The 45,670-nt window shown below is 41.6% G+C and carries 39 protein-coding genes, 1 tRNA gene, 3 pseudogenes and 1 other annotated feature; of the genes and pseudogenes, 21 read left to right on the top strand and 22 right to left on the bottom strand.

Annotated features, from left to right (window positions below):
• Positions 1 to 600 precede the first annotated feature (600 nt).
• The 3 genes from ACEW80_RS19830 to ACEW80_RS19820 form a co-directional block, all read right to left on the bottom strand.
• Positions 601 to 744: a hypothetical protein gene (locus ACEW80_RS19830; protein ID WP_373528232.1), complete on the bottom strand. Its 144-nt coding sequence runs from the start codon at positions 742 to 744 to the stop codon at positions 601 to 603.
• 144 nt (positions 745 to 888) lie between these two features.
• Positions 889 to 1,008: a DUF3368 domain-containing protein gene (locus ACEW80_RS19825; protein WP_373528231.1), complete on the bottom strand. Its 120-nt coding sequence runs from the start codon at positions 1,006 to 1,008 to the stop codon at positions 889 to 891.
• Between the two features lie 318 nt (positions 1,009 to 1,326).
• Positions 1,327 to 1,578 carry a UPF0175 family protein gene (locus tag ACEW80_RS19820; protein WP_373528230.1) on the bottom strand — a complete coding sequence of 84 codons (252 nt, stop codon included), beginning with the start codon at positions 1,576 to 1,578 and terminating at the stop codon, positions 1,327 to 1,329.
• A 15-nt stretch (positions 1,579 to 1,593) separates the two neighbouring features.
• Here ACEW80_RS19820 and ACEW80_RS19815 point away from each other — a divergent pair, with 15 nt between their 5' ends.
• On the top strand, positions 1,594 to 1,749 hold the full coding sequence (locus ACEW80_RS19815) for a hypothetical protein (RefSeq protein ID WP_373528229.1): 156 nt from the start codon (positions 1,594 to 1,596) through the stop codon (positions 1,747 to 1,749).
• A gap of 125 nt (positions 1,750 to 1,874) precedes the next feature.
• Here the strand turns inward: ACEW80_RS19815 and ACEW80_RS19810 are convergent, their stop codons facing one another.
• The 4 genes from ACEW80_RS19810 to ACEW80_RS19795 all read right to left on the bottom strand — a co-directional run bounded on the left by ACEW80_RS19810 (position 1,875) and on the right by ACEW80_RS19795 (position 6,996).
• Entirely contained in the window at positions 1,875 to 2,396 is a 522-nt protein-coding gene (locus tag ACEW80_RS19810; protein WP_373528228.1) for a hypothetical protein, read from the bottom strand.
• Positions 2,397 to 2,467: 71 nt separating this feature from the next.
• Positions 2,468 to 3,427 (bottom strand): hypothetical protein, encoded by a 960-nt coding sequence (locus ACEW80_RS19805; protein ID WP_373528227.1) that lies wholly within the window; start codon positions 3,425 to 3,427, stop codon positions 2,468 to 2,470.
• Positions 3,428 to 3,450: 23 nt separating this feature from the next.
• Entirely contained in the window at positions 3,451 to 4,728 is a 1,278-nt protein-coding gene (locus ACEW80_RS19800) for a hypothetical protein (protein WP_373528226.1), read from the bottom strand.
• Positions 4,729 to 4,743: 15 nt separating this feature from the next.
• A complete protein-coding gene (locus tag ACEW80_RS19795) occupies positions 4,744 to 6,996 on the bottom strand; it encodes a hypothetical protein (RefSeq protein ID WP_373528225.1) in 2,253 nt (750 codons plus the stop codon).
• Positions 6,997 to 7,194: 198 nt separating this feature from the next.
• Here ACEW80_RS19795 and ACEW80_RS19790 point away from each other — a divergent pair, with 198 nt between their 5' ends.
• The 3 genes from ACEW80_RS19790 to ACEW80_RS19780 all read left to right on the top strand — a co-directional run bounded on the left by ACEW80_RS19790 (position 7,195) and on the right by ACEW80_RS19780 (position 11,148).
• A complete protein-coding gene (locus ACEW80_RS19790) occupies positions 7,195 to 8,706 on the top strand; it encodes an AAA family ATPase (RefSeq protein WP_373528224.1) in 1,512 nt (503 codons plus the stop codon).
• Between the two features lie 111 nt (positions 8,707 to 8,817).
• Positions 8,818 to 9,303, top strand: coding sequence for an SH3 domain-containing protein (locus ACEW80_RS19785; protein WP_373528223.1), 486 nt, complete (start codon positions 8,818 to 8,820; stop codon positions 9,301 to 9,303).
• A 417-nt stretch (positions 9,304 to 9,720) separates the two neighbouring features.
• Positions 9,721 to 11,148: a peptidoglycan-binding protein gene (locus ACEW80_RS19780; RefSeq protein WP_373528222.1), complete on the top strand. Its 1,428-nt coding sequence runs from the start codon at positions 9,721 to 9,723 to the stop codon at positions 11,146 to 11,148.
• A 146-nt stretch (positions 11,149 to 11,294) separates the two neighbouring features.
• Here ACEW80_RS19780 and dps read toward each other — a convergent pair whose 3' ends face one another.
• Both dps and ACEW80_RS19770 read right to left on the bottom strand, forming a co-directional pair.
• Positions 11,295 to 11,867, bottom strand: coding sequence for a DNA starvation/stationary phase protection protein Dps (dps, locus tag ACEW80_RS19775; protein WP_373528221.1), 573 nt, complete (start codon positions 11,865 to 11,867; stop codon positions 11,295 to 11,297).
• Positions 11,868 to 11,982: 115 nt separating this feature from the next.
• Positions 11,983 to 13,053, bottom strand: a pseudogene (locus tag ACEW80_RS19770) (aldo/keto reductase).
• A gap of 375 nt (positions 13,054 to 13,428) precedes the next feature.
• Between ACEW80_RS19770 and ACEW80_RS19765 the strand changes: the two are divergent.
• From ACEW80_RS19765 to cofG, 9 genes and pseudogenes are all read left to right on the top strand, one after another.
• A pseudogene (locus ACEW80_RS19765) lies at positions 13,429 to 14,034 on the top strand (Uma2 family endonuclease).
• A gap of 122 nt (positions 14,035 to 14,156) precedes the next feature.
• The gene (locus ACEW80_RS19760) at positions 14,157 to 14,576 is read left to right on the top strand and encodes a thiol-disulfide oxidoreductase DCC family protein (RefSeq protein ID WP_373528220.1); all 420 of its coding nucleotides are present in this window, start codon (positions 14,157 to 14,159) and stop codon (positions 14,574 to 14,576) included.
• A gap of 141 nt (positions 14,577 to 14,717) precedes the next feature.
• A complete protein-coding gene (locus tag ACEW80_RS19755) occupies positions 14,718 to 15,059 on the top strand; it encodes a type II toxin-antitoxin system RelE/ParE family toxin (RefSeq protein ID WP_373528219.1) in 342 nt (113 codons plus the stop codon).
• The gene (locus ACEW80_RS19750; RefSeq protein WP_373528218.1) at positions 15,049 to 16,158 is read left to right on the top strand and encodes a helix-turn-helix domain-containing protein; all 1,110 of its coding nucleotides are present in this window, start codon (positions 15,049 to 15,051) and stop codon (positions 16,156 to 16,158) included. The genes ACEW80_RS19755 and ACEW80_RS19750 overlap by 11 nt, the downstream gene beginning before the upstream one ends.
• Positions 16,159 to 16,328: 170 nt before the next feature.
• On the top strand, positions 16,329 to 18,176 hold the full coding sequence (gene treZ, locus ACEW80_RS19745) for a malto-oligosyltrehalose trehalohydrolase (RefSeq protein ID WP_373528217.1): 1,848 nt from the start codon (positions 16,329 to 16,331) through the stop codon (positions 18,174 to 18,176).
• A 235-nt stretch (positions 18,177 to 18,411) separates the two neighbouring features.
• A complete protein-coding gene (gene treY / locus ACEW80_RS19740; RefSeq protein WP_373528216.1) occupies positions 18,412 to 21,201 on the top strand; it encodes a malto-oligosyltrehalose synthase in 2,790 nt (929 codons plus the stop codon).
• A gap of 114 nt (positions 21,202 to 21,315) precedes the next feature.
• A complete protein-coding gene (locus ACEW80_RS19735; RefSeq protein ID WP_373528215.1) occupies positions 21,316 to 22,824 on the top strand; it encodes a trehalase family glycosidase in 1,509 nt (502 codons plus the stop codon).
• Between the two features lie 288 nt (positions 22,825 to 23,112).
• Positions 23,113 to 23,874 (top strand): beta-carotene ketolase CrtW, encoded by a 762-nt coding sequence (gene crtW / locus ACEW80_RS19730; protein WP_373528214.1) that lies wholly within the window; start codon positions 23,113 to 23,115, stop codon positions 23,872 to 23,874.
• 163 nt (positions 23,875 to 24,037) lie between these two features.
• Positions 24,038 to 25,048 (top strand): 7,8-didemethyl-8-hydroxy-5-deazariboflavin synthase subunit CofG, encoded by a 1,011-nt coding sequence (cofG, locus tag ACEW80_RS19725; protein WP_373528213.1) that lies wholly within the window; start codon positions 24,038 to 24,040, stop codon positions 25,046 to 25,048.
• A gap of 147 nt (positions 25,049 to 25,195) precedes the next feature.
• On the opposite strand, the pseudogene ACEW80_RS19720 reads toward cofG, so the two are convergent.
• The 9 genes and pseudogenes from ACEW80_RS19720 to rplS form a co-directional block, all read right to left on the bottom strand.
• Positions 25,196 to 25,480 (bottom strand): annotated as a pseudogene (locus ACEW80_RS19720) (IS1634 family transposase); the annotation flags it as partial.
• A 242-nt stretch (positions 25,481 to 25,722) separates the two neighbouring features.
• Positions 25,723 to 26,115, bottom strand: a complete 393-nt coding sequence (gene rplL, locus ACEW80_RS19715; protein ID WP_373528212.1) for a 50S ribosomal protein L7/L12 — start codon at positions 26,113 to 26,115, stop codon at positions 25,723 to 25,725.
• 93 nt (positions 26,116 to 26,208) lie between these two features.
• Complete coding sequence (gene rplJ / locus ACEW80_RS19710; protein ID WP_373528211.1) at positions 26,209 to 26,853, bottom strand: 50S ribosomal protein L10; 645 nt, start codon at positions 26,851 to 26,853, stop codon at positions 26,209 to 26,211.
• Positions 26,854 to 26,915: 62 nt separating this feature from the next.
• Positions 26,916 to 27,084, bottom strand: a sequence feature (ribosomal protein L10 leader region).
• A 53-nt stretch (positions 27,085 to 27,137) separates the two neighbouring features.
• Complete coding sequence (gene rplA / locus ACEW80_RS19705; protein ID WP_373528210.1) at positions 27,138 to 27,851, bottom strand: 50S ribosomal protein L1; 714 nt, start codon at positions 27,849 to 27,851, stop codon at positions 27,138 to 27,140.
• A 99-nt stretch (positions 27,852 to 27,950) separates the two neighbouring features.
• Complete coding sequence (gene rplK / locus ACEW80_RS19700) at positions 27,951 to 28,376, bottom strand: 50S ribosomal protein L11 (RefSeq protein WP_196516428.1); 426 nt, start codon at positions 28,374 to 28,376, stop codon at positions 27,951 to 27,953.
• Positions 28,377 to 28,382: 6 nt separating this feature from the next.
• The gene (gene nusG, locus ACEW80_RS19695) at positions 28,383 to 29,015 is read right to left on the bottom strand and encodes a transcription termination/antitermination protein NusG (RefSeq protein ID WP_373528209.1); all 633 of its coding nucleotides are present in this window, start codon (positions 29,013 to 29,015) and stop codon (positions 28,383 to 28,385) included.
• Positions 29,015 to 29,236: a preprotein translocase subunit SecE gene (secE, locus tag ACEW80_RS19690; RefSeq protein WP_373528208.1), complete on the bottom strand. Its 222-nt coding sequence runs from the start codon at positions 29,234 to 29,236 to the stop codon at positions 29,015 to 29,017. The genes nusG and secE overlap by 1 nt, the downstream gene beginning before the upstream one ends.
• A 191-nt stretch (positions 29,237 to 29,427) precedes the next feature.
• A tRNA-Trp gene (locus tag ACEW80_RS19685) sits at positions 29,428 to 29,500 on the bottom strand.
• A 152-nt stretch (positions 29,501 to 29,652) separates the two neighbouring features.
• The gene (gene rplS / locus ACEW80_RS19680; protein ID WP_373528207.1) at positions 29,653 to 30,015 is read right to left on the bottom strand and encodes a 50S ribosomal protein L19; all 363 of its coding nucleotides are present in this window, start codon (positions 30,013 to 30,015) and stop codon (positions 29,653 to 29,655) included.
• A gap of 151 nt (positions 30,016 to 30,166) precedes the next feature.
• On the opposite strand from rplS, the gene ACEW80_RS19675 reads away from it, so the two are divergent.
• The gene (locus tag ACEW80_RS19675; protein WP_373528206.1) at positions 30,167 to 31,111 is read left to right on the top strand and encodes a glycosyltransferase family 2 protein; all 945 of its coding nucleotides are present in this window, start codon (positions 30,167 to 30,169) and stop codon (positions 31,109 to 31,111) included.
• A gap of 198 nt (positions 31,112 to 31,309) precedes the next feature.
• Here the strand turns inward: ACEW80_RS19675 and nagA are convergent, their stop codons facing one another.
• On the bottom strand, positions 31,310 to 32,473 hold the full coding sequence (gene nagA, locus ACEW80_RS19670) for an N-acetylglucosamine-6-phosphate deacetylase (protein WP_373528205.1): 1,164 nt from the start codon (positions 32,471 to 32,473) through the stop codon (positions 31,310 to 31,312).
• Between the two features lie 71 nt (positions 32,474 to 32,544).
• Here nagA and purE point away from each other — a divergent pair, with 71 nt between their 5' ends.
• The 4 genes from purE (at position 32,545) to ACEW80_RS19650 (ending at position 39,620) form a co-directional block, all read left to right on the top strand.
• A complete protein-coding gene (gene purE / locus ACEW80_RS19665; RefSeq protein WP_373528204.1) occupies positions 32,545 to 33,063 on the top strand; it encodes a 5-(carboxyamino)imidazole ribonucleotide mutase in 519 nt (172 codons plus the stop codon).
• A gap of 820 nt (positions 33,064 to 33,883) precedes the next feature.
• Positions 33,884 to 35,431, top strand: a complete 1,548-nt coding sequence (locus tag ACEW80_RS19660; RefSeq protein WP_373528203.1) for an ammonium transporter — start codon at positions 33,884 to 33,886, stop codon at positions 35,429 to 35,431.
• A gap of 950 nt (positions 35,432 to 36,381) precedes the next feature.
• Positions 36,382 to 37,212, top strand: a complete 831-nt coding sequence (locus ACEW80_RS19655; RefSeq protein WP_373528202.1) for a squalene/phytoene synthase family protein — start codon at positions 36,382 to 36,384, stop codon at positions 37,210 to 37,212.
• Positions 37,213 to 38,015: 803 nt separating this feature from the next.
• Positions 38,016 to 39,620 carry a pentapeptide repeat-containing protein gene (locus ACEW80_RS19650; RefSeq protein WP_373528201.1) on the top strand — a complete coding sequence of 535 codons (1,605 nt, stop codon included), beginning with the start codon at positions 38,016 to 38,018 and terminating at the stop codon, positions 39,618 to 39,620.
• A 96-nt stretch (positions 39,621 to 39,716) separates the two neighbouring features.
• Here ACEW80_RS19650 and ACEW80_RS19645 read toward each other — a convergent pair whose 3' ends face one another.
• Positions 39,717 to 41,000: an aspartate aminotransferase family protein gene (locus ACEW80_RS19645; RefSeq protein ID WP_373528200.1), complete on the bottom strand. Its 1,284-nt coding sequence runs from the start codon at positions 40,998 to 41,000 to the stop codon at positions 39,717 to 39,719.
• 394 nt (positions 41,001 to 41,394) lie between these two features.
• Between ACEW80_RS19645 and ACEW80_RS19640 the strand changes: the two genes are divergently transcribed.
• From ACEW80_RS19640 to recA, 3 genes are all read left to right on the top strand, one after another.
• Positions 41,395 to 41,583 carry a hypothetical protein gene (locus tag ACEW80_RS19640; RefSeq protein WP_373528199.1) on the top strand — a complete coding sequence of 63 codons (189 nt, stop codon included), beginning with the start codon at positions 41,395 to 41,397 and terminating at the stop codon, positions 41,581 to 41,583.
• 132 nt (positions 41,584 to 41,715) lie between these two features.
• The gene (locus tag ACEW80_RS19635; RefSeq protein WP_373528198.1) at positions 41,716 to 42,735 is read left to right on the top strand and encodes a TrkA family potassium uptake protein; all 1,020 of its coding nucleotides are present in this window, start codon (positions 41,716 to 41,718) and stop codon (positions 42,733 to 42,735) included.
• A gap of 215 nt (positions 42,736 to 42,950) precedes the next feature.
• Positions 42,951 to 44,048 carry a recombinase RecA gene (recA, locus tag ACEW80_RS19630; protein WP_373528197.1) on the top strand — a complete coding sequence of 366 codons (1,098 nt, stop codon included), beginning with the start codon at positions 42,951 to 42,953 and terminating at the stop codon, positions 44,046 to 44,048.
• 83 nt (positions 44,049 to 44,131) lie between these two features.
• On the opposite strand, the gene ACEW80_RS19625 is transcribed toward recA, so the two are convergent.
• Positions 44,132 to 44,764, bottom strand: a complete 633-nt coding sequence (locus ACEW80_RS19625) for a DUF4129 domain-containing protein (protein ID WP_373528196.1) — start codon at positions 44,762 to 44,764, stop codon at positions 44,132 to 44,134.
• A gap of 47 nt (positions 44,765 to 44,811) precedes the next feature.
• Entirely contained in the window at positions 44,812 to 45,315 is a 504-nt protein-coding gene (locus ACEW80_RS19620) for a DUF2243 domain-containing protein (RefSeq protein ID WP_373528233.1), read from the bottom strand.
• Positions 45,316 to 45,670: the final 355 nt, after the last annotated feature.

Below are 45,670 nucleotides of genomic sequence, written 5' to 3'. Positions count from 1 at the left end.
ATACTCAGCCTCACCGATTTCACGAGTAATACTTTTAGGCAGCGTTAGTTGATTTTTAGAAGTTAATTTGGCGAGCATGACTTGCCTCCTAGCCTTTGCTATCAAATGTAAGGATTCCTTACTTGAGTATATACATCTTACCTTACCGAAAAATTGGGTTTAAAGCCCCGTCGTTCTACGACGGCTTTGAATTAATTAGTGTAGCAATATACTATACTAATGATAGTGGAAAGGTAATTAACCACTTAAAAAACCTAGCTGTCGAAAGACAAAGCACTGAACCTTGATAATTGAACGGCAGTTGCTCTACTTGGGGAAACCCCAAGACCGCACTGCCTCATCTATGCGGTTCTACTGCATTATTCTAGTTTCCACCTAGCAGTAGGTAAAAGATTCATTGGGGCTAGACGACTCAGAATTTTGGAACAAATTGTTTCAAGTAAAACAGGACTTGCAGAAATGCAACTACCGAGGGGCACTCGGAAAGTTAACGCTTGGGGAGAATCCCACCTCTGGTCTAGATGACGCAAGGACTCTAGGTTAAGTGGTTTCGTTGAACCAAGAATCCCCGTCGATTTATCGCGGGGAGTGTCAATAAATCTAAAACCCAATCACCGAAACAGCTTTTCTGACAAACGTGTAATCCCTGACCCAAAGTATTGTAAGTCCGTTGGCGACGCGATGGCGATCGCACTTCATCAATTCCAATTTATCAATTGCGTAGGCGTAGCCCGTTGTAGACATCGCTACAACCCGTATGATAGCGTTGGCTGATAAAATCTGCTTATGATTGCCGCGCTATAACCATCATCAGGTATAATTCGCTCACGGCTTGGGAGCCAACGCCTCTATTCCCCTACCAATGCTAATGCAAGATTTATCACGCGGTCAGATAAATACATCCTCGCGCACGCGCAATTGTTCTAAAACTGGACGTGCAGCCGGAATTACCCCTCGAAGTTTTGCAGTAATAACGATGCCTAATGTTCCCCGTACCGGAATTCCCAAAGTTGCAGCACAACGACGGGCTGCTAAATCATCTAGAATTACTTCTGTACCTGGATTTACATAGCCCCAGGTTAGTACGGCGGCTCACCTAGACCCAAATCCCAGCTTTGAATAACGTTCGGGACAGGTGGTGTTTCTTGTACAACCAACCAATCAGTATTGTTGAGCGCAACTGCTGTTACATCTGCTGACCCATACGCCTAAATTTCTGTGGCTACAGCTGATGGAACAATAATTGATGATTCCATTAAGAGCAACAAATCAAGAAAGCCGCCCTTGGTCAAAAAAATTAGTGGGGATGTGTTGATAGCAGGGAGTTCAGCCACGGTTTAACTCGCGCTGCAAATCATCAAAATCAACAGCAAAGACATCCACTTGTTCACGGGCTAAGACGGCTAGAAAGTCTCGGCGGTTTAACCCAGCAACGTTGGCTGCTTTCTCCATTGAGATTTCCTGCTTCTGATACCAGTAGATAGCAGCAGCTTGGCGCATATCGCGCACAAATTCTTCTGGAGTCAGGCGACGGGCGCTAAATACTTCTTCTGGCAGGTTAATCGTGACTGACGACATAATTTATGTCCTAAATTGCTGCATTATGCTGCATTAATAATATCAACATTTCTCTATACATCTGTATACAAGGCGCTCCTGACTGCGGCGGGAGCTTTCTTGGGTGGTAGTGACAGCGATCGCTCTCCCCCGGTGCGCCTGTTGTGCTACCATCAACCACAAACTAAATAACACAGCATACCTTCATTTCAGATCGTAGTCAAACTTTTTTTGAGTAGCCGACAGAGACAGCATGGGTGGCAAATATATGAGGCTTGTAAGATGCGATCAGAAAGTGAAGTAATCTAATACTAAATCTATTCATTAATAGGCAAAGATTTAATATCCTTAATTAACTGAGAGTAAAGCTGCCAAATAGGATAAGTCCGGTTTGGATTGTCTATATCTAAGTTAATAATTTTGCAATGTAAAAGATACCAAGAAAGATACTTAAAATTTTGTTGTTGATAACTATTTAAAACCTTAAATTTATTATTAATAATCTCAGTATGATTAGGAATTTTGTCGCTATCTTTATAATCTAATCCTTGATGACTCTTTTGAAGCTGTTTTTCAACTTCCTGCTTGTAGTATTTGCCTTCACGCTTTATTTTTTGAATTAGCTCTCCATATAAACTCATTATTTTTTTAAACTGTTCTTCAAGGTCGCACTTGTACTTATTGTCTTCAAGCTTTATTTTTCTAATTAGCTCTCCATATAAAATCCTTATGTCATCTTTTTCAGAACGAGCAGTATCAGGTAAGTAATAGTAATATAAGTTTAAGAAATCGATAACATAAAATAAATTCCAATTTTGTTCATCATCTAACTGAGACATTAAAGATGTTATGTTTTCTTCTGTAAACAATGAGTGAAGCACATTTCCTATAAGATTTCCTATGGACTTAACTATTTGTAATGGATTTGGGGATTCTTCTCCGGTTGATGTGGATCTTGCACCGGGGATGGAAATCCCAGAATGATAAACAATATCACTATTACTCCCACTATCAACATTATGATTATGCGCCAAAGAGTTGGAATTGGCTGAGAGGGTATTTGGGCTTGTTCTGGCGGTAGTGTTGCGGATGAAGGTAATACTTCCGTTTTTTTTTCCGGTAATTCAACTACTACTTTTGCAGGTTCTTCTATATTAGTTGCAAAACCTCTCCAGACTCCAGCTTTGTGCAGAATAGTTCTTTTTTCTAAATTTTCTGTCACAACAATTAAAACGCCATCGTTTTTTGTTTCTTCATCCCAATTCACCCATTCTTTAGGTAGCGGAGAATTTCGGAGTTCTTCTGCCAATTTCTCTAAACTTTCAGACGATTTACTTTCTATTTGATATTTTTGATCGGATTCTATATCACTAAATTTATTGCTATCAACTGGTTCAATATGCTCGATATATTCGTTGACTTCTTTTAGATTGACTCGAAATTCTTCTAGTCCATAGAATTCTACTGATTTCTCAATCATTTCACTTAATGAGAAATCTTTCTGTAAAATATTCTGGATTGCACTATAAGCAATCTTTCGTAAGACTACTTCATTTTCTTCTATATCATCAGCTATCCAAACCATAGAATTGAAAAATTTTCGCCCCCGTCTAATAGAGCGTTGGGGTGATTCAATTCCTGTAATTTCTAATAAAAGCTTTTTATTATCTCTCAATATAAGTAGGGAGGGTTTAACTTCATCAATTAAATCGTTAACAATAGTTATTTGACCATTTTGTTCTCCTATAACTTGACGTTTGATCAAACTAGGAACTTCTACAGGCTGATCTTGTTCACTCTTGATCCTACGCCAGTGAATACCTGTCTGGCCTAGTGCTGAAGTTTTAACATAAATTTCAAACTTACTCATGACTCAACCATCCTTGTTACTCACTAAAAAATAGACTGGGGAAAATTTAACCATTTATGTCCTTGAACAACCGCAAAACCATCATTATTTTTACAGCCGATCGCAAATTTATATAATGCATTGTTGAATGCATTAATTTCTTCTTGAGTTGCCTGAACTTTGAGCGAAGTTGATTCAACATTTGATTGTATTTCTTGAAAATCAACTTGTTTTTGGTCAAATTGCCCTTTCGCTGTATAGTACGGTGATTCTCTATCATCAAAAATATTGAATATAGCTCTAGCTACCCACCACGTATTATTACGTTCATTTAAGAGTTTTTGTTTTTCATCAAATTCTCTTTTTGCATTGTCTAGCTTACTTTTATCCCTACCAAGCTCACTTTTAAGTGTTTCAAAATTCTGTTGTTCTTTTTTAAGAATTTCTTTTTTCTTTTCTAAGAAAACATTAATGAGAAACAATAAGATATATCGGAGAGGTTGATCACCATCTTTAGGTTCGTAGGGAGCATTAATAGGAGTTTTATGGTAGTAAAACTTAGTATATCCATCGTTATCAGTCTTGGCATAACTAAAAACTACGTTTCCAATAGTTTGGACTGGAGTTATTACTACAGCTACCTTATCAATTAAAGAATCTGATTTAAAAAAATCCAGCAATTCACTATATCCGATTTTGACATGGTATAGTAACCTCTCTGCATCTCTAGGCGTTTTAGTATAGGTTTCGCACTTGACGGGGGCTAAAATCACTAATCTAGGCGATTTTACATTAGTATAAGCATCTTTTAATAGTTGAGTAATGCGCTGAGAATCATTTTTTTCTTCATGCCATGTCCCGATTTCTGCATTATTTACCTTTCCCGTCTTTTTTTGCATAAGTGCAGTAGCATCAATAGGAATTACTACGGCATCACATTCATTTAACTGCGATTTAACATATTGTCTTTGTTCATCTGTCGCATTTGGATTAAAGTATTCGCCAGAGGGATCAGTGAACCTCAATTTCATAAACTTTTTTCCACTACTACCAAGCTCAAAGCTAAAACCTTGGTCATTCCAAGGGTTTTCTTTAGGCGCAGTAGAAGTAACTATATTTTCTAATTTTGCATCTATATTTCTCAAGACAGACTTACATTCTTGTATGGCGCGTAATATATTGTTATCATCTACCCAAGTTTGGAGATTAGCTCTCTCGAAAGTCTTGTGAAATTCTTCGTGCATGGCTGCTAAAAGACTGGTTTTACCCATTCCTGAAGGAGCAACCATAATGATTTTTAATTCTTCATTTCCATCTGTCATAATTTCTCCTTACTACTATTGAGTTAAATTAAAAGATTCAAGTTGATTAATTAGAGTAACTTGATTAACTGATTCCAGCCATTGTTTTCTTATCTCTCTATCCCTTTCTTTTTTTCCAAAAATGTCTGACCATATCTGTGGGCGAAGTCCCCTGAGAAAATTTTTCCATTCTTTTTGAATATCTTTTTGACGAATGATGTTATCAATAAATTCCTCTACCATTGCATGAGCCGCTTCATTCGGTTCACACAGTAATTCCTCTATGGCTGGTTTAATTGTATTAATTGCTTTATCATAATCAATTTCTAAAGCCGTTAAAATATCTTCAGCAGTTGTATCTTTAGAAACAGCAAGTGTTTTATCTTGTTGTTCCGAAATTCCTCCTGATTGACCCGTCATAGCACTAATATTAGTAAGTCCATCTAGGTGTTGGCGAATGCGTGGAAGAATTAACCCACGATATGATAATTGAAAGCCTGCTATGATTCTAAATCCGGCTTTTAGCTTTGGAAAACGCTCTGGTATGAGATCAGAGATTTCAGTAAAAAACTCCGAACCTTCGGTATTGCTTATGATGCCTAAATGACCTTTTTCTTTTAAAACATTAACAACCTGATTTTTAACTAACTCGACTGTCCGCTTGAGGTTTTCATCTAAAGATAAGAAACGATGAGAGATAAATACTCTCAGATCATCTTGATAATCAGGATAAGTTCTGAATGCACTACTAATCATAATTCGATCATTAATTTCTTGTAGAGCATTTTCTGATGATAAAATACCTTTATCTTGTTCACAATTTTCAATAGCAGCAATGACACCATTATATAACTCATCATTGGGAGTTTGACGCAGATACCACAGCTGCGTCCTAAGTCCTTGAAGTCCTAATGCAACCTCTTTCCACCACCCATTATCACTATCTCCGAATAAGTCGCTATACAGTTCTTCAGTTTCTTGAGAATCGTCTTCTACATTTTGATTGAAGATAGTTTTGGCTTTGTTTGATTCAGCATTTACGGCTTGATGAATTTCTAATAAACGTTCTTGAGAAGCAGAAGTGTATTGTTTATCAAGAACATTAATATTATTAGTTAAATAACCCAAAGCTTGATCTAAAAGTTGAGCAGTTTCTGTGTCCTTACTACAGTTAGCAATCAAACATTTTTCTACCTTAATATGTTTTTCTTCTACTGTATCTAATAAATCTTGGCAGTTTTTCAAATTATCGCCATTATTTGATTCAGTACTAGTTCTATTAAGTACCACAAATGACCATAAGTTAACTGGCAAATCTGCTAAAGCTGAACGAGCCATATCGTATAATTTAACATCTACATCTGCCCAATAATCCCCGGCAGATTTAGGCATTCTCACAAATAAAACAAAGTCAATATCTTTTCCTAATGCTTGAATTAACCTTTCTTCATCTCCAAGTCCCGTATCTCCTAAACCTGGCATATCTACTAAAGCAATTTTCCCAATATCAACATTCGGGAATTTGCAGGTAATTTTTACTTCTTTAACGGCTAAATAGTTAAATAAAATTCGTTCCCCATCAAGGGTGTCTTGAGAAACATATTCTCGAATCTGATGTTTCTGAATAATCAGAGGGGAAGTTTCTCTGAAGAGATGACGATATTTATCTAGGTGACTATGATATCGCTTTAAATGTTCATACATTGCCCCAGGTGCTGCATAACCAGGGATATCTTGAGGTAATGGTGGTAAAGGTTTATTGGCAAATTCTTCTAAAGTTATAGGTTTTACACCCAAACGAAGTTTTTGATAGTAAGGAGTAATCACTTCATCTAAAAACGATCGCTCCGTATGAAACCACACCTCTCCAGAAGTATCTACATTAGGGTTATGGTGAATTGTACTCCGAACTCCTGTACAATGTTGGCGATCGCCATCAGGAATTTCGGCTGCACTTAATCTGGTTAAACTTTGCAGGAGACGGCTTTTTCCTTGTCTAGCACGTCCCACGACACCTATATTAAGAGTATTGCGAGAAAAACGGTTTTTCAGCTTAGTTAAGGCTTCTAACTCAGAGGCAATAGTCAACTGAATGTTAGAAAAACTAATTTCTTCAAGTCTCCCAATAACATTCGGATCATCAACTTGTTTTAAAAGGTAATTACGGTACTCCTCCACTTGATGCAGAGATGTGGAAAGAGTTTTCAAGTTCCCCTCTACCAGTTGAATCCTCTGAGCAAGGGGTTTACGCTTCTCAATAATGCTAGTAATAAGTGTGGTTCTATCCATTGGATAACCTGATCAACGTGTTTACGTCTAAGTGTATTATAAAAATCTTGATTTTTCGTTAGTCCACGGAGGTAGACTTCTCTGCGAGACGCTACGCGTAGCTTGCTTCCCCAAAGGGGTACGTTTGTGTAGCGGTGAATTCTATTCGCCTAATATTTTGCTGAACAATGAGAGAATAACTAATAACCACAGCTACTTATGAACTTCCGCGATGAGTTTAAACTGCTGCTACGCGCCCGCTACCCTTTGATTTATATTCCCACCTACGAGGAGGAGCGGGTAGAAGCAGCTATCCGGGAAGAAGCAACCAACCAGGGTAATCGCCCGGTGTATACTTGGGATTTTGTCGATGGCTACCAGGGAAACCCCAATGATGCTGGGTTTGGGCGGCGTAACCCGTTGCAAGCTTTAGAATTTATCGAAAAATTACCAGCTTCCGCACCTGCGGTATTAATTCTCCGAGATTATCATCGCTTTTTAGATGATGTAGCGATCGCCCGCAAACTCCGCAATCTGTCCAGGCTTCTCAAATCGCAACCAAAAAATATTGTACTACTGTCGCCACGCATTGCCATCCCTGACGACTTAAGCGAAGTGCTGACAGTTGTCGAGTTCCCGTTACCCGCCGCCCCCGAAATTAAAACTGAGGTAGAACGCTTGCTACAAAGCACTAGTAATTCCCTTTCTGGCAAAGTTTTAGATGACTTGGTACGCTCTTGTCAAGGACTTTCAATGGAACGGATTCGCCGAGTTTTGGCAAAAGCGATCGCTACCCACGGTGAATTGCAACCAGAAGACGTGGATCTCGTTTTGGAAGAAAAGCGCCAAACTATCCGCCAAACCCAAATCTTGGACTTCTACCCCGCCACTGAGCAAATTTCTGATATTGGCGGACTCGATAACCTCAAAGACTGGCTGATTCGGCGGGGAGGCTCATTTACTGATAAGGCGCGACAGTACGGATTACCGCATCCCCGTGGTTTAATGTTGGTGGGTATTCAGGGAACTGGTAAATCTTTAACAGCAAAAGCGATCGCTCATCACTGGCATTTACCCCTGCTACGTCTGGATGTGGGAAGATTATTTGGTGGTCTAGTAGGTGAATCAGAATCTCGGACTCGCCAAATGATCCAAGTAGCTGAAGCCCTCGCTCCCTGTATTTTGTGGATTGATGAAATAGATAAAGCCTTCGCCGGAGTCGGTAGCAAAGGTGATGCAGGCACAGCCAGCCGGGTGTTTGGCACATTTATTAACTGGCTAGCTGAAAAAACCTCACCCGTTTTTGTCGTCGCCACCGCCAACGACATCCAAGCTTTACCGCCGGAAATGCTTCGTAAAGGGCGATTTGATGAAATTTTCTTTGTGGGTTTGCCCACTCAAGAAGAGAGAAAAGCAATTTATGATGTTCATTTATCCCGATTGCGCCCCCATAACTTGAAAAGTTATGACATCGACAGGTTAGCTTATGAAACGCCCGATTTTTCTGGGGCTGAGATTGAGCAAACTTTAATTGAAGCGATGCATATTGGATTTAGCCAAAACCGCGACTTTGCGACAGACGACGTTTTAGAAGCAGCCAGTCAGATCATACCCTTAGCACGAACTGCCGTAGAGCAAATTCAGCAACTTCAAGAATGGGCGGCGGCGGGGAGAGCGCGTTTGGCGTCGAAACACAGTCCTTTGAAGGATAGCTTTGACAAGCTACGCTAACGCATTCAGCGGCAGTTATAATAATAAATTAGTTAATAATTGCTAGTCAATAGTCAACGGTTAATCATGAATTACTATTGACTATTGACCACTGGTGATCAGGTTTTAAATATGTTGTCTAGGTTAACAAAATTTATACTTGGGTTTTTCTTAGCGATCGCTGTGTTAATCGGTGGCGGCGTTGCAGTTGCACTCTATTTCATAAATCGCACCGGCATACCCCCAGGTAAACCCGTTTTTGCCAATGATAGCCCCTCGGTAAAAGCCCAAGCTCCAAAAGCAACCCAGGCTAGAGGAGGCAAACCCACCCTTACACCTCCAAGCTCAACCTCCACTCCCACAGAATCACCTAAAGCTACCCCATCACCAAAACCATTACCATCGGGAGCTTACCGAGGGCGTGTGAGTTGGGCTGAAGGCTTAAGTTTGCGATCGCAACCAAACCAAGAAGCTGAACGTATTGGTGGGGTTGGTTTTGATCAAAAAATTATTGTTTTGTCAGAAAGCGAGGACAAAGCCTGGCAAAAGATCCGTTTGGAAGGTAGTGAACAAGAAGGTTGGGTGAAAGCAGGTAATACTGAAAAAGTTGCTGAATAATAGCTTAAAAAATCAGAGCAAATAGAAGAACCACAACATTTATAACAAACAGGAAGACAAGACCAAAAGTCAGACGTGTCTACTCAATAACTTTATCTGGAGATACATGAGATTTATTTTCCAGAAAACCGGAAGTATGTATCAAGGCATTAATTGGAAGCTCAATTTGAAAAGTAGTTTCTTGTCCCTTAGCAGAAATACATTTGAGCCTACCACCTATTTGTCTGCGTTGCTCATACTTGAAACCCAGATAGGTATAGCAAAAATTTTGTCAGGCAAATAAAAAACAAGCCTCCAAAGCTTTACGAAGCTTGTATATCTCATCTGGGGAAATTACTTGTAAAGAATCATACAGAAACTAAACATAACACAGAGAAAGTGGTATAATTTTCTGTAGCCATAACTTCAAAAAAGCAAGTGAAAACAGGGGTAGATAGCTACTTAACCAAGCTCGCCTTAGTCTACGAGGCATCCGAAAGCATCAAGGTTGTTGCTACCGTAGCTAATCTCAAATTTTTGAATTGGAGAAAGTTATCTAGCAGTGCGCCAATGCGTCTTTTGTCTGTGGCGCTGACTATGGGGTTTCTGAGTATTGCTGGGCAAGCTTTAGCACTTCAGAAAATAGGAAGTAGTGGGGCTGGAGTTAGCAGTAACCAGAGGTGTTTAAAAAAGTTAGGTTACTTTAACGGCCCGGTGAGTGGTAAGTTTGCTAACTTGACTCAGAATGCTGTGATCAAATTCCAGCAAGCCAATAGAATATCTGCTGATGGAGTTGTTGGTATTAGTACTCAACGAGCCTTGCAACGAGCCTGTGAAAGTAGAACTTCTAGTAGGAATACCAGTAGCGCATATCCGGTTATATCTCAAGGCAAAACTGGTGCAGCGGTGACAAGGTTGCAACAGCGTCTACGACAGTTAGGCTACTTTAATGCTAATCCCACTGGGAATTTTGGACGAATTACTAAAGATGCGGTAATTAGATTCCAGCGAAATTATCGCCTAACTGCTAACGGGATTGTGAATCGACAAACTTGGAACATACTACTAGGTTCCTCTCCGACTCCAGGTAGATCAAGTCTCTCTACTCAACAAGTGAGAGAACTACAAGTGCGTTTGCGGCAGCTAGGCTACTTTAATACTAATGCGACTGGGAATATTGGCCCACTAACTAGAGAAGCTGTGATCGGATTCCAGCGAAATTATCGACTACCTGTTGATGGCATCGCCAATGCCCAAGTCTTGCAGGCAGTACGTATAGCCTCAAATGGTGGATATCCTAATCAACAACCAGGCAGAAATTATCTGACTGTAGGCGATCAAGGAGAAAATGTCAGATTAGTTCAAGAGCGTTTGTTGCAGTTAAACTTTTCTAATACCAATCCTGATGGCTATTTCAACGACTACACCAGGCAATCTGTGATTGCATTCCAGCAATATTCTCGACTTAATTCTACTGGAAATGTAGATTTACAAACTTGGCAAGCATTAGGATTGAATAGCTCAACTATGGGCAATTCTGCTGAGACTAATCGTTATGTAGTACCTGTTACCAATGGCTATGTACCTGAAAATAATCCCTATGTATTACCTCCTACTAATGACTATCTAGCACCTAAGATTAATGGCAACACATTAGTTGCTAATAATCCTTACAGAGTAATAGTGCCAATTTCCAATAATGATACTCTGATTAAAGTGCAACAATATATACCCAATGCTATTACAGAACAATCCAATCTAGGGGATTATGTGAATGCTGGGGCATTTAGCGATCGCGCACAAGCAGAAAAGCTAACCAAAATGCTCCGCTCCTATGGTCTTGATGCCCGGATAAAATACAATTAATTCAACATGAAAAGGTAAAGAGCGATGTCTTAATTGAAGTGCGGAATGTGGGATATAAAATGAAATGAAAAGTACGCACTTAAAAGTGACGTACTTACCAAAAAGTTACTACTAGATTTAAGAAAGGCTACTTTTCTCAGAAATGCTTATCTTACAGCAGCAGGTATCTTTTGAGTTTTAGTAGTATCCGCTTTGCCATTCTCTGCCTTAATTTCTGCTACTTGCAGATGAGCTTCTAAGAACCAGAGTCGTTTGTCAATGGTGCGGGAAATTTCAGTGTAAAGGTCGGCTGTATCGAGGTCGTCTAATTCATCAGTTGTAGCGATCGCTTCTCGGATATGTTTAGCATAAAGTGCAAAGCGATCTGACAACGCTGTTACATGATCTTTGCCATCCAAAATATCTAAGGGATATTCTGGCAAGATCGAATTACTAGCAGCGGCGCGGGCTGTTCCAAAAGCGTATCCGCCTAAAGCTGTGATGCGTTCAGCTACCATATCGATGTACTCTTCTAATTCACCAGCAAGTTCATCAAATAATAGGTGTAGCTGGTAGAAGTCAGTTCCTTTAACATTCCAGTGCGCTTGCTTTGCTTGGGTTTTCAAATCCGAAGTGGCTGCCAAGCTTTGGTTAAGAAGTACCACAATTTGCACTCGCGCTTCGGCAGGAATGTCAATGCGGCTAGGAAACAAACGTGATGAGATGTTGTTGTCGTTCATGATTCTACGTTAGTACCTTTTACAATTAACTCTACAGATACTTGTGGGCTATGCGAAACTCTCTGACGACAGATGGAATTAACGATTGAATGTGTTAAGGTTTATGACTAGTAGGTTAGATACGATGGTTTTCTATGGTATTGAATGTACCACCGAAAAGCCGATTGCGAATTGCATCACTTTGTAAGAAGTCATGGGGAAAACCTAGCTCAATTTGACTCACTTCATTTAAACGTTGCAAATGTTCTGGTGAGAGGGTGACATTTAGAGAAGCTAAATTGTCTTGAAACTGAGTTAATTTACGTGCCCCAATAATCGGAATAATCACGCCACTTTGAGCGCGTAACCAAGCTAATGCTACCTGTGAAGGTGTATGTCCAATCTCTGCTGCAACTTGGCTAACTAATTGGGCGATGGCTAAATTTTTCTCAGAAATTTCTCCGCCAAAAGTTGCGAGTCGCCCTTGTTCGCCACCTTCTTGAGGAGGCTTGTTATACTTTCCTGTCAGCACACCGCCACCCAAAGGCGACCACGGTGTTACTGCTAAATCAAAAGCTTTTGCCATCGGTAGCAAGTCTCGTTCTGGTGTTCGCTGAATCAAACTATACTCAATTTGCAAGGCGACAAACTGCGTCCATCCTTGGTGTTGAGCGATGGTATTTGCTTGGGAAACGATCCAAGCAGGAGTATCAGAAATACCAATGTAAAGAACTTTACCTTGACGGACAAGATCATCAAGCGATACCTTCGGTGAGCTTCGCTAACGCAATACTTCTTCAATAGGTGTTGTGAAGTCCCAAGCGTGCAACCAGAATAAATCAATGTAATCGGTATTCAAACGTTTGAGGCTACCTTCTAAAGACTGGATTAAGTTTTTGCGATGGTTCCCACTACCATTAGGGTTGCCTTTCTGATCATTCATCCGCAAGGGAAAGGAATATTTGGTAGCAACTACAAAGCGTTCTCGTTCTTTAGCGATCAACTCACCAACAATTTTTTCACTGCTACCATCGGTATAACCGTTGGCAGTGTCAATAAAATTGCCACCTGCGTTTACATAAGTGTCAAAGATTTTACCGCTTTCGTCAATAGAAGCACCCCAACCCCAATCTTCACCAAAGGTCATGGTTCCTAAGCAGAGTTCAGACACTCTTAACCCACTTTTACCTAAAAGTTTGTATCTCATAAATATTTTCTCGCTAGTGAAAAATTAAGCAAATACCATCCCAAGGGCATAATAACTGGAAACTGGGAGCAATGTTTGACTTGATGTATCGACTTGCAACTTTGATGTATCGACTTGCAACTTTAATGTATTGACCTGCAACTTTAATGTATTGACTTGCAACTTTGATGTATTGACTTGCAACTTTGATGTAGCCTTTTTTTACTTTGTACTGCTTTAGTGAGGCAAGAGCGATGCCTGCGGCGGGCTATGCCTACGCAATTCGTGACTTTAGTGATGTGGACTTACGCAATAATTTTCTAAAACTTTTATTCCTTGATGTACTTTACAACGGCAATCGCTACAATAAGCTTACGTCAATTCAAAACAAGACCTATGACCTACACCTCGCCCAAACTATTTACCTTCGAGGAATTTATAGCCCAATATGGTGATAATTCACGTTACGAATTAATCGACGGACAACTAAGAGACATGGAACCTACAGGACTACACGAATCTGTTGCAGGTAGTATTGCTGGTAGAATCTATGTCGAAATTTTTAGTTCTAATTTAAACTGGCTAGTTCCAAAAAATTGTCTGATTAAACCACCTGCGGCTGTTGCCACAGCGCTGCATCCTGACGTAATTGTTTTAGATAAAGCAGAACTTAGTAAAGAACCGCTCTGGCAAAAAGAACCTATTATTTGTAACGGCAGTACAATCAAACTTGTTGCTGAAGTTGTGAGCAGTAATTGGCAAGATGATTATGCAAGAAAAGTTGAAGAATATGCTTTTCTTAACATCCTCGAATATTGGATTGTGGATTTTCGGGGCTTAGGTGGTTTGCAATTTATCGACAATCCCAAACAACCCACATTTACCGTTTGTCAGTTAGTTAACGGTGTGTAGCAGCAGCAACAATATCGCTTAAGAGATACTATTTCTTCTGATATCTTGCCAAATTTACAATTTAAACTCGACGACATCATACATATTTGACGATCGCCACAGGATCGGAAAGCAAGTGAATGAACTAGCGATCGCCACGGTTTTCTAAGCTAGAATACCAAAGTTATGTTTAGACACGTCTTACTTGTAATTGTAAAAGAGCTATTATTTCTATGAATTACTACGTAATCTATGACGGAAATTGTAATCTCTGCGTTACATTAGTGCGATCGCTAGAAACATTAGACCAAGGAAAGCTGTTTCGCTACGCACCCATGCAAGATCAGCAGACACTTTTACAGTGGGGAATTACAGCCCAAGACTGTGAACAGGGGATGATTTTAATTGATGGTAATGAACCCCAAAGACGTTGGCAAGGCAGTAACGCAGCAGAAGAAATTGGGCGGTTATTACCAGCAGGAAGCATATTTGTAGACGCTTATCGAGCATTACCGGGGATGAAGTGGGTAGGCGATCGCTTTTACGAACAAATCCGCGATAACCGCTACACCATCTTTGGCAAGCGTTCTAATACCTATCAATCTTCATACTGCGTGGATGGTAGCTGTAAAACAGGTAATGAGCAATTTTGAGCCTGAACTATCTATAGTATAAAATTTCTGTGCTATGAGAATCAAATCCTCGTTTTCGGCAGATTCCTACCATTTTTAAATTCAGCGCATAAAATATAGTTAACCCTTTAGGTTAACTATATTTTATAAAATTGTGATACAATGGATATTGTATTCGAGAACAGTAATTTTGAAGAAGAGTGCAATAACCAACGGCTTCTAGTAAAAAATCATGGTGCAGATAGAGCAAAACGTATCCGACTACGGCTAGATCATTTACGTTACTATGCCAACGTACTTGAAGATATGCGAAATCTTCAAGTACGTTGCCATGAATTGCTTTACGATCGGGCAGGTCAATTATCGCTCGATTTGGATCATCCATATCGGCTTATATTTGAGCCAGCAGATGAACCAATTCCTACCAAATTAGATGGTGGTATCGACTGGAGTCAAGTCACTGCCGTGAGAATAATCGGCGTGGAGAATACACATGGAAAGTAAGATCCAAAATCAGTATAATCCAGATTACGTTTCTCCTCCTGGGGATACCCTGCTGGAAGTTCTGGAAGAACGGGGGATGACCCAAGTAGAATTGGCAGAACGGACTGGAAGACCTAAAAAAACAATTAACGAAATTATTAATGGTAAAGCAGCAATTACCCCTGAAACTGCATTACAGCTAGAACTGGTATTTAATATCCCAGCTAGTTTTTGGAACAATCACGAACGACGATACCGAGAATTTTTAGCGCAACAGGAAGAAAAAGAGCGTTTAGAAAAGCAAGTAGCATGGCTTAAAGAAATTCCTGTTACAGCCATGATTAAGTTTGGCTGGATTCGCCGCTATCGGGACAAAGTTGAGCAGATGCGGGAGGTGCTAAATTTTTTCGCCGTCGCCTCCCCTGAAAATTGGGAGGGAATATGGTTGAACACTCATATAAATTTTCGTAAATCTCAAGCATTTCAAAGTGACCCTGGTGCTATTACCGCTTGGCTGCGTCGAGGAGAAATTGAAGCATCTAAGATTACTTGTACTCCCTATAATGCCAATAAGTTTCGGGAAACACTGCAAAAAATCCGCGCTTTAACTGTAGAAGCACCAGAAATTTTTCAGCTAAAAGTGGAGCATCTGTGTGCAGAAGCTGGGGTTGCTGTAGTTTTTGTACCACAACTTCCTAAAACGCGAACCAGTGGAGCAACTCATTGGTTGAATTCTGACAAAGCGCTGATTCAACTCAGTCTGCGCTACAAGACTGATGACCATTTATGGTTTACTTTCTTCCATGAAGCTGGTCACATTTTACTGCATGGTAAACGTGATTTCTTTCTTGAGGGTACAGATGTTGCATCTGTCAATGATCAAGAAAAGGAAGAAGAAGCAAACAAATTCGCTGCGGATATACTCATCCCCCCTGCCGAGTTGAAAGCATTTCTGGCATCAGTTCAACAATTCAGTAAAGAAAATATTATCCAGTTTGCTGCTGAAATCGGTATTGCACCGGGGATTTTAGTTGGTAGACTTCAGCATGATAATTTTTTACCGCCTAGTCACTGCAATGACCTCAAACAAAAGCTTGAGTGGGCGTTAGATGATGAATAGCTAATTAGACAGAATTTGTTTTTGTCAAAAATCCGCCTCCAGGTGCTAGCTAAGAGTCTGCTAGACCAACCATTATGCTATCTGGCGTGTTTGTAAACATTGTGCAATCAATGACATTTGCGAACGCGCCAGAATTCGGCACAACATAGAACCTGATGGGAGGATACTGCGTGAGAATTGGTGCTAACTACTTGGGTGACGGAGAGTGTGAATTTACAGTTTGGTCGCCGCTACTAGATAGCGTCACGGTAAAAATTTTAACTCCAGAACAGCAGCTAATTCCCCTCAAGCCTCAGTCTGAGGGATACTGGCAGACAAAAGTAAGCGATGTGTATCCAGGTACGCTTTATCGGTATGTCTTGAATGGTCAAGACGCTTTTGCCGATCCGGCGTCGCAGTATCAACCTGAAGGGGTGCATGGGCCGTCTCAAATTGTCGATCAACAGTTTGAGTGGACTGATGAAGCCTGGGCTGGCATTTCTTTGGAGTCGATGATTTTCTACGAACTCCATGTTGGCACATTCACGCCGGAAGGAAGTTTTACCGCAATTATTCCCCGTTTACCGGAACTCAGGGAACTAGGAATTAACGCCATTGAAATTATGCCCATCTCTCAGTTTCCGGGAGATACTCATATTGAAGCCTCTTTGACATATCGCAACTGGGGCTATGATGGCGTTTACCCGTTTGCTGTCCAAAATTCCTACGGTAGCCCAGCCGAACTAAAACAACTGGTGAATGCTTGCCACCAACACGACATTGCTGTTGTATTGGATGTGGTGTATAACCACTTTGGGCCAGAAGGCAACTATATGAATCAGTTCGCGCCCTACTTTACTAAAAGCTATAAAACGCCGTGGGGCGATGCGATGAATTTCGACAATGCCCATAGTCAGGGCGTGCGAAACTATTTCATCGAAAATGCGCTTTACTGGTTGCGCGAGTTCCACATTGATGCATTGCGGCTGGATGCTATTCAGGCAATTTACGACTTGGGCGCGAAGCATTTTTTATGGGAACTGGCCCAAGCGGTTCATAATTTATCACAACCAGGGCAAACATGGAAACGCCATCTAATTGCGGAAAGTGACCTAAATAATCCGCAAATAATTCGTCCAGCAGAATTGGGTGGGTATGGAATCGATGCTCAGTGGAGTGATGATTTTCATCATGCATTACACGGACTTTTAACAGGCGATCGCCAAGGATATTATCAGGATTTTGGGCAATGTGCTGATCTGGCAAAAGCTTATAATGATACTTTTATTTACGATTGGAAATATTCGCCCGATCGCAAACGATTTCATGGTATATCTTGCCGCGATCGCCCGCCATCACAGTTTTCTGTCTGCATCCAGAATCACGATCAAATCGGCAATCAAATGAAAGGCGAACGCCTCAGCCAACGGATCTCTTTTGAGGGATTAAAGTTAGCTGCTGGTGCTGTGCTGCTGTCGCCCAATTTACCCCTGTTATTCATGGGAGAAGAATATGGAGAAACAGCACCCTTTATTTACTTTGTTAGTCACTCCGATCCCGATTTAATTCAAGCTGTTCGAGCCGGACGTAAACAAGAATTTGAAGCATTTCACTATGCAGATGATCCCCCAGATCCCGAATCGGCAGAAACTTTTCTGCGTTCTAAACTCAATTGGCAATTACGCAATAACGGCAACCACAAAGTTCTGTGGGATTGGTATCGCCAGTTAATTAATTTACGCAAGACGCATCCAGCACTTTTGAAACAAGACCGCAACTTCATTCAAGCCACTAGCGATGAAGAGAAGCAGTTGGTCGTTGTGCGTCGTTGGTGCGAATCGAGCGAACTAGTATTTGTGATGAATTTTAATTCGTCTCCAGTCACAGTGACTCTGCCAATTGAGCGTAATGCTCATAAACTATTAGATTCAGCAGATACCTCATGGTCTGGGACTGGTTCTGAAACTGCTGAATATTTATCTGCCGGACAAGAACTGAGAATAAAAGCTACTAGTATAGTCCTGTACGAAGGGGGATGAGGGGGAAAGTTAGAACTTGAAGTTTTGGCGTTGCTGATTGAAAATGCGAATTTGCCGGGCTACGCCCCGCTAACGCTAACACGCAGAGGCGCAGAGAGTAAGAGTTGAAAATAGTTGAATTCTATATCCAAATTCAGCAACGCCAAAGTTTTAAGCTCAAAGGTGCAACTTTTACCCTCAGAGGCTCAAACTCCCCACTTCCGACTCTCCATTACCCGCTAGAAACAACAAACTCATGCGAATTCCTACCGCCACCTATCGAATTCAGTTTACACCTCAGTTTGGCTTTGACAATGCTAGAGCGATCGCTGCTTATTTAGCAGATTTAGGCATTTCCGATTTATATGCTTCTCCTATTTTCAAAGCCCGTTCTGGGAGTACGCATGGCTACGATATAGTAGACGCTACTCAACTAAACCCAGAATTAGGAACTAACGAATCCTTTGATGCTTTAGTCAGCGAAATTCAATCCCTTGGTATGGGTTGGTTACAAGATATTGTGCCAAACCACATGGCCTATACCAGCGAAAACGATTATTTAATGGATGTATTAGAACACGGGCCAGATTCAACTTATACCGATTACTTCGACCTTTCTTGGAATGCTCCCTTTGGCGATCGCCAAGAGCGAGTTTTGGCTCCGTTGCTAGGAGATTTCTATGGTGCATCTCTCGAAAACGGACATATTCAGCTGCAATATGAACAGAACGGTTTAACCGTAAATTATTACAGCTTGAAATTGCCACTGCGGTTAGAATCTTACACAAAATTTATCACTTCTAATTTGGGTAAACTCACCCGGACACTGGGACGCAATCACCCCGATTTTATTAAGCTATTGGGGATTTTGTATATTCTCAAAAGTGTGCCTTCAGAGGTTGCAGGAAAACAGCGACAAGACCAAATCGCATTTATTAAAGGATTGATTTGGGAACTCTACACCACAAACGATGCCATCCGCGAGTTCATTGACGAAAATCTCCAAACTTTCAACGGAGAAGCAGGTAATTCAGATAGTTTTAATCTGCTAGATGACTTACTGAACGATCAGTTTTACCGTCTCGCCTTCTGGAAAGTTGGGGCGGAGGAAATGAACTACCGCCGTTTCTTTACTGTCAACGAACTGATCTCGGTGAAAGTTGAAGAACTGCGGGTTTTTAATAACACCCATAGCCTGATTCAAAAGCTGGTTGAGGAGGGCAAATTTACAGGTTTACGGATTGACCATATTGATGGGCTTTATAACCCAATTCAGTATCTAGAAAGGCTACGAGAAAAGACGGGAGATGTTTATATCACCGTTGAGAAAATTTTGGAAATCACCGAAGACTTGCCGGAAGATTGGGCAATTGAAGGAACATCGGGATATGACTTTTTAAACTATGTAAATGGCGTATTTTGTCTAACCAAAAATCAATCGCAGTTCGATAAAATTTACCATAACTTTATTGGTTCAAGAGTAGACTATGCCTCAGTAGTAAAGGAGAAAAAACACCTGATATTAGAAAAGAATTTGGCAGGTGATATTGACAATCTGGCTCTTTTGTTAAAGAATATTTCTAGCAAATATCGCTATGGCAATGATTTTACACTGAATGGACTAAAAAGAGCGATCGCTGAAGTTTTAACTCTGTTCCCGATATACCGCACCTATATTACCCCCGATGGAATTGGAGATAGCGATCGCGCTACCATTCAAAAAGTAATTAATCAAGCCAAAGAACAAGCGCCCCTATTGCAGCACGAATTAACCTTTATTGAAAAGTTAATGCTGCTAGAGTTTGATAATTCTCTAACTCAAACAGAACGCGATCAGTGGATATATTTCGTCTTGCGAATGCAGCAATACAGTGGGCCGCTAATGGCGAAAGGCGTAGAAGACACCACGCTATACGTTTATAATCGGTTGCTATCGCTGAATGAAGTGGGAGGAAATCCCGGTCATTTTGGCATCTCTGTAACTGACTTCCACAGTTTTAACCAAAAGCACCAAGCAACATGGCCTCACACAATGAACACCACAGCTACCCACGATACCAAGCGCGGTGAAGATGTCCGGGCTAGGTTGAATGTGCTATCAGAAATTCCCGATGAGTGGGAGCAACAGGTAAATACTTGGAGTACCATGAATCAAGGAAATCGTAGCGATCGTCATGGGTTTGCTATGCCCGATCGCAACGATGAGTATTTTCTCTATCAAACCCTGGTAGGGGCATTTCCCTTTGCAGAACATGAACATGAGTCCTTTGTAGAACGGGTAAAAGACTATATAATTAAGGCAATTCGAGAAGCGAAAGTCCATACAGCGTGGTTGCGGCCTGATAGCGAGTATGAAAAGGCGTGTACTTCTTTTATTGAGAAAGTACTTGATCCTGCCATCTCAGGGGAATTCTTAGAAGCCTTTCGTCCCTTTCAACAGCGAATTGCAGACTATGGTATATTCAATTCCCTTTCCCAAACTCTACTAAAGATGACTGCGCCAGGTGTACCCGATTTATACCAAGGAACGGAACTTTGGGAACTAAGTTTAGTAGATCCAGACAATCGCCGTCCCGTGGATTTTGAACAGCGACGTACTTACTTAAACACCATCCGCGAGCAAGTAAAAACAGATATTCTCGGACTGATTCAGGAGTTACTGAACGACAAAACCGACGGCAGAATCAAACTGTTTTTGACGGCTCAATTACTCCAAGCCAGAACAAACTACGTCTCATTATTTCAGGACGGCGACTATCTGCCGTTAGAGGTTCAGGGAACCTACGCCAATCACATTATCGCCTTTGCGCGCCGGGAGGGAAATCAAACAGCGATTGCGATCGCGCCTCGCTTCTTAACTAGCCTCATTCAGCCTGAAGACGATCCTTTGGGCGAGTCAGTTTGGCAAGATACACACCTGCAATTACCTCCTGGAACCTGGAAAAACGTCCTAACTCAGCAACCCTTACAGACTACAGGAACATTATCTATCGCATCCGCCCTCAATCATTTTCCAGTTGCTCTATTAATTAGTAGTGCTGAGTAAAAAGATAAATCTTTCTCACGCACAGACGCAGAGGCGCAGAGAGAACGCCGAAAAAACTCTGCGTTCCTCTGCGGTTCCCTTTGCGTTCCTTTGCGTTAAAAAATAATTGAAAATATGACCACACCCACCACCGCCCAGATAGACACCGTACGCGCCCATATCAAAAAAACCTGGAAAACCTTAACCCGATCGCACGAACACTTATTACAATCTGCAAAGGATACCAAGTTAGACCACAAAACAGAAACTCCCTGGATCGTTTACATTTCACCCTCAGAAGATTGTCCCAACATTCAGACTGTGCTGGAGCGATCGCTATCTCCCAAGGATATGCAAAGAATTGAAATTCGCACTCTGCCAACAGAAGTCGAAGCGATTCAAGATCACGGGTTATTGTACCTACCAGGGCCTTATGTTGTACCCGGTGGCCGCTTTAACGAAATGTATGGCTGGGACAGCTACTTTATATTACTAGGACTTTTGCGAGATCAGGAATGGGAGCTAGCCCAAAGCCAAGTAGACCAACTACTGTATCAAGTGCAGCATTATGGAACTATCCTAAATTCTAACCGGACTTATATGCTGTCGCGATCGCAGCCCCCCGTCCTTAGTATGATGGTTTTGGCGCTATTCCAGCACACCCAGGATGAAGAGTGGTTAAAGTCAACCGTACCGCTTTTAGAGCAGTTTTACTATTACTGGGTAGTACCGCCTCACTTAAATGCCGCAACCGGCTTATCCCGATTCTATGCCTTTGGGGAAGGCCCCGCGCCAGAAGTTTTGTTCTCCGAGCGGGATGAGGAAGGAAAAAGCCACTACGATCGCGTTAAGGAGTACTATAAAACTTTTGAGGTTGACGATTATGACGTTAGTCTTTACTACGACCGCGAAAATGACGAACTGACCCACCTATTTTACAAGGGCGATCGCACCATGCGCGAGTCCGGTTTTGATATCACCAACCGATTTGGCCCCTTCAGTGCTGATATCCTCCATTATGCTCCTGTGTGCCTCAACAGTTTGTTGTATCAGGTGGAACAAGATTTAGCCCAAATTAACGATATTCTGGGGAACGAAGAACTGCAACAACAATGGCGCGATCGCGCAGATATCCGGCGCGATCGCATCGATCAGTGTCTCTGGGATGAACAACAGGGAATATATCTGGACTATCATTTCCAGAGTGGAGAACGCCGTCGCTACGAATTTGCTACCACGTTTTATCCTCTTTGGCTAGGAATTGCTTCTGTTGCCCAAGCCCAGCGCGTCGTCGAAAACCTCTCTTTATTTGAAGCCCCAGGCGGAATTTTTACCAGTACTCGTGTCACCGGAAACCAGTGGGATGCTCCCTTCGGTTGGGCACCATTGACGTTAATTGCCGTTTTGGGACTTTACCGTTATGGATTTCATCCAGAAGGCGATCGCATTGCAAATAAATTCTTGGCTATGGTGATTAAGGAATTCGAGCGTCACAACACCATTGTTGAGAAATATGATGTTGAACGCTGTTCTGCCAACGTCTCCGATGAAATCTGCTTTGGATATAGTTCTAACGAAATTGGTTTCGGCTGGACAAATGGAGTTGTTTTGGAACTTTTAGCAGCCTGTGGGAAAAAAGTTTAAATAAAAAGGCGTGAGGAAAAACTCACGCCTTTATCTATAAGTAGCCATCATGAACTGCATACTGTAGCGAGGTTGGTTAAAATTACATGACCTTTGTATTCGCTTTTAGAATAGTGGTTATTTGTGTAATAATAGTTAAAGTATCTTAATATTTATACATATTATAGAGGATTGGGATTTTCCACTGTAAAACATTAGCCACTATAGAGTTTGTCAGCTAGTGGTTGAATGTTTTTGTCATGAGTGTATTTTAGGAATTTTCATCTGAATGTTAGGCGGAGTAAAAGCGTGATCCAGTTAGAACAACCACCCAGTCATCAAACAAAACTGACCCCAGTAGTGAAAAGTAAATCTCAATTTAAGGGACTTTTTATTGCTATTGTTATTGTTGTCGTATGGGTCATTAGCCTCAGTTTATTACTTTCCCTTGACATCTCCAAGTTAAAATTTTGGATGTTATTGCCTGTTATAATATGGCAAACATTTTTGTATACGGGATTATTTATTACATCTCATGATGCTATGCATGGGGTAGTGTTTCCCCAGAACATCAAAATTAATCATCTTATTGGGACATTAACCCTATCTCTTTATGGTCTTTTACCCTATAAAAAATTATTGAAAAAACATTGGCTGCATCACAACAATCCAGCAAGTCAGACAGACCCAGATTTTCATAATGGGAAATACAAAAATTTATTTACTTGGTATTTTCATTTTATGAAGAATTACTGGAGTTGGGGACAGATAATTGCCCTAAGCATTATTTATAACTTTGCTAAAAATATACTCCATATACCCAGTGAGAATCTAACAAATTTTTGGGTGATTCCTTCGGTTTTAAGTTCATTGCAATTATTTTATTTTGGGACTTTTCTACCCCATAGCGAACCCATAGGAGGTTATATTCAGCCTCATTGTGCCAAAACGATTCCCCGTCGAATTTGGTGGTCATTTATAACGTGCTATCATTTTGGCTACCACGAAGAACATCACGAGTATCCCCATGTTCCTTGGTGGCAGTTACCAGAAACTTACAAAACAAAATAGTTTTTGTTTATCTAAATATCATCGCAACAAGAGTGACACGGTAAGTAGAGCGGCGTGAATAATTCAAGGTTTTTAGTAAGGACTTTAGTCCTAATTTGATTTCTTCTCACCTACTTACTTAATCTATAGTTTGAGCAAGGCATTATTTTAGATTATCCTGCTTATGCCAATTAATAATTCTCATCTTGTCACCTATAGCCCTGCTTATACAATTGTTCCGACTTACGAGTGCTTTAATCGCTGTAGTTATTGCAACTTTCGCAGTGAACCGGGTAAAAGTCCCTGGATGAGTCTTTCAGATGCAAACAGTATTTTAAAGCCACTTCAAAGCGAAAAAATCTGTGAAATACTCATACTTAGTGGTGAAGTGCATCCTCATTCGCCAAGGCGTGATGCGTGGTTTCAGAGGATTTATGATTTGTGTGAATTAGCGCTTTTAATGGGGTTTTTACCACACACAAATGCAGGCCCGCTAAGTTTTGAGGAAATGCAAAAGCTCAAGGGTGTAAATGTTTCGATGGGGCTGATGTTGGAACAGTTAACACCAACATTGTTAAATACTGTACATCGGCACGCACCGAGTAAATTACCAGAAATCCGTTTACAACAATTGCAATGGGCGGGAGAGTTGCAGATTCCCTTTACAACTGGGTTACTGTTGGGAATTGGGGAAACTGTAGATGATTGGTGGGAAACATTGGAAGCTATATCTGACTTGCATCAACGTTACCATCACATTCAAGAAGTCATCTTGCAACCCCATAGTCCAGGACATCAGCAAACTTTTGATGCACCACCTTTTGATCCCCATCAGTTACCAGAAGTAATTGCGAAAGCGCGTCAGATTTTACCATCAGATATTAGTATTCAAATTCCGCCGAATTTAGTTAAAGATGACCGATGGTTACTCGCTTGTATCGAAGCTGGTGCGCGAGATTTGGGCGGAATTGGCCCAAAAGATGAAGTGAATCCTGATTATCCTCATGTTCAGGAACAGGCATTAAGAAATATTTTACAACCTGCGGGGTGGGAATTGATGCCGCGATCGCCAATTTATCCGCAATTTTATAGCTGGTTGTCGGGGGAATTGCAAACAGCAGTGAAGCGCTGGCGAAAAACTCTAACACCAGTTTCTCTTTTGTCAGAACAGGGAAGTAGAGATTTTCCCATCTAGAACACCAATAACAGCTGAAATACCCATCTCATTGTCGGTTTATTTGTTAATTTCTTTACTTGATTTCTGAACAGGATTTCAGATGAAACCCTGGTAAAACGAGCTTTTCAGTCTCAGTATAGTTTCAAAAATCAAACCGGAGTCCTATAGGTTATATACTAATAAACACAGTCCCATTATCATCCCAATTGCCTCTACTCTTTCTGGCCTTTTGACAAATACACTTGATGTAAAAAACAATGGGTCTTTTAAGAATCTAAATCCTCTCTCATTTGATTGTTGAGCTTTATATTCCTCTAATACCTGTTCATTACTCAATTCATTTTTATCTAATATATTTGTTGCTAATATAAATCTCCCAGCTTTTATTTTTTCTTTTTCAATTACTTCTAGTCTCGTTTCTATTTTACCTTTAACTTGATATTTTATTTCTTTACCATATAATCATTTCAGGCTTTAGTTTCTCCAAATTCATAATTCTCAAATCTGATTTAATATCTGCCGAATGTGGGTTTGATATAAAAAAAAGAGCCTAAGTCAGGCTCTTTAATAAAAAACTAGTACAGCACGGCATAAATCCAACTATCATCTCAATTAACTAGACGAAGGGCTTTGAACCCTTATTAAAGGTAGGCAAACTTCCGCCACTACTAAGTTTAATAATGTAATTGTGACTACTTCACAGTCACCTTACCACCAGCTTCTTCGATCCGCTTCTTAGCATCTTCAGCAGCATCCTTAGCCATACCTTCCTTAACTGCCTTAGGTGCAGCTTCCACCAAGTCTTTTGCTTCTTTCAGACCCAGACCAGTCAATTCCCGGACAATCTTCAGGACGGCAATCTTCTTATCAGCTTGAACTGATTCTAGAATCACATCAAACTCGGTTTGCTCAACTACTTCCTCAGCAGGAGCAGCACCACCACCAGGAGCCATCATCATCATGCCGCCGGCTGGTGCTGCTGCACTCACGCCGAAGGCTTCTTCAATTTGCTTAACTAACTCAGCTGCTTCTAGCAAAGACAGGGTTTTTAGTTGTTCTAAAATTTGATCGGTTGCAGTAGACATTGATGTAACTCCTGTAATTTTGATTATTTATTTGTCATAGGTCATTGGTCTTTAACTATAGACTTTTGACTCTTGACTGATGAACCACGAAGTTTATTCAGCAACGGTTTCAGCGCCACCATCTTGGACAGTAGCGGTTTCAGTGCTGCTATCTTGTACAGCAGTGGTTTCAGCACTGCCATCTTGGACAGTAGCGGTTTCGGTACTGCTATCACCTTGCTTTTGGTCGGCCACAGCCTGGAAAGCACGAGCCAATGAACCAGGAATTTCGTTGATACCCACAGCAATCTTGCCAGCCAAAGCGTTGATAGCTCCAGCAATTTGCGCTATGAGTTGTTCCTTAGATGGCAAGTCTCCCAGAGCCTTGACATCCGGTTCTTTGAGGAGGCGACCTTCCATGACACCACCACGAAGTTCTGTCTTCTTGGTAGTTTTCTGGAACTCTTGATATGCCTTAATTGCCGATGAAAAATCTTCTTTAACCAGCAAAAAAGCTGAAGAACCTTTGAGTAATTCCGACATGGGTTGCCATTTTTTGTCACCTTCAATAGCAATGCCCATCAGAGTATTTTTAGTCACTTTACAAACAGTGCCACTCGGACGCAGCCGCCGCCGCAAGTCAGTAATTTCTGCAACCGTTAGCCCTTGATACTCTATTACTAGTGCTAAAGTTGACTCACTCAAAGTTTCTTTGAGATCAGCTACTATCTCTTTTTTATTTTCTAGTGTTCTACCCATTTCAATCTCACCTCCTTAAAACAATTAATCATTGCCCTACTTGTACGTTTTTTCTAAACCTGAACCAAAACAACAAACCCCAGCTAATGTAAGCCGGGGTTGGGTAGTAAAACTCCTGATGCCATAGTTATCACACCTTTACGCATGGTAATTTTGACAATTAGAGTTTTCACCTCGGCAGGATATTAAGCTATTAGCACCTGCTGTCTCCGGCTTTGCCTATTTAATTTCTTAGTGGGGATTGGGGAGTAGTGAGTGAGAAAATTCCCTACTCATTACTTCTTTTACGTTGCTTCGCTCAGTTTTAAATCTCGTAGGGCGCTGACATCAACTTTAATCGATGGCCCCATTGTGGCAGCTATATAAAATGTGCGCCAATAACGACCTTTAGCTCCTGAAGGACGGTTACGATCAATTGTCTCCTGCAATGCCTTCAGGTTGACTAACAAATCTTCCGGCGAGAAGGTTGCCTTACCAAACATAACATGGACAATACCAGTTCGATCAGCTCGGAACTCTAATTTACCAGCTTTGAATTCTGCGATCGCACCTGCTAAATCAAATGTCACAGTTCCACCCTTGGGCGATGGCATCAAACCGCGCGGACCTAGCAACTTACCCAGCTTTGCCACCTGTGGCATTACATCGGGTGTAGCAATCAGCTTATCAAAATCCATTCTACCTTTCTGGATTTCGTCAATTAGTTCTTCTGAACCTACTATATCAGCCCCAGCGATACTTGCTTCGTTTACCTTTTCGCCTCTGGCTATCACCGCCACTCGGACGATTTGTCCTGTACCTTTAGGCAGTGCTACCGTTGTCCGCAACTGTTGGTCTGTATACTTGGGATCAATTCCCAGCCGGATATGCGCTTCCGCAGCTTCGGCAAATTTAGCTGTTGCTGTGTCTTTCAGAAGAGCTAAAGCCTCTAAGGGTAGATAGTCCTTGTCTTCTACTTTTGCTTGCAGCGTCTGCAAACGACGCGATATTTTTGGCATTTTTTTCTCCTGGGGTAATTCCGAAGCTTCGCCTCTCCCCCGATAATTTTTACTTATTTGTCATTTGCCAGTTTTTTACTAATGACCAATGACCAATGACTAATCTGTAATTGTTACACCCATATTCTTAGCCGTTCCTCCCACAATCTTCATTGCCGCGTCTATGTCGTTGGCATTAAGATCGGGCAGTTTCGTTTGGGCTATTTCTTGCAATTGAGCTTTGGTAATTGACCCTACTTTCTTTTTGTTGGGTTCATTCGAGCCTCTTTCAATTTTCGCTGCCTTGCGAATCAGTTCCGATGCTGGTGGCGTCTTGAGTATAAATGTAAAACTCCGGTCTTCAAAAACCGAAATTTCTACGGGTATCACCATTCCAGCTTGATCTGCTGTTTTGGCATTGTACTCTTTGCAGAACATCATGATATTAACGCCATGTTGACCCAACGCGGGACCCACTGGCGGCGCTGGGTTGGCTTTTCCAGCATTCAGGGCCAGTTTAATGACCGCTACTATTTTCTTCGCCATTTTTATTTAGCTTTGTTTCTCTACCTGATTAAATTCCAATTCTACTGGTGTATCCCTGCCGAAAATTGAGAGCAAGGCTTTAAGCTTACTCCGCTCTGGAGAGACTTCAATCACCTCGCCTTCAAAGTCTTTAAATGGACCAGAAAGCACCATGATCTTATCACCAGTAGCCATGTCAATTTTGAGAACCGGCTCTTGTTCGCTGGTTTGTTTGAATATACGTTCTACTTCTGAAGAACTCAGTGGTATGGGGTGGACATGACCTCGACCCCTACTACTACCACGTTTTTGTTCTGAACCCACAAAATTAATTACATGGGAGGTGTTTCGTACCACCTGCCAGGTATCATCATCCATCATCATCCGTACCAGCACATAACCAGGGAAAACTTTTTCTTCTGTATGCTGGCGACTACCGTCTTTGCGGATTTTCACCGCTGGCGTCTGCGGAATTTCTACCTGGATAATTTTGTCAGATACATCAAAAGTTTGAATGCGTTGCTCTAAGTTAGTTTTTACACGCTTTTCACAGCCTGAGGCTACTTGAACTGCATACCAGCGTGCTTCTTTTGACGCTGCTTCTGCTGTTTCCTCTGACTGCAAGATTGAGTTGCGTGGTTCATCTGTTGCAAAAGTCATCAGAACACCTGTTTTGCTGCCCAAGCAAACAATCCATCGACCAAGTATATCAAAGATGCGGAGAGTGCCACCATTAACAACACAGCGGCGGATTCGCTTACTATCTGCTTCCGACTAGGCCAAACTACTTTTTCAAGTTCTTCTTTGGTTCCCTGTATGAAGTTGCCAAAGCTAAATCCATTGCTGGTTTCTGGCAATTCTGCCTCACTTTTTTTGGCCACGGCCGTTTATCCCCCTGTTTCTTGTACAGTTAGATCCTACTTAATTGTCATCCCGGTTTGCAGTTTCGACTCTATTTCGCTTACTGAAAGCAAAACAACTGCAAATACAATAAATTTACCCGAAATTATTAGCGCTAACTGCTAATATAGCAGCTGCGTAATTATTTCGGGCTTTGTTTTTTGCTTTTGAGCGCGCCCTGGAGGACTTGAACCCCCGACATCAGGTTTTGGAGACCTGCGTTCTACCAACTGAACTAAGAGCGCACAAGCTGTTTTTGATTCAGTTATTGCGCTGAACTAAATTTCAGTTTAACGCAATATGCGATTTATATCATACCTTAATTTTATCGGAAAAACAAGTTAGCGGCAGATGCCGCTTGAGGCTTGAGATTTCTCCCATACTTTGGAAAGACAAATTACAAAGGGCGGTCAAATCGTTGTTTGATCCGGGTTGCCTTACCGACGCGATCGCGAAGATAATACAACTTAGCACGGCGGACTTTACCGCGACGTAATACTTTGATGCTGTCAATCCGGGGAGAATGCAACAAAAACACACGCTCCACGCCGACACCTTGAAAAACTTTACGGACTGTAATAGTTTCGTTGATGCCGCCATTGCGTCTGGCAATCACTACTCCCTCGTAGGGTTGGACGCGGGATTTCTCGCCTTCCTTAATTTTTACTCCGACTTTTACTGTGTCGCCCACATAAATGTCGGGCAGATTCGATTTTATCTGTTCCGCTTCAATCGAGCGGATAATGTCTTGAGCGTTCATAGTCTTTGGGTCTGCTTAAAAAACTCACGATCATCAATTATAAATCGATAATCCTATTTCAGTTTACTTGTTGGGATTGATAATTTTACTGATACAACAGTCTAGACAGCAAAGCTATATTGCAGAATCCAGTACCACAAGGGTAAAATTTATGAAATTTAGCGTCGTCATCAGTACCTATAATCGCTTAAACTTGCTGCAAAGAGCAATCGATTCGGCTCGTAACCAAACAATTGAGTGTGAGGTGGTTGTTGCCGATGACTGTTCATCTGATGACACCCAAACCTATGTTAAAAGCTTAGGGGACAACGTTGTTTACCATCGTAATGAAGTAAACCTTGGTCATGCGGCAACGGTAAATGCTGGAGTTGGCAAAGCTAGCGGCGACTGGATTAAGTTTTTGGATGATGACGACTATTTGGCTCCCAACTGCATAGAAGAGATGGCTAAGGCGATCGCCCTTCGTCCCGATGCTGTAATCTGCTCTTGTGTGGCGGCTCAGGTAGATGGTAATGAAGTTGAAATATCTCGCACCCCCCAAGTTGGTCCCGGTTTAGCTTTTTATATCCCCCAAGCCGATATTCACTACGGTATGCTCTTAGAGATTGTACCTTTTGGCACACCTGTACAAGTAGCCTGTGAGCGTGATGCTTTCCTGCAAACTGGTGGTTGGGACTCCACACTTGATGCTAACTGTGATGACATCGATTCCTGGATTCGGATTGCCCAGTTTGGTGATGCTATTTTCTTCAACCAGTGTCTTGCTTACCGCACTATCTGGACTGGTGCTTATAATCAAAAGTTTTCTTTGTCTCGGCGGTTGGCGACAAATATTTTGATGAAGGAGAAGATTTACGCCTTAGTAGATGAACAACATCGCTCAAAGATTCCCGTCTTTGAAGATATAAAAAATTACTTAAAACTCCATTGGATTTTGGTAGCACTGAAGCAAAAAAATATCAAGAGTTTTCTTTCAATGATCGATCCGTCTATACTTTCTCCTCGCTCTTGGAAGTTTTTGCTAACTGCTGTTTCATCACGCAACTCTCAAGGAAATAATTCTCAAGTTCGTAAACTTGTGTTGATTGAGTCGTAACTTTTTAAGCGTTGATGATAGTTTTTGCTTTTAAAAACTTAGCATTTATGAAAGTGAATAAGTAGATAATTTCGTAAATTTGCGACGAATTAAGAGTTGAGACTGACTGAGAAATCTGAGCGACAGCTCCCGTCGCTCAGATTTGAGTGAGGACGCAGAGTTTGTTTTCGTCAATTCGCTTTTACCTTGACGCGAAATTTAAGCCAATAATCGTTGCCAAGTTAGTTGTTTTGTCGCTTCATCCCAATGCCAGCGTAATAAATTAGCGGGTTGACTCTTGGCAATTCCTGGTAAATTAATTGCCTGTCTAGGTGCATCGGTAGCTAGTAAAATGGCATTTTCCACGTCACAAATCCCCCACTTCACCAAATTCTGCACTCCCAGCAATAAGGGTAAAGTCGTCCCCGATAAGGTGCCATCCGCCAATCGTGCAGTACCGTTTTTAACTTCAATTTGCCGACTGTCCCAAGGATACACGCCATCAGGTAACCCCAGTGGTGAAAGGGCGTCGCTGACAAGGAAAAGCCCTTTTTCGTAATTGCTGGCGCGAAGTAATATTTGCAGCATCGTAGGCGAAACGTGTTCACCATCTGCAATAAAACCACACATGACATTCGGATGGGTAATTGCTGCCCCTAATAATCCTGGTTCACGGTGATGTAATAATGGCATAGCGTTAAAAGCGTGAGTTACCATCGTTGCACCGAGTTCAAAAGCACGTTGCGCTTGGGCAGATGTTGCCTGAGAATGTCCTAAACTGACGGTAATGCCCAAAGAACGCAAATATGGTATTACTTCATCAGTGGGATCTAACTCTGGTGCTAAGGTGATGATTTTCACGAGCGTTGCATAATCTCCCAAAACCCGCTTTACCTCGTCAATTGTTAAGGGTAATATGTACTCTGCTGGGTGTGCACCACGCTTTTGATAATTTAAAAATGGACCTTCTAAATGTACTCCGAGAATCTTGGCACCTGTTTGTTTACAGGGGATAATATCAGCAATCACAGCAAGCGATCGCTGAATATTTTCTACTGAAGTTGTCACAAGTGTCGGTAAAAATCCATCTATCCCGGCATTCCACAAAAATTGCGTTATTTTCGGGATAATATCAGAGTTTTCAGCTTTTAAATCAGGAAATGCCAATCCCAACGCCCCATTAATCTGCAAATCAACTCCGCCTAAAGAAATCCAGTCACCTGCTACATTTATTACGGATGTACGGTTGTGCGCCTCTACTGTATCCATTGGCAAGATTTGCTCAATTATGCCCTCTTGATTAACCAAGAGCATCTGCAAATCTTTGTAACCTGGTACTCTAGCATTGATAATATCTACGGCACTTTGTATTGCTTGGATCATCAGATTGGCAAGAAGATAGCTAAATCTCATTCGATTTTAAATGAATCAATCGGCTATAAATCCAAAATTCTATGGCTCCCTTAGTTGGTATTATCATGGGCAGTGATTCCGATTTGCCCACTATGAAAGATGCGATCGCAGTTTGTGACGAATTTGGCGTTGAGAGGGAAGTGGCGATCGTTTCTGCTCATCGCACCCCAGAACGCATGGTGCAATATGCTCAACTTGCACACCAACGCGGTATTAAGGTAATCATTGCCGGTGCGGGTGGTGCGGCACATCTGCCCGGAATGGTAGCATCTTTAACCCCACTTCCGGTTATTGGTGTTCCCGTACCCACCCGTAATTTGCAAGGTGTTGATTCTTTGTATTCGATTGTACAAATGCCTGCTGGTATTCCTGTAGCAACGGTGGCGATCGGTAATGCCAAAAATGCCGGTCTTTTAGCAGTACAAATCCTGGCAACTCATCAACCAGAATTGTTAGAAAAAGTACAACAATATCGTCAAACCCTTTCGGAATCAGTAATTGCAAAGCAAGCAAAACTAGAACAATTGGGCTATGAACAATATTTAAAACAGATGCTCTAGTCATTTATTTTGAAAACAGGGAGCAGGCGACAGGGTATAAATCATCCTTGACTTGAATTGCGAAATTTTAAAAGCAGTAGCAGTTTAATAAATGGCTATTACCAAGAAAAGCTTGTTAGCAGCTTTAAAGTAACGAATAATTAACTTTTCGTATAGAAAATTAATAAAATACTTAATTGTCCTATTCTGATATCGGGAAATACTTAGCCTGTAAACGATACAGTTGCTTTCCTTGATCCCTCAAAGGCTGTTTGCTACTACAAACGCTAGAAAACGTATTAAATAATACAGTTTTTTGGTTCTAGTAAATAGAAGATTAATCAAATTTATCCGTTTAGGCATAAGTTAATCACAAATGCAACAGGAAGTATTCTTATATTTTCCTGTGAGGGAGGGTTGAGATTTTTCTCTAAATCAAAGTTGTTAAGTTGATATGAAAAAAAAGGTGGGTTCCAGGGAAAAAATAACTAAGATTGTTACGCAGGTTGCCACTTCTTACCGCATTGTTTATTGGTATTATGTTGACAATTTTAGACAACTTCTACTTTTCATGCCAAAGAGATTTTGCAAGATTGAAGATTAATTGAAAAACTACTTGACTGTTTTATAAACTATATAATAATTTCTTAATGAAGATTTCCAAAAACTATTTACATATGTGCCAATAGTTTCCTAAACTCCTACTAAGGTTATTTGATTTTCAAGTTTCTAAACAAGTGGTTTAAAAGAAAAATATCAAAAACCACTGGATTAACTTCGGGCGTTAGTCTTTTATGCTTAACCTGTTTTTTGCTGTTTTTGGAGGATGCTGTTTAGATTCATGTACAAACAAAAATTGAAAACAAAAAGTAGGCGTCTGTCTGCAAGAAATTACGTTATAGACTCACAATCTAACGCAAAAGTCAAGCTATTTAATTTAGCAATTAAGCGACTCTCTCCCAGTTGGCAAGCCTGCTTACCTTTGGCTTGTTTGATTGTGTTGGGTTGGGGTTGTGCCGCAGTTGCTCAAACTCCAGCAGCAGGGCCAACGACAGCAGAACTTAAAGTTGCTCTTGACACATTATGGGTTGCGATCGCCGCCTTTTTAGTGTTCTTCATGAACGCTGGTTTTTGTATGCTAGAAACCGGCTTTTGCCGCCAGAAAAACGCTGTCAACGTTCTTTCTAAAAACCTGGTTGTATTTGCTCTTGCTACCGTTGCCTTTTGGGCGATCGGTTTTGGCTTAATGTTCGGCGATGGCAATGACTTTATTGGATTGAATGGATTTTTCTTAGAAGGAGCAGATAACAGTCCTGCTACAGGAGAAGCCTACAAAGGTATCTTCAGTGGCATTAGTTGGACTGGTGTACCCTTAGCTGCCAAATTTTTATTCCAGCTAGTGTTTGCCGGAACAGCAGCAACAATAGTTTCTGGTGCGGTAGCCGAACGGATTAAGTTTATTGATTTCCTAATTTTCAGCCTCTTACTTGTGGGTATTGCCTATCCCATTACTGGACATTGGATTTGGGGAGCTGGTTGGCTAGCAGACAGAGGCTTTTGGGATTTTGCCGGGTCTACGGTGGTTCACTCTGTGGGTGGCTGGGCAGCTTTGATGGGAGCAGCATTTCTCGGCCCACGTATTGGTAGATATCAAGATAGACAAGTCGTAGCTATGCCTGGTCATAACATGAGTATTGCCACTTTGGGCTGTTTGATACTTTGGTTGGGCTGGTTTGGCTTCAACCCCGGTTCTGTGATGGCTGCTGATCCTGGTGCAATCACTCACATTGCCTTAACAACCAACATGGCTGGTGCAGTCGGTGGTATTGCAGCCACAATCACAGCTTGGTTGTACTTAGGCAAACCAGACCTGTCAATGATTATCAATGGCATTTTGGCTGGCTTGGTTGCGATTACAGCATCTTGTGCTTACGTCAGCATCGGTAGTTCTTTTATCATTGGCTTGATTGCTGGAGTACTGGTAGTTTTTTCTGTAACATTCTTTGACAAACTTGGCATTGATGACCCAGTGGGAGCTACCTCAGTTCACCTAGTTTGTGGTATCTGGGGAACTCTAGCAGTAGGACTATGGGCTGTTGGTCCTGGTGTTTATTCCTGGTATGGTGATGCACTTGGTCCAGCAAAAGGTTTATTTACAGGTGGTGGTGTTGGACAGTTCGGTATTCAGTTACTGGGCGTTGTTACAGTAGGTGGCTTCACTGTTTTACTCAGTAGTATTTTTTGGCTGGCACTGAAAGCTACTTTAGGTATCAGAGTATCTAAAGAAGAGGAGTTAGAAGGTTTGGATATCAGTGAACATGGTATGGAAGCCTACAGTGGATTCCTCAAAAAAGGTGATGCAACTGGATTTACTGAAGGACAAAGCTAAATTGGGAAATTATAGGATAGGTATTTGTTTGATTTACCCTCTGGCATATTCCTAATCTTCGCTACCAACACACTATTAGTAGATTTAACTAATTCCGTAAAATTCTCTATCCCCATGTAAGATGGGGACGAATAGCAGGAAAAAGTAGGGGGTCTTATGCCCCCTTACTTTTCCAATCTTCCACCTGGTAGGTCTTGATTAAATAACTAGGCTGCAACCATTACCACGATAAATTGACCAAGCCCACCAATAATATAGGGCTCATATTTGATTTTTGAACAAACTCAGTACAACTCAAAGAGAGTTCTTCCCTACTCCCCACTCCCAGCCTACGCAAATAATTTCAGAAATCAAATCGGATTGCTATATATTCTTTCTTAACTTCAAATATTACAATTACTAGAGTACTAATGTACAGTTGCTCTTTATAAATACTAATAATGTAATCACAAAATCCTTGTAAACCTCTTTTTGGAGCGACATTAAACTCATGACCACAAAAAAGTTATATTGGCAGAACTTACGCACTGTACTTATTCGTGATCAATTTTTACGCAATTGTATTTATATATACAAACATTATACTTTACTAATCAGATTAACGCAGAATCGTAGCACTCTCAAACCACTAAAATGATCTTCGCTTATGGAAAAATTTCGCGTTAATTAACCAAATATCAACATAAATTTTTATATTTACATTCAAACTTTATGAAGGCTATATAAAACTGCACCTCGCACTTTTTTGCAACCAAAACCTTATATACTATACTAGATTTTGATAAATTTGAGAGTTTTGTTAATTGCAACACCAAAAACTATTAATTTTTAGATGAAATACTAGCGTATTTTATAGTCTATAGTTTTTAAGGTTTAATCAAAACTATATTCAGTATCATCAAAAAACTGCAAACTTCATGTGGTACAAAAATCAAGCGGGGAGTGAAAACATGGATTTACGTAGAGATGCATTGCAAATCCTTAAAGAAACTAGCCGAACTTTTTATATTCCAATTAATCTTTTACCGCCAGGATTACAAGAAGCAGTAGCATCAGCATATTTGTGTATGCGTGCCATTGATGAAATTGAAGATCATCCAGAACTAGATAACTCTACAAAGACGAAGTTGTTAAGAACAATTAGCCTGACATTACAGGCAGGGGTTGATGGCTTCCCAGTAGATGCTTTCTTTGCCGGATTTAGCGGGTACGAGGATTCCTTAGAAGAAGTCACCATAAGGATTAGAGAATGGTCGCTGCTAGCACCTGAAACTATTGCACCTCGAATTTGGGATGCTACTGCTGCAATGGCCGACCGGATGGCTTACTGGGCAGAAAGAAACTGGAAAATTTACACAGAATCTGATTTGGATCGTTATACCTTTGGGGTTGCAGGTGCGGTGGGATTGTTGCTTTCGGACTTATGGACTTGGTACGATGGAACGCAAACAAACCGCACCCAGGCCATTGGGTTTGGTCGGGGTTTACAAGCAGTTAATATCCTGCGTAACCATACTGAAGATTTAGAGCGTGGGGTAGACTTCTTTCCAGAGGGTTGGAATGCAGCAAATATGCAAGAGTATGCGCGGCGTAATCTAATCTTGGCAGAAGCTTATACCAAAGACCTTCCTACGGGTCCGGCCTTGGACTTTTGCCAAATTCCCTTAACCTTGGCTAATGGTACTCTTGACGCCCTTGCCAATGGTAAAGAAAAACTCAGCCGCAGTGATGTATTTGCACTTCTCGAACAGCTAATTAGTGTGAACATGAAAGCCAGCTAATAGTCTCTTAACGACTAAAGGAGCCGATTCTACATTCCTTCCCAATTCGGACATCCAAAATCCTACAGCGATTTTCTGTAGGGGAGCCAGTGCGATCTTCTTACTTCGCGTAGAAAAAGGGAGACGCTTTAGCGCATGACGCAGCCGAAAGCTTTCTCTTCTCGCAAAGGGAGACGCTGCGCGAACGAGAGGCTTGTCTGCGACACGCCTCTCGTTCGCCAACGGCATAGCGTCTCGTAGAGAAGCTATGCCGTTCGCTTTAAGCGAGTCCACTTACTCCTACGGGTTTGAAGGTGTCTGTACAGATGCTCAGAATAACAACTAATCAAGCGGACATCACACAATTAGGACTTACGCACTGTACAAAATAACTATCTTGTGTATCAACGTCAATGCGTTGTTTCAGGCTTTTATCAATCTCCCTTGATTGGGTGCGATCGCCAAAATATCATTGAAAAATCTCGCTATAAGCCTTGAAAACTATACTTGCTATTTTGGCTTTTCTGTCAATGCGTAAGTCCTAACAATAACACTCCAAAATAAGACTATAGATACAATCATGGGGAAACCCAGATTAAATCTGACTTTCTAAATTGGTAGAAATTACCATAGACACTAATTATTAGTGTAAGTATAATAAATAATCTTGATTTGATGATCGCTTTACGTAATGCCAATTAAACTTTAGAAACTCTTCAAAGAATTTCCAGCAAAAATTACCTGGCAAGAGTTGATTAATATCTAAATAATTGAAACAGAGTTTAATGTTCCCCTTGATTTTTCGTGCAGCGAGTTGACAGTGCATGAGCTACTGCTTAAATCCTACCTGTCCCAATCCAGAAAATTTGGTAAATAGCCAAAAGTGTCACTCTTGTGGCTCGCAATTACTGTTGCGCGATCGCTATCAAGTGATCAAACCATTAGGTCAGGGTGGCTTTGGAGCAACCTTCTTAGCCAATGATCAGGGCTTACCAGGAGAACCGAGTTGCGTAATCAAGCAATTACGCCCATCAGGAAGCGCCCCACACGTTTTACAGATGGCCAGAGAACTCTTTGAGCGAGAAGCCAAAACTCTAGGTAAGATTGGCAATCATCCCCAAGTACCAAGATTGTTAGACTATTTTGAGGATCATGAACAATTTTACTTAGTTCAAGAATACATTGGCGGTGATACCTTGCAGGAGGAGGTCAAACTTAACGGCATCTTAAGCGAAACTGGAGTCAAGCAATTCTTAAGCGAGACTCTACCACTGCTGCAATACATCCATGAGCAAAAGGTAATTCATCGTGACATCAAGCCAGCCAACTTGATTCGCCGCACTCAAGATTCCAGAATGGTACTCATTGACTTTGGTGCTGTTAAAGACAAAGTTACCCAAGGTGCAATAAGTCAATCGGGACAGACAGCATTAACTGCATATGCGATTGGTACTCCTGGTTTTGCACCTCCAGAGCAAATGGCTATGCGTCCAGTCTATGCCAGTGATATCTACGCACTGGGGGTAACATGCATTTATTTGCTCACTAGTAAAACTCCTAAAGATTTAGATTACAATCCCAACACTGGTGAGATGATGTGGGAGCAGCTTGTGCAAGTGAGTGACCACTTGAGCAATGTATTACGAAAAATGTTAGAGGTGTCTGTACGTAATCGCTATCAATCAGCGGCAGATGTTCTCAGAGCATTGGAAATAGAACCATACTTAGATAGTTTATCAAAGGGTTTGCTGGTTAAATCTGATACTGGAGCTAAAGAGCGAACATACAATCGCCTGGAAAATTCTGCTGTTTTATATAGCAACCCTTCTGCCGCTGGTATCAGTACAGGAGTAGCACAGGTAGCGGCAGCAATTCGCGCTAGACGAGCTAAGGCAGCAGAAGCAGGTGGATTACACCAGGGTTCTGGGATGGGCAAATCAACAACTTTGGCTAACAGCAACAGTAATGGTTCCCAGGTTCAAAATTCTAAAGTTCAGCGCAAGCTAGATACCCAAGGTTTACTAGCCGCCTATCTGAAGGGAAGGCGGGATTTTGCCCTACACAATTTAAATTTGCTGAACCTGCAAGGTGCTGATTTATCACAAACAAATTTCCATTCTGCTCAATTTCAAAAAACCAATCTCCAGGGAGCTAATCTCCAGAGTAGCGACTTTAGCAGAGCCAGTCTGAATCGAGCAAATCTTAAGGATACTAATTTGAGCAAAGCATACTTTAATCATGCTGATCTGGAAGGGGCAGACTTGCGAGGCGCAGACCTCAGCGATGCTTATCTCAGTAATGCCAACCTCCGAGGAGCTAATCTGTGTGGTGCTAATCTCACCAGTGCCAAAATTTCTGATGAGCAGTTAGCACTAGCTAAAACAAATTGGATGACCGTGCGCCCCAATGGTAAACGAGGCTTGTTGTAATTTTCAAGTTTATCGTTGGGACACAAACATAAACATTGTTGTGCCCCTACGAATTGGGTTACATCCACACGAGAACCGCTATATTTTCTAGATCGCCTACTTTGTGGCGATCGCAATCGCTTGATCCACAGCTTGCAAGGCTGTGTTTACTTCGGCTTCTGTGACAATCAGCGGTGGCACAAATCGGACAACTTTTGGACCGGCGGGTACCAGCAATACGCCCTCTTTGATGGCAGCATTGACGACATCGGCTGCGGTTAGCTCAATGTCAGATCGCAACTCCAAACCGTTGATTAAACCCCAACCCCGAACTTCGGTAATGTGCTGAGGATATTTCGCAGCGATCGCCCTCAATCCAGATCGCAATTGTTCACCCCGTTCTTCCACATTCTGCAATATATTTTCCCGTTCCAATGTCTGGCAAACACTGAGTGCTACACCACATACAAACGGATTTCCGCCAAAGGTGCTGGCGTGTTCCCCTGGTTGAAAAACATCGCAGAATTTCTTGCTCATCATTGCGCCGATGGGAATACCGCCACCTAAGCCTTTGGCACTGGTGAAAATATCTGGTTCAACGCCGAGATGTTCGTAACCCCATAATTTGCCACTGCGTCCCATGCCAACTTGCACTTCATCAAAAATCAATAAAATGCCAGTTTCATCGCAAATCTGCCGGAGCTTTTTGAAATAGGCAATATCTCCTGGACGCACACCACCTTCTCCCTGCAATGGCTCGATCAGAATTGCCGCTACATGATAATCGCCTTCATCTAACTCACTAATCGCCACTTCCACAGCGTTAATATCGTTGTAATTTACGTAGTGGAAACCAGGAACCAAGGGATCAAAGTACTTTTGATACTTCGGTTGTGCAGTGGCGGTAACAGTCGCTAAAGTCCGTCCGTGAAAACTGGCATGGGCGGTTAAAATAATCGGTTTTTCAATGTCTAAAACTGTGTGGGCATATTTCCGCGCCAGTTTAATTGCTGCTTCATTGGCCTCAGCTCCAGAGTTGCAGAAAAATATGCGATCAGCGCAGGAATGATCAACGATCCATTTTGCCAATTCACCTTGCTCAGGAATGTAGTACAAATTAGAAACATGGTGCAGCTTCTGGATTTGGCGTGTCACCGCTTCTACCATCGCTGGATGGGCGTGTCCTAAAGTACAAGTGGCAATTCCAGCCACAAAGTCCAGATATTCTCGCCCCTGTGTATCCCAAACCCGGCATCCAGCACCCCGTTCTAGGGCTAAGGGAAACCGGGCGTAGGTGGACATGACAGCTTCATTAAAGCTATCTGCATCAAAGGGACTGGTGGATGCTGACCCTAAATCTGGGGAGATGGTGGCTTGGTCAACTAGAGTTTGTAGGCTCACTACTGCTCCTCGTGAAAGTTTTTCATTATATAGTTATTTACAAGTTTGCTAGAAATTTCTCAAAATTACTTTTTATTTAGCACAACTTGTACTTCCTTTTAAGCTAACGCTTATGTAACCTCAAATGCATTGTGGTGGTGAAAAAAAACTCCCTTGTGGAATGAAGGGAGTTTAGCGAGAAATTGAAAATGTTACTGAGTCAGTAACCTAACGGCAATCTCAAGGTGCATCTTAGCCTTGATTTCTAACTCGGAACGCGTGAACATAAAATAGAATTACCTCTTGGTAAAAGTGGTATCGGTAGGTAACAACTTTTCCAGGGATGATACCTACCGATTAAAAAGTTGATTGGAATGTATACATTCCAATCAATCCTTATTCACATCTCTCAACAATGCCCAATCCCAAAGGTAATCCACAAAATTTAGAACCAGCCCCGTCAAATAGAGAAGATAAATTAATTGATAATCTCAGTTTCCGGGTTACTAAAGATATGAAGGAAGAGGTGAAAGCACAAGATGACCCCCCAGAGTTCTGTAGACGCGCTATTCAAGAAGCACTAGATAAGAAAAAAGCTAAGTAGTTCTGAGTGATTGGACTATTAGTAGAGATAACTTTAAAGTTAATAGAAAACTAGAAAAATTAGGCTAAAAGTACTATTTTTACCTCATTCTCAAAACTTGAGCAAAAATATCAACGTATCCAAAAGGAGTTAATGGCTGGGGCGATCGCTCTCGGTGGTGTTTTCTTCATTGGCACTTTGTGGTATCGAATAATAGAGGGCTGGTCATGGGAAGACGCGGCTTACATGACAGTGATCACCTTAGCGACTGTGGGGTATGGAGAGACGCATCCACTGGGTAGCCGAGGACGGTTGTTTACAATTGCCCTGATTTTGTTGGGTGTGATGAATATCGGTTACATTGTCAACAGATTTACACAAGCGATCATTGAAGGCTACTTTCACGAAGGAATTCGGCTACAGCAGCAGAGGCGGTTAATGGAATCCCTATCAGAACATTACATCATCTGTGGATTTAGTCGCACTGGTCGTCAAATTGCCAAGGAATTTAAGGCAGAAGATGTACCTTTTGTAGTGATTGATTCGGAGATAGAATCGGTACAAAGGGCGCAGTCAGAAGGTTACACGGCATACCAAGGTGACGCTACCCTAGATGATACACTTTTGAAAGTTGGCATTGAACGGGCGACTTGTATCGTTGCAGCACTTCCTTCAGATGCGGAAAATTTATATATTGTTCTATCAGCAAAAACATTGAATCCAGCAATTCGGGCGATCGCCCGCGCAAGTAAAGAAGAAGCTTTACAGAAGTTACAACGCGCTGGTGCAGATGAAGTCATATCCCCCTACATTACTGGTGGTAAGCGCATGGCTGCTGCGGCTCTCAGACCCCAAGTGTTAGATTTTGTAGACGGGATTTTGACAGGTGCAGACCGCCAATTGTATATGGAAGAATTTTTACTCGACCCGGCTTTTTGTCCCTGTGTGGGTCAAACTTTGCAAAAAGCGAGATTGCGATCGCAATCTGGGGCATTGGTTCTGGCAATTCGCCGCCTTGATGGGACTCTCATCGGTGGACCCACTGGCGATACGATTTTAATGCCAGGAGATCGGCTAATTGGTATGGGTACAGCAGAGCAGTTGCGGAGTCTTAACCAAATTCTTGGCCCAATTGGTTCTCAGAAATTGCGTAAACCTAAAAGTAATAGCTGATCCAGCCAAAAGAAGCTATCTCTGAGTGCAAGTTGGGATCATTGTGCAGAAATACCCTAATCTGGTAGCGATCAAGTTACGATCTTGTCACACCCTTTTTTTGATTTGAGAAATCCTATTCCAGAATTTTCTGGTTAAAATAGTATATCTGTTCTACTCAAACTCCAAAACTAACACTCCTTAAAACCATATATTTAGAGGCATTAGAGGCAGGAATGGCTATCAACACCGATACTTCTGGCAAGACCGATACTTCTGGCAAGCAAAAAGCGCTGACTATGGTGTTAAACCAGATTGAGCGCACCTTTGGTAAAGGAGCAATCATGCGGCTGGGCGATGCTACCCGGATGCGGGTGGAGACTATTTCCAGTGGGGCACTTACCTTGGATCTGGCATTGGGTGGTGGTTTACCCAAGGGACGAGTCATTGAAATTTATGGGCCCGAAAGTTCCGGTAAGACTACAGTCGCGCTACACGCACTCGCCGAAGTGCAAAGAAATGGCGGTATTGCTGCTTTTGTTGATGCTGAACACGCCCTTGACCCCACTTATGCTGCGGCATTAGGTGTAGATATTAACAATTTGTTAATTTCCCAACCTGACAATGGCGAATCAGCTTTAGAAATTGTCGATCAGCTTGTTCGCTCTGCTGCGGTTGATATTGTAGTAATTGACTCAGTAGCAGCACTAGTTCCACGGGCTGAAATTGAAGGCGACATGGGTGATATCCACGTTGGTCTGCAAGCGCGGTTGATGAGCCAAGCTTTGCGTAAAATTACTGGTAACATTGGTAAATCTGGTTGTACAGTAATTTTCATCAACCAATTGCGGCAAAAAATCGGTGTTACCTACGGTAGCACAGAAACCACAACTGGCGGTAACGCATTGAAATTTTACGCTTCGGTGCGCTTAGATATTCGCCGAATTCAAACCTTGAAAAAAGGTACAGATGAATATGGGAACCGCGTCAAAGTCAAAGTCGCCAAAAATAAAGTAGCGCCGCCTTTCAGAATAGCGGAATTCGACATTATCTTTGGCAAAGGTATTTCTACCTTGGGTTGTATTGTTGACTTAGCAGAAGAAACTGGCACTCTTGTCCGTAAAGGAGCTTGGTATAGTTACGACGGTAATAATATTTCCCAAGGAAGAGACAACGCCATCAAGTATCTTGAAGAAAAGCCTGAATTTGCTGAACAAATTAAGCAACTAGTGCGTGAAAAGCTAGATAAAGGCGCTGTTGTTTCTGCTAACTCCGTGGCGAAAGCAAGTGAAGATGAAGAGGAAGAAGAAATGGAATTAGAGCCAGAAGAATAAGGACTGTGGATGTATTAATCTGCAACTCTTAATGTATATACAAAAAGGTAGGTTGCGCGATCGCTTAACCCACCTTTTCTATATTATTGCTGAGAAATTTCTTGATAAGCTTGCCAACACTGATCATAATTGTCTGGCAAAATATCGGCATTACCAAAACACAATTGCTCGTGAGTGGTAATTACTGTTTCATAAGGCTGCATGGAAGTCACAGACGATCGCAGCAATTCTAGATATTCTCCATCTGTACGGCTGAGTTTATGAGGTGCGTAGATGAGTCGCTTGTCGTTAGACATCGCTTTTTGATGCAAATGCTCTAACATCGCTAAATAGACACAACGGCAAGCCTCACGGTAGTTACCCTGACGGTAATATTCTTGCGATCGCGCCAATAAAAGGGCAATGGATGACTCACTAGAGCGAGTTTTTACGCGAAAATCAGTGAAATTGCCACCTCTACTCAGCCAAGAATAGACATAAGGACTGAATTCTCGCCATAACCGCCAAGCCACCCAAGCTAAAAATAAGCCGATTACCAGCCAAAACAGAAATTTCAGCAACTCACCTAGCCTTGAGCTAATTGACCATCCAGTAGGCAATTCTGGCAAAACTCGTTCCAAGCGGTAAAACTGGTATTCCCACCATTCTCCTGCTTGTTGTTGAAATTGCGACAACTGCCAACTCCAGCTAGTTTTTTCAAAGGCATCTGTAGGCATAGGTGAGAAGTGGGAGAGAAGGAGGAAAATCACACTTTGATCAATGATTAATGATTGCTGAATTCTTGCTCCTGACTTCTAAGTTCTGTTTTGATCATTATCCAGCCGATAAGAGCAAGCAGTGCACCAAATACAAGAATTCCTAAATCCCAAGCTAACTGATTTGGGCCTGGTTTGACATGATGGATACCGAGAATTTGGTGATCAATCAGCCCTTCAACCAAGTTGAACAACCCAGCACCAATAAGTATCGACCCAATAAAAGTTTGTGATGACCAAGGAACATCATCACGCCCTCCTGCACGCCATAGCAAGATTACTCCTACTACGGTTAACACCCAATCCAAGGCATGAAATAACCCATCCCATACCATGTTTAAATCTCGATTGGTAACGTTTGTCATAGGTCGAATGTTGCTCAACATATGATGCCACTGGAGGAGCTGATGCAGTACAATTCCATCAATAAATCCTCCAAGACCCAGACCAAGAAAAATTCCAGCAGTAATTAGCGGTGCGCGTTGGTTGAGGGTTTCACTCTTCGCTTCCATCATCAACCTCATAGACAAGTGTTTTTTAAAAATACAACTCTTTTGAAGCAATATCTTCTATCTTGAGGCAAGTACGATCTGAACTACCTACACTGTACCGTAAGCTATCTCTAATTCTTAAATAACGATTATTTACTGTATTTATGATAATAATTACTTACTTCTCAGTAAAATGCCAAACCCCATCCCATTTCTCTAAAATATTATCTGATTTTCAATACCTTCGCCATTTTTTTGTAGGTTGGGTTGAGCGTTCGCGTAGCGTCCCGTAGGGAAGCAAAACCCAACGTATTTGTTGGGTTTCGTGCCTCAACCCAACCTACGAATCCAGGCATTTTTCGATTTGGCTAAGGTA

Source organism: Nostoc sp. (genome assembly GCF_041747015.1).
In the GTDB taxonomy this organism is placed as follows: domain Bacteria; phylum Cyanobacteriota; class Cyanobacteriia; order Cyanobacteriales; family Nostocaceae; genus Nostoc.
Note: the sequence above shows the minus strand (reverse complement) of the source record. Positions and strands in the feature narration are given on the sequence as shown.

Bases quoted from the DNA above. Each gene is read 5' to 3' on its own strand.
- ACEW80_RS19830 (WP_373528232.1), bottom strand. From the start codon at position 744: ATGTCTACAACGGGCTACGCCTACGCAATTGATAAATTGGAATTGATG.
- ACEW80_RS19820 (WP_373528230.1), bottom strand. From the start codon at position 1,578: ATGTCGTCAGTCACGATTAACCTGCCAGAAGAAGTATTTAGCGCCCGT.
- ACEW80_RS19810 (WP_373528228.1), bottom strand. From the start codon at position 2,396: ATGTCTCAGTTAGATGATGAACAAAATTGGAATTTATTTTATGTTATC.
- ACEW80_RS19805 (WP_373528227.1), bottom strand. From the start codon at position 3,427: ATGAGTAAGTTTGAAATTTATGTTAAAACTTCAGCACTAGGCCAGACA.
- ACEW80_RS19800 (WP_373528226.1), bottom strand. From the start codon at position 4,728: ATGACAGATGGAAATGAAGAATTAAAAATCATTATGGTTGCTCCTTCA.
- ACEW80_RS19795 (WP_373528225.1), bottom strand. From the start codon at position 6,996: ATGGATAGAACCACACTTATTACTAGCATTATTGAGAAGCGTAAACCC.
- ACEW80_RS19790 (WP_373528224.1), top strand. From the start codon at position 7,195: ATGAACTTCCGCGATGAGTTTAAACTGCTGCTACGCGCCCGCTACCCT.
- ACEW80_RS19785 (WP_373528223.1), top strand. From the start codon at position 8,818: ATGTTGTCTAGGTTAACAAAATTTATACTTGGGTTTTTCTTAGCGATC.
- dps (WP_373528221.1), bottom strand. From the start codon at position 11,867: ATGAACGACAACAACATCTCATCACGTTTGTTTCCTAGCCGCATTGAC.
- ACEW80_RS19760 (WP_373528220.1), top strand. From the start codon at position 14,157: ATGAATTACTACGTAATCTATGACGGAAATTGTAATCTCTGCGTTACA.
- ACEW80_RS19755 (WP_373528219.1), top strand. From the start codon at position 14,718: ATGGATATTGTATTCGAGAACAGTAATTTTGAAGAAGAGTGCAATAAC.
- ACEW80_RS19750 (WP_373528218.1), top strand. From the start codon at position 15,049: ATGGAAAGTAAGATCCAAAATCAGTATAATCCAGATTACGTTTCTCCT.
- treY (WP_373528216.1), top strand. From the start codon at position 18,412: ATGCGAATTCCTACCGCCACCTATCGAATTCAGTTTACACCTCAGTTT.
- ACEW80_RS19735 (WP_373528215.1), top strand. From the start codon at position 21,316: ATGACCACACCCACCACCGCCCAGATAGACACCGTACGCGCCCATATC.
- cofG (WP_373528213.1), top strand. From the start codon at position 24,038: ATGCCAATTAATAATTCTCATCTTGTCACCTATAGCCCTGCTTATACA.
- rplL (WP_373528212.1), bottom strand. From the start codon at position 26,115: ATGTCTACTGCAACCGATCAAATTTTAGAACAACTAAAAACCCTGTCT.
- rplJ (WP_373528211.1), bottom strand. From the start codon at position 26,853: ATGGGTAGAACACTAGAAAATAAAAAAGAGATAGTAGCTGATCTCAAA.
- rplA (WP_373528210.1), bottom strand. From the start codon at position 27,851: ATGCCAAAAATATCGCGTCGTTTGCAGACGCTGCAAGCAAAAGTAGAA.
- rplK (WP_196516428.1), bottom strand. From the start codon at position 28,376: ATGGCGAAGAAAATAGTAGCGGTCATTAAACTGGCCCTGAATGCTGGA.
- nusG (WP_373528209.1), bottom strand. From the start codon at position 29,015: ATGACTTTTGCAACAGATGAACCACGCAACTCAATCTTGCAGTCAGAG.
- rplS (WP_373528207.1), bottom strand. From the start codon at position 30,015: ATGAACGCTCAAGACATTATCCGCTCGATTGAAGCGGAACAGATAAAA.
- ACEW80_RS19675 (WP_373528206.1), top strand. From the start codon at position 30,167: ATGAAATTTAGCGTCGTCATCAGTACCTATAATCGCTTAAACTTGCTG.
- nagA (WP_373528205.1), bottom strand. From the start codon at position 32,473: ATGATCCAAGCAATACAAAGTGCCGTAGATATTATCAATGCTAGAGTA.
- purE (WP_373528204.1), top strand. From the start codon at position 32,545: ATGGCTCCCTTAGTTGGTATTATCATGGGCAGTGATTCCGATTTGCCC.
- ACEW80_RS19660 (WP_373528203.1), top strand. From the start codon at position 33,884: ATGTACAAACAAAAATTGAAAACAAAAAGTAGGCGTCTGTCTGCAAGA.
- ACEW80_RS19655 (WP_373528202.1), top strand. From the start codon at position 36,382: ATGGATTTACGTAGAGATGCATTGCAAATCCTTAAAGAAACTAGCCGA.
- ACEW80_RS19650 (WP_373528201.1), top strand. From the start codon at position 38,016: ATGAGCTACTGCTTAAATCCTACCTGTCCCAATCCAGAAAATTTGGTA.
- ACEW80_RS19640 (WP_373528199.1), top strand. From the start codon at position 41,395: ATGCCCAATCCCAAAGGTAATCCACAAAATTTAGAACCAGCCCCGTCA.
- ACEW80_RS19635 (WP_373528198.1), top strand. From the start codon at position 41,716: ATGGCTGGGGCGATCGCTCTCGGTGGTGTTTTCTTCATTGGCACTTTG.
- recA (WP_373528197.1), top strand. From the start codon at position 42,951: ATGGCTATCAACACCGATACTTCTGGCAAGACCGATACTTCTGGCAAG.
- ACEW80_RS19625 (WP_373528196.1), bottom strand. From the start codon at position 44,764: ATGCCTACAGATGCCTTTGAAAAAACTAGCTGGAGTTGGCAGTTGTCG.
- ACEW80_RS19620 (WP_373528233.1), bottom strand. From the start codon at position 45,315: ATGGAAGCGAAGAGTGAAACCCTCAACCAACGCGCACCGCTAATTACT.